General features: G+C 40.5%; 64 protein-coding genes (1 of these 64 only partly in view). 39 read left to right on the forward strand and 25 right to left on the reverse strand.

Going from position 1 to position 56,118, the window contains the following annotated elements; all coding sequences use genetic code 11:
* Positions 1 to 111 precede the first annotated feature (111 nt).
* The 3 genes from BANA01_RS21910 to cls all read left to right on the forward strand — a co-directional run bounded on the left by BANA01_RS21910 (position 112) and on the right by cls (position 5,337).
* Positions 112 to 2,892, forward strand: coding sequence for a CHASE3 domain-containing protein (locus BANA01_RS21910; RefSeq protein WP_082799627.1), 2,781 nt, complete (start codon positions 112 to 114; stop codon positions 2,890 to 2,892).
* The gene (locus BANA01_RS21915) at positions 2,889 to 3,761 is read left to right on the forward strand and encodes a CheR family methyltransferase (protein WP_063254764.1); all 873 of its coding nucleotides are present in this window, start codon (positions 2,889 to 2,891) and stop codon (positions 3,759 to 3,761) included. Before BANA01_RS21910 ends, BANA01_RS21915 begins: the two co-directional genes overlap by 4 nt.
* 79 nt (positions 3,762 to 3,840) lie before the next feature.
* The gene (gene cls, locus BANA01_RS21920; RefSeq protein WP_063254765.1) at positions 3,841 to 5,337 is read left to right on the forward strand and encodes a cardiolipin synthase; all 1,497 of its coding nucleotides are present in this window, start codon (positions 3,841 to 3,843) and stop codon (positions 5,335 to 5,337) included.
* Between the two features lie 727 nt (positions 5,338 to 6,064).
* Here the strand turns inward: cls and BANA01_RS21925 are convergent.
* The gene (locus BANA01_RS21925; RefSeq protein ID WP_063254766.1) at positions 6,065 to 6,316 is read right to left on the reverse strand and encodes a GlsB/YeaQ/YmgE family stress response membrane protein; all 252 of its coding nucleotides are present in this window, start codon (positions 6,314 to 6,316) and stop codon (positions 6,065 to 6,067) included.
* Between the two features lie 68 nt (positions 6,317 to 6,384).
* Positions 6,385 to 6,594, reverse strand: coding sequence for an IDEAL domain-containing protein (locus BANA01_RS29230; RefSeq protein ID WP_063254767.1), 210 nt, complete (start codon positions 6,592 to 6,594; stop codon positions 6,385 to 6,387).
* Between the two features lie 171 nt (positions 6,595 to 6,765).
* On the opposite strand from BANA01_RS29230, the gene BANA01_RS21935 reads away from it, so the two are divergent.
* The 7 genes from BANA01_RS21935 (at position 6,766) to BANA01_RS21965 (ending at position 13,306) form a co-directional block, all read left to right on the forward strand.
* Positions 6,766 to 7,092, forward strand: a complete 327-nt coding sequence (locus BANA01_RS21935; RefSeq protein WP_063254768.1) for a YflT domain-containing protein — start codon at positions 6,766 to 6,768, stop codon at positions 7,090 to 7,092.
* Positions 7,093 to 7,117: 25 nt separating this feature from the next.
* A complete protein-coding gene (locus BANA01_RS21940) occupies positions 7,118 to 7,297 on the forward strand; it encodes a hypothetical protein (protein ID WP_063254769.1) in 180 nt (59 codons plus the stop codon).
* Positions 7,298 to 7,501: 204 nt separating this feature from the next.
* Positions 7,502 to 7,753 carry a DUF1146 family protein gene (locus BANA01_RS21945; protein WP_063254822.1) on the forward strand — a complete coding sequence of 84 codons (252 nt, stop codon included), beginning with the start codon at positions 7,502 to 7,504 and terminating at the stop codon, positions 7,751 to 7,753.
* A 289-nt stretch (positions 7,754 to 8,042) separates the two neighbouring features.
* Positions 8,043 to 8,789 carry a YwmB family TATA-box binding protein gene (locus tag BANA01_RS21950; RefSeq protein ID WP_063254770.1) on the forward strand — a complete coding sequence of 249 codons (747 nt, stop codon included), beginning with the start codon at positions 8,043 to 8,045 and terminating at the stop codon, positions 8,787 to 8,789.
* A gap of 32 nt (positions 8,790 to 8,821) precedes the next feature.
* Positions 8,822 to 10,132, forward strand: a complete 1,311-nt coding sequence (gene murA, locus BANA01_RS21955) for a UDP-N-acetylglucosamine 1-carboxyvinyltransferase (RefSeq protein ID WP_063254771.1) — start codon at positions 8,822 to 8,824, stop codon at positions 10,130 to 10,132.
* Between the two features lie 178 nt (positions 10,133 to 10,310).
* On the forward strand, positions 10,311 to 11,339 hold the full coding sequence (gene spoIID / locus BANA01_RS21960) for a stage II sporulation protein D (protein WP_063254772.1): 1,029 nt from the start codon (positions 10,311 to 10,313) through the stop codon (positions 11,337 to 11,339).
* A 1,010-nt stretch (positions 11,340 to 12,349) separates the two neighbouring features.
* Positions 12,350 to 13,306: a nuclease-related domain-containing protein gene (locus tag BANA01_RS21965; RefSeq protein ID WP_063254773.1), complete on the forward strand. Its 957-nt coding sequence runs from the start codon at positions 12,350 to 12,352 to the stop codon at positions 13,304 to 13,306.
* Positions 13,307 to 13,335: 29 nt separating this feature from the next.
* Here the strand turns inward: BANA01_RS21965 and BANA01_RS21970 are convergent, their stop codons facing one another.
* Positions 13,336 to 13,752, reverse strand: coding sequence for a VanZ family protein (locus BANA01_RS21970; protein WP_235847202.1), 417 nt, complete (start codon positions 13,750 to 13,752; stop codon positions 13,336 to 13,338).
* Positions 13,753 to 13,872: 120 nt separating this feature from the next.
* On the opposite strand from BANA01_RS21970, the gene BANA01_RS21975 reads away from it, so the two are divergent.
* From BANA01_RS21975 to BANA01_RS21990, 4 genes are all read left to right on the forward strand, one after another.
* On the forward strand, positions 13,873 to 14,763 hold the full coding sequence (locus BANA01_RS21975; RefSeq protein WP_063254775.1) for a stage II sporulation protein SpoIIQ: 891 nt from the start codon (positions 13,873 to 13,875) through the stop codon (positions 14,761 to 14,763).
* A 186-nt stretch (positions 14,764 to 14,949) separates the two neighbouring features.
* Entirely contained in the window at positions 14,950 to 16,935 is a 1,986-nt protein-coding gene (locus BANA01_RS21980; RefSeq protein WP_063254823.1) for a penicillin-binding transpeptidase domain-containing protein, read from the forward strand.
* 89 nt (positions 16,936 to 17,024) lie between these two features.
* Positions 17,025 to 17,789: a hypothetical protein gene (locus BANA01_RS21985; RefSeq protein WP_063254776.1), complete on the forward strand. Its 765-nt coding sequence runs from the start codon at positions 17,025 to 17,027 to the stop codon at positions 17,787 to 17,789.
* Positions 17,790 to 17,804: 15 nt separating this feature from the next.
* On the forward strand, positions 17,805 to 18,251 hold the full coding sequence (locus BANA01_RS21990) for a hypothetical protein (protein WP_063254777.1): 447 nt from the start codon (positions 17,805 to 17,807) through the stop codon (positions 18,249 to 18,251).
* A gap of 13 nt (positions 18,252 to 18,264) precedes the next feature.
* Here BANA01_RS21990 and BANA01_RS21995 read toward each other — a convergent pair whose 3' ends face one another.
* Entirely contained in the window at positions 18,265 to 18,570 is a 306-nt protein-coding gene (locus BANA01_RS21995; protein WP_063254778.1) for an MGMT family protein, read from the reverse strand.
* Positions 18,571 to 19,099: 529 nt separating this feature from the next.
* Between BANA01_RS21995 and spoIIID the strand changes: the two genes are divergently transcribed.
* The 5 genes from spoIIID to BANA01_RS22020 all read left to right on the forward strand — a co-directional run bounded on the left by spoIIID (position 19,100) and on the right by BANA01_RS22020 (position 22,460).
* The gene (spoIIID, locus tag BANA01_RS22000) at positions 19,100 to 19,372 is read left to right on the forward strand and encodes a sporulation transcriptional regulator SpoIIID (RefSeq protein WP_007086083.1); all 273 of its coding nucleotides are present in this window, start codon (positions 19,100 to 19,102) and stop codon (positions 19,370 to 19,372) included.
* Between the two features lie 533 nt (positions 19,373 to 19,905).
* Entirely contained in the window at positions 19,906 to 20,907 is a 1,002-nt protein-coding gene (gene mreB / locus BANA01_RS22005; protein ID WP_063254779.1) for a rod shape-determining protein, read from the forward strand.
* A gap of 251 nt (positions 20,908 to 21,158) precedes the next feature.
* On the forward strand, positions 21,159 to 21,473 hold the full coding sequence (locus BANA01_RS22010) for a DNA-directed RNA polymerase subunit beta (RefSeq protein ID WP_063254780.1): 315 nt from the start codon (positions 21,159 to 21,161) through the stop codon (positions 21,471 to 21,473).
* A gap of 84 nt (positions 21,474 to 21,557) precedes the next feature.
* On the forward strand, positions 21,558 to 21,983 hold the full coding sequence (fabZ, locus tag BANA01_RS22015) for a 3-hydroxyacyl-ACP dehydratase FabZ (RefSeq protein ID WP_063254781.1): 426 nt from the start codon (positions 21,558 to 21,560) through the stop codon (positions 21,981 to 21,983).
* A gap of 111 nt (positions 21,984 to 22,094) precedes the next feature.
* Positions 22,095 to 22,460: a hypothetical protein gene (locus tag BANA01_RS22020; protein WP_063254782.1), complete on the forward strand. Its 366-nt coding sequence runs from the start codon at positions 22,095 to 22,097 to the stop codon at positions 22,458 to 22,460.
* A gap of 36 nt (positions 22,461 to 22,496) precedes the next feature.
* Here the strand turns inward: BANA01_RS22020 and BANA01_RS22025 are convergent, their stop codons facing one another.
* Entirely contained in the window at positions 22,497 to 22,928 is a 432-nt protein-coding gene (locus BANA01_RS22025; protein ID WP_063254783.1) for a YwpF family protein, read from the reverse strand.
* A 262-nt stretch (positions 22,929 to 23,190) separates the two neighbouring features.
* On the opposite strand from BANA01_RS22025, the gene ssb reads away from it, so the two are divergent.
* A complete protein-coding gene (gene ssb, locus BANA01_RS22030) occupies positions 23,191 to 23,580 on the forward strand; it encodes a single-stranded DNA-binding protein (protein ID WP_063254784.1) in 390 nt (129 codons plus the stop codon).
* Positions 23,577 to 23,852 (forward strand): hypothetical protein, encoded by a 276-nt coding sequence (locus BANA01_RS22035; protein WP_063254785.1) that lies wholly within the window; start codon positions 23,577 to 23,579, stop codon positions 23,850 to 23,852. Before ssb ends, BANA01_RS22035 begins: the two co-directional genes overlap by 4 nt.
* A 265-nt stretch (positions 23,853 to 24,117) precedes the next feature.
* Here the strand turns inward: BANA01_RS22035 and BANA01_RS22040 are convergent, their stop codons facing one another.
* Positions 24,118 to 24,528, reverse strand: a complete 411-nt coding sequence (locus BANA01_RS22040; RefSeq protein WP_063254786.1) for a helix-turn-helix domain-containing protein — start codon at positions 24,526 to 24,528, stop codon at positions 24,118 to 24,120.
* A 219-nt stretch (positions 24,529 to 24,747) separates the two neighbouring features.
* On the opposite strand from BANA01_RS22040, the gene BANA01_RS22045 reads away from it, so the two are divergent.
* Positions 24,748 to 25,140, forward strand: coding sequence for a hypothetical protein (locus BANA01_RS22045; RefSeq protein ID WP_063254787.1), 393 nt, complete (start codon positions 24,748 to 24,750; stop codon positions 25,138 to 25,140).
* A 449-nt stretch (positions 25,141 to 25,589) separates the two neighbouring features.
* Entirely contained in the window at positions 25,590 to 26,660 is a 1,071-nt protein-coding gene (locus BANA01_RS22050) for a 3D domain-containing protein (RefSeq protein WP_063254788.1), read from the forward strand.
* 384 nt (positions 26,661 to 27,044) lie between these two features.
* Here BANA01_RS22050 and BANA01_RS22055 read toward each other — a convergent pair whose 3' ends face one another.
* From BANA01_RS22055 to BANA01_RS29655, 4 genes are all read right to left on the reverse strand, one after another.
* A complete protein-coding gene (locus BANA01_RS22055) occupies positions 27,045 to 29,954 on the reverse strand; it encodes a DEAD/DEAH box helicase (protein WP_063254789.1) in 2,910 nt (969 codons plus the stop codon).
* Between the two features lie 235 nt (positions 29,955 to 30,189).
* Positions 30,190 to 31,821, reverse strand: a complete 1,632-nt coding sequence (locus BANA01_RS22060) for an SWIM zinc finger family protein (RefSeq protein WP_235847203.1) — start codon at positions 31,819 to 31,821, stop codon at positions 30,190 to 30,192.
* 212 nt (positions 31,822 to 32,033) lie between these two features.
* Positions 32,034 to 32,177: a hypothetical protein gene (locus BANA01_RS29650; RefSeq protein ID WP_157411859.1), complete on the reverse strand. Its 144-nt coding sequence runs from the start codon at positions 32,175 to 32,177 to the stop codon at positions 32,034 to 32,036.
* A gap of 193 nt (positions 32,178 to 32,370) precedes the next feature.
* Entirely contained in the window at positions 32,371 to 32,508 is a 138-nt protein-coding gene (locus tag BANA01_RS29655) for a hypothetical protein (RefSeq protein ID WP_157411860.1), read from the reverse strand.
* Positions 32,509 to 32,704: 196 nt separating this feature from the next.
* On the opposite strand from BANA01_RS29655, the gene BANA01_RS22065 reads away from it, so the two are divergent.
* Positions 32,705 to 33,271 carry a TetR/AcrR family transcriptional regulator gene (locus tag BANA01_RS22065; protein WP_063254825.1) on the forward strand — a complete coding sequence of 189 codons (567 nt, stop codon included), beginning with the start codon at positions 32,705 to 32,707 and terminating at the stop codon, positions 33,269 to 33,271.
* Between the two features lie 101 nt (positions 33,272 to 33,372).
* Positions 33,373 to 35,526 carry a YhgE/Pip domain-containing protein gene (locus BANA01_RS22070; protein WP_063254790.1) on the forward strand — a complete coding sequence of 718 codons (2,154 nt, stop codon included), beginning with the start codon at positions 33,373 to 33,375 and terminating at the stop codon, positions 35,524 to 35,526.
* A gap of 705 nt (positions 35,527 to 36,231) precedes the next feature.
* Here BANA01_RS22070 and BANA01_RS22075 read toward each other — a convergent pair.
* Both BANA01_RS22075 and BANA01_RS22080 read right to left on the reverse strand, forming a co-directional pair.
* Entirely contained in the window at positions 36,232 to 36,918 is a 687-nt protein-coding gene (locus tag BANA01_RS22075; protein ID WP_063254791.1) for a DUF1129 family protein, read from the reverse strand.
* Positions 36,896 to 37,246, reverse strand: a complete 351-nt coding sequence (locus BANA01_RS22080; protein ID WP_063254792.1) for a PadR family transcriptional regulator — start codon at positions 37,244 to 37,246, stop codon at positions 36,896 to 36,898. The genes BANA01_RS22075 and BANA01_RS22080 overlap by 23 nt, the downstream gene beginning before the upstream one ends.
* A 214-nt stretch (positions 37,247 to 37,460) precedes the next feature.
* Between BANA01_RS22080 and BANA01_RS22085 the strand changes: the two genes are divergently transcribed.
* From BANA01_RS22085 to BANA01_RS22125, 9 genes are all read left to right on the forward strand, one after another.
* Positions 37,461 to 37,820: a cupin domain-containing protein gene (locus BANA01_RS22085; protein ID WP_063254793.1), complete on the forward strand. Its 360-nt coding sequence runs from the start codon at positions 37,461 to 37,463 to the stop codon at positions 37,818 to 37,820.
* A complete protein-coding gene (locus tag BANA01_RS22090) occupies positions 37,821 to 38,468 on the forward strand; it encodes a metallophosphoesterase family protein (RefSeq protein WP_063254794.1) in 648 nt (215 codons plus the stop codon). It begins immediately after the preceding gene.
* A 54-nt stretch (positions 38,469 to 38,522) separates the two neighbouring features.
* The gene (locus BANA01_RS22095; protein ID WP_063254795.1) at positions 38,523 to 39,095 is read left to right on the forward strand and encodes a nucleotidyltransferase family protein; all 573 of its coding nucleotides are present in this window, start codon (positions 38,523 to 38,525) and stop codon (positions 39,093 to 39,095) included.
* A 326-nt stretch (positions 39,096 to 39,421) separates the two neighbouring features.
* Positions 39,422 to 40,048 carry a hypothetical protein gene (locus BANA01_RS22100; RefSeq protein WP_157411861.1) on the forward strand — a complete coding sequence of 209 codons (627 nt, stop codon included), beginning with the start codon at positions 39,422 to 39,424 and terminating at the stop codon, positions 40,046 to 40,048.
* 16 nt (positions 40,049 to 40,064) lie between these two features.
* Positions 40,065 to 40,703, forward strand: coding sequence for a hypothetical protein (locus BANA01_RS22105; protein ID WP_063254796.1), 639 nt, complete (start codon positions 40,065 to 40,067; stop codon positions 40,701 to 40,703).
* A gap of 714 nt (positions 40,704 to 41,417) precedes the next feature.
* Positions 41,418 to 42,071: an HAD family hydrolase gene (locus BANA01_RS22110; protein ID WP_063254797.1), complete on the forward strand. Its 654-nt coding sequence runs from the start codon at positions 41,418 to 41,420 to the stop codon at positions 42,069 to 42,071.
* Positions 42,072 to 42,114: 43 nt separating this feature from the next.
* Positions 42,115 to 42,333, forward strand: a complete 219-nt coding sequence (locus BANA01_RS22115) for a hypothetical protein (RefSeq protein ID WP_063254798.1) — start codon at positions 42,115 to 42,117, stop codon at positions 42,331 to 42,333.
* An 81-nt stretch (positions 42,334 to 42,414) separates the two neighbouring features.
* Positions 42,415 to 43,167 carry an alpha/beta hydrolase gene (locus tag BANA01_RS22120; RefSeq protein ID WP_063254799.1) on the forward strand — a complete coding sequence of 251 codons (753 nt, stop codon included), beginning with the start codon at positions 42,415 to 42,417 and terminating at the stop codon, positions 43,165 to 43,167.
* Positions 43,168 to 43,248: 81 nt separating this feature from the next.
* The gene (locus BANA01_RS22125) at positions 43,249 to 43,734 is read left to right on the forward strand and encodes a tetratricopeptide repeat protein (protein ID WP_063254800.1); all 486 of its coding nucleotides are present in this window, start codon (positions 43,249 to 43,251) and stop codon (positions 43,732 to 43,734) included.
* A gap of 95 nt (positions 43,735 to 43,829) precedes the next feature.
* On the opposite strand, the gene BANA01_RS22130 is transcribed toward BANA01_RS22125, so the two are convergent.
* Positions 43,830 to 44,504 carry a hypothetical protein gene (locus tag BANA01_RS22130; protein ID WP_063254801.1) on the reverse strand — a complete coding sequence of 225 codons (675 nt, stop codon included), beginning with the start codon at positions 44,502 to 44,504 and terminating at the stop codon, positions 43,830 to 43,832.
* A gap of 224 nt (positions 44,505 to 44,728) precedes the next feature.
* Here BANA01_RS22130 and BANA01_RS22135 point away from each other — a divergent pair, with 224 nt between their 5' ends.
* Both BANA01_RS22135 and BANA01_RS22140 read left to right on the forward strand, forming a co-directional pair.
* Positions 44,729 to 45,601, forward strand: a complete 873-nt coding sequence (locus BANA01_RS22135) for a hypothetical protein (protein WP_063254802.1) — start codon at positions 44,729 to 44,731, stop codon at positions 45,599 to 45,601.
* A 103-nt stretch (positions 45,602 to 45,704) separates the two neighbouring features.
* The gene (locus BANA01_RS22140; RefSeq protein ID WP_063254803.1) at positions 45,705 to 46,058 is read left to right on the forward strand and encodes a VOC family protein; all 354 of its coding nucleotides are present in this window, start codon (positions 45,705 to 45,707) and stop codon (positions 46,056 to 46,058) included.
* Positions 46,059 to 46,323: 265 nt separating this feature from the next.
* Here the strand turns inward: BANA01_RS22140 and BANA01_RS22145 are convergent, their stop codons facing one another.
* Positions 46,324 to 46,950, reverse strand: a complete 627-nt coding sequence (locus BANA01_RS22145) for a LysE family translocator (protein WP_063254804.1) — start codon at positions 46,948 to 46,950, stop codon at positions 46,324 to 46,326.
* 229 nt (positions 46,951 to 47,179) lie between these two features.
* Between BANA01_RS22145 and BANA01_RS22155 the strand changes: the two genes are divergently transcribed.
* Complete coding sequence (locus BANA01_RS22155) at positions 47,180 to 48,367, forward strand: glycosyl hydrolase family 28-related protein (RefSeq protein WP_063254806.1); 1,188 nt, start codon at positions 47,180 to 47,182, stop codon at positions 48,365 to 48,367.
* Between the two features lie 33 nt (positions 48,368 to 48,400).
* On the opposite strand, the gene BANA01_RS22160 is transcribed toward BANA01_RS22155, so the two are convergent.
* The 3 genes from BANA01_RS22160 to BANA01_RS22170 all read right to left on the reverse strand — a co-directional run bounded on the left by BANA01_RS22160 (position 48,401) and on the right by BANA01_RS22170 (position 49,475).
* A complete protein-coding gene (locus BANA01_RS22160; protein ID WP_063254807.1) occupies positions 48,401 to 48,838 on the reverse strand; it encodes a hypothetical protein in 438 nt (145 codons plus the stop codon).
* A 155-nt stretch (positions 48,839 to 48,993) separates the two neighbouring features.
* Positions 48,994 to 49,176 carry a hypothetical protein gene (locus BANA01_RS30020; protein ID WP_063254808.1) on the reverse strand — a complete coding sequence of 61 codons (183 nt, stop codon included), beginning with the start codon at positions 49,174 to 49,176 and terminating at the stop codon, positions 48,994 to 48,996.
* 32 nt (positions 49,177 to 49,208) lie between these two features.
* Complete coding sequence (locus BANA01_RS22170) at positions 49,209 to 49,475, reverse strand: aromatic acid exporter family protein (RefSeq protein WP_063254809.1); 267 nt, start codon at positions 49,473 to 49,475, stop codon at positions 49,209 to 49,211.
* Between the two features lie 252 nt (positions 49,476 to 49,727).
* On the opposite strand from BANA01_RS22170, the gene BANA01_RS22175 reads away from it, so the two are divergent.
* Positions 49,728 to 50,057 (forward strand): four-helix bundle copper-binding protein, encoded by a 330-nt coding sequence (locus BANA01_RS22175; RefSeq protein WP_063254810.1) that lies wholly within the window; start codon positions 49,728 to 49,730, stop codon positions 50,055 to 50,057.
* 101 nt (positions 50,058 to 50,158) lie between these two features.
* On the opposite strand, the gene BANA01_RS22180 is transcribed toward BANA01_RS22175, so the two are convergent.
* From BANA01_RS22180 to BANA01_RS22190, 3 genes are all read right to left on the reverse strand, one after another.
* Entirely contained in the window at positions 50,159 to 50,779 is a 621-nt protein-coding gene (locus tag BANA01_RS22180; protein ID WP_063254811.1) for an NAD(P)-dependent oxidoreductase, read from the reverse strand.
* Positions 50,780 to 51,027: 248 nt separating this feature from the next.
* Positions 51,028 to 52,017, reverse strand: a complete 990-nt coding sequence (locus tag BANA01_RS22185; protein ID WP_063254812.1) for a DUF3231 family protein — start codon at positions 52,015 to 52,017, stop codon at positions 51,028 to 51,030.
* Between the two features lie 306 nt (positions 52,018 to 52,323).
* The gene (locus tag BANA01_RS22190) at positions 52,324 to 52,704 is read right to left on the reverse strand and encodes a DUF1259 domain-containing protein (protein WP_063254813.1); all 381 of its coding nucleotides are present in this window, start codon (positions 52,702 to 52,704) and stop codon (positions 52,324 to 52,326) included.
* Positions 52,705 to 52,852: 148 nt separating this feature from the next.
* On the opposite strand from BANA01_RS22190, the gene BANA01_RS22195 reads away from it, so the two are divergent.
* Positions 52,853 to 53,299: a GNAT family N-acetyltransferase gene (locus tag BANA01_RS22195; RefSeq protein WP_082799631.1), complete on the forward strand. Its 447-nt coding sequence runs from the start codon at positions 52,853 to 52,855 to the stop codon at positions 53,297 to 53,299.
* A 99-nt stretch (positions 53,300 to 53,398) separates the two neighbouring features.
* Here BANA01_RS22195 and BANA01_RS22200 read toward each other — a convergent pair whose 3' ends face one another.
* The 5 genes from BANA01_RS22200 to BANA01_RS22220 all read right to left on the reverse strand — a co-directional run.
* Positions 53,399 to 53,764 carry a hypothetical protein gene (locus tag BANA01_RS22200; protein ID WP_063254814.1) on the reverse strand — a complete coding sequence of 122 codons (366 nt, stop codon included), beginning with the start codon at positions 53,762 to 53,764 and terminating at the stop codon, positions 53,399 to 53,401.
* Positions 53,765 to 53,821: 57 nt separating this feature from the next.
* A complete protein-coding gene (locus tag BANA01_RS22205; RefSeq protein ID WP_063254815.1) occupies positions 53,822 to 54,118 on the reverse strand; it encodes a hypothetical protein in 297 nt (98 codons plus the stop codon).
* Positions 54,119 to 54,186: 68 nt separating this feature from the next.
* A complete protein-coding gene (locus BANA01_RS22210; protein WP_063254816.1) occupies positions 54,187 to 54,495 on the reverse strand; it encodes a hypothetical protein in 309 nt (102 codons plus the stop codon).
* Between the two features lie 71 nt (positions 54,496 to 54,566).
* The gene (locus BANA01_RS22215) at positions 54,567 to 54,914 is read right to left on the reverse strand and encodes a hypothetical protein (protein WP_063254817.1); all 348 of its coding nucleotides are present in this window, start codon (positions 54,912 to 54,914) and stop codon (positions 54,567 to 54,569) included.
* Between the two features lie 408 nt (positions 54,915 to 55,322).
* Positions 55,323 to 56,118, reverse strand: partial view of a cation diffusion facilitator family transporter gene (locus tag BANA01_RS22220; RefSeq protein WP_063254818.1) — the 3' portion only. It continues 74 nt past the right edge of the window; 796 of the gene's 870 nt are visible here — the last part of the coding sequence; the start codon falls outside the window, past its right edge — the gene reads right to left on this strand; it ends in the stop codon at positions 55,323 to 55,325.

Genomic DNA, 56,118 nt, shown 5'->3' on the forward strand with positions numbered 1-56,118 from the left:
TAGAAGAAGAGAAATGTCCTTCAGCAGGTTGAGACAAATTTCCTATTGGGTGAAATTACTAGAAACGATATGATAGAATTAACTAATTTTTACAAGAGGGGGAAGGAGAGAATGAAGAAGGGATTCCATTTCAACATCCAAACGAAAATGATTGCAGGCTATGTATTCATTTTGGTTTGCTTAGTCGTCTCCCTGCTGATCATCATGGATCGGATGTCGGCTCTGCAAAAAGAGATTGATTTCATATCGCAGCATGATATAGAGGTTCACAATTTGGCAAATCAGATTCAAAAAAATGTCTTAGATATAGAAACAGGTATGAGAGGCTATGTCATTACAGGTAATGTGGAGTATCTCGAGCCTTACAATATAGCTAGCCGAAACTGGCTCGACAACTACAATACACTTCATTCCCTGCTGGGGGATAATGGGACGCAGCAGCGGCGTTTAGAAGAAATGAAACCGCTGATACTAAACTGGATTACCGGTTCTGCCGAATATGCTGTCAATCAAAAAAAGGAAAATAACCAGGCGGCATTAGACGAGTATTTTAATAAGAACAAAGGTAAAAAAATGACAGACGAACTCCGGGCACATTTTGAGTCCTTCCTTGAAAATCAAAAGGACATGACAAATAAGCGTGTGGAGAAGTTGAATCAGGAGAATAACAATTTAAAAATCTCGTTGTATGGCCTTATCATAGTGGTAACCTTGATTACGATTGCTACTGCGGTATTCCTGTCCAATTCAATTGTCAACACGATTAAGCAGGTTGTTCGGACTATTAAAAGTGTTACAGATTCAAGGGAGACCGAAGTGGACCTTTCCACTAGAATTGAGGTCAACACATATGATGAAACCCGGGAACTCGCGGAAGCGATGAACGAACTTCTCAGCAATCTTGAGAAACATAATTGGATTCAGAAAAGCGTAGCGGAAATCTCAACCATGTACCAAGGAATGACAGACCTGACAGAATTAACACATGCCTTTATCTCCAAGATTACTCCTATGCTTGGAGGTGTCTATGGTGTGGTTTACCTGCGCAGGAATCAAGGAAGCGAAGTTCGTTACGTGAAAGAGGCTGGTTATGCCATTGTTTCAAAGGAAAGGACTGCGGAGAGTTTCCGGTTAGGAGAAGGGTTAATTGGCCAGGCAGCAATGGATAAAAGAATTTTCCTGATCGATAAGCTGCCAGAGGAACATTTTAAAGTGGCGTCGGGGTTAGGTCAATCTTCACCAAAGAATCTTTTGGTTGCGCCCATTTTAGTAGATGGCAGGGTAGAAGCAGTAGTGGAGTTCGCTTCGTTTCAACCGTTTATGTCGCAGCATCTTACTTTATTGGACTTGCTTCAAGATAAGTTCGGTTCTGCGATTACCAATGTGGCCGGACGGATGGAGGTAGAAAGGCTGCTAGGGGAATCACAGGTGTTAACTGAAGAGCTCCAGGCGCAATCAGAGGAACTTCAAGCCCAATCTGAAGAATTGCAAATGCAGCAGGAACAATTGCGGATTACCAATGAATATTTAGAAGAACAGAAGCAGTACGCTGAACAAAGGGCGTACGACCTGAAAAAAGCGAAGGATGAACTAGAAGACTATTCAAGGAAACTGCAGATGAGCTCGCAGTATAAAACGGATTTCCTTGCGAATATGTCACACGAGCTGCGCACGCCATTAAACAGTATTCTGATTCTGTCGCAAATGCTGATGGAAAATGAAGAGGAATTGGATGGATCAGAAGTGAAGGAGTCCTCCCGTGTTATTTACACAGCAGGAAGTGACTTACTGCGGTTAATTGATGATATTCTTGATTTATCAAAAATTGAAGCAGGAAAAATTGAAATTTTAACAGATGAAGTTAACGTAACGGAAATTCCACAAATGATGAAGAACATGTTTGCCCCTGTTGCCGCCAAAAAGAATCTGACCTTTAAGGTGCATACAGATTCAAATGTACCTTCTGTGATCACGACAGACGGGCAGCGTTTGCAGCAAATTTGGAAGAATTTATTATCCAATGCTTTTAAGTTTACGGAACAAGGTTCTGTAACAGTAAGTATTGAACTAGCTGAAAGAGAAAAGGTTGAGGAACATTTGCCTGGCTTGGATGAAGAGGAATTGGTGCTGGCCATCTCTGTGAGTGATACAGGAATTGGAATTGCTCGGGAGAAACAGCAAATTATCTTCGAGGCGTTTCAACAGGTGGATGGTACAACCAATCGGCAGTATGGCGGGACTGGTTTAGGGTTATCGATATGCCGTGAGTTTACCCGTTTGCTTGGCGGTGCGATTACGCTTCAAAGTGAGCCGCAAAAAGGAAGTACGTTTACACTATATGTTCCTTGCAGTCTGGAGTCTATGGAATATTCCCTTCCGTTTGATTCACAACAGGCGCTCGAGGAAGTGGCTGCAAGTGTGAGCGGAATGACGGAGGAACAGGAAATGTCCATAGAGGAGGAAGAAACGCCTGAGGAAGAAGAAGCGACAGATGACCGGTTTTTTAAAGGAAAGAAAGTCCTGTTGGTAGAAGATGATCGCCGGAATGTATTTGCACTTGTTACTGCTCTAGAGAAGAAGGGTGTGAAGGTCCAAGTTGCGGAAAACGGCAAGCGGGCGATCGAATTTTTACAAGAACAGGGAGACTTTGACCTCGTTTTCATGGATATCATGATGCCGGTGATGGGCGGCTATGAAGCGATGAAAATGATCAGGCAGGAGTTGGAGTTGGAAAGACTGCCGATTATAGCGCTCACGGCCAAGGCAATGAAAGGTGAACGTGACAAGTGTATGGAAGCCGGTGCTTCCGATTATATTATGAAACCATTAAATATCAATCAGTTATTCTCGTTAATGCGGGTATGGCTGACCGAGCAGGTGAATGAAGATTGAACGAAACAACCAGAGAGATCGTAACAAATATCAATCTACTAGAGCCAAATGAGCTTCAGGAAATCGAAATTAAATTGCTGCTTGAGGGCTTATATCAAATGTATGGATATGACTTTCGGGGCTATGTCCGCGGTTCGATTGGCAGGAGGATACTGAACCGGATGAAAGCGGAGAGGCTGCCAACCATTACTGCTTTATTGGAAAAAGTGCTCCATGAACCGGGGGTTCTGGAGCGGCTGTTAAATGATTTTTCTATTCGGATGACGGAAATGTACCGAGACCCTAGTTTTTTTGCCGCATTTCGGAATGAAGTGGTGCCTTTACTTCGGGAGCTTCCGGAGATTAGAATATGGCATGCGGGCTGCGCTACGGGTGAGGAGGTTTACTCGATGGCGATCCTGCTGCAGGAGGAAGACCTTTGGAAAAAAGCGAAAATCTACGCAACCGACATGAATGAAAAAGCTTTGATGGCTGCAGAAAAGGGAGCGTTCCCGCTAAAAAAGATGCAGCAATATACGAAAAATTACTTGAAAGCGGGTGGGAAAATGGCGTTTTCAGAGTACTATTCCACGGACCACCAGTTTGCTTATTTTTCGCCCAACTTGACCGAGAAACTCACCTTTGCTCAGCACAATTTGGTGAGTGACAGCTCGTTTAACGAATTTCATGTAATACTATGCCGCAATGTCATGATCTATTTTGATAACACCCTGCAGCAGCAGGTTCATGGCCTATTCTATGATAGCCTTGCTGACGGTGGATTCATTGGTCTAGGAAGTAAAGAATCGATCTTAGGTATGCCGAAGGGTATGAAGTATGTAGAATTTAATTCAAGTGAAAAGATTTATCGGAAAAAAGTAGATGCCTGAGCGTAGTCAGGCATCTTTTTTATGTTTGATAGAGTGCTTGGAAGGGTATTTCAATGTTAAAAGACTGTGAGGGAACAGGATGAAAATAAGAATCGAGATTTTCTTTGTCATAATGATGGTTTTCTTCTGCTGGATGGTTCTTTTTACAAGATTCCCTTTTTGGTGGAAAGCAATCGGTATGGGGGTGTATGCAGCGATTATACTTTACAGTGTAGGAGAGTTATGGCTGCAGAATCGTCCAGTACCGAGAACTCTTTTATGGACATGCTTGTTAATTTTACTGCCGGTTGCAGGCTATATTTTCTACATATATTCGGGGCAAATGCTATTTAAAGGGGAACTTTTTCAAAGCAAGCGTGCAAGTGACCGCGAGTTGTTCGAGGCACTCGGAAAACGCAAGCGGCCTAATGTGCTCTCCGCGCTCAATGATCACCAACGAGGTTTTGTCAGCTATCTCGAACGAGTGACGTTAACCAACCAAAGCCAGAATACGAGGACCAAAATTTTGCAAAACGGGGAAATAACCTTTCTTGAGGTGAAACAGAAGTTAAAGGAAGCGAAGGACTTTATTCATTTAGAGTATTATATTTTTCGTTATGATCGGCTGGGGCAGGAGCTGATGGAGATATTGACTGCTAAAGTAAAGGAAGGAGTAGAAGTCAGGCTGATATACGACGCATTTGGAAGTTTTGCCCTTTCCGAACAGGATAAAAGGAAAATGGCGGAATCCGGGATTCAGATTCAACCTTTTCTGCCGCTGATATCCGGTTGGTTTACGCAAAAGTTTAATTTTCGTAATCATCGAAAAATTATTGTGATCGACGGAAAAATTGGATTTGTCGGCGGGTTGAATGTGGGAGTGGAATACCTTGGTGAGGATGAAAGGTTTGGTTTTTGGTGTGATACGCATGTGTTGCTGGAAGGGGAAGCCGTCCAGACACTACATGCCGTTTTTTTATTAGATTGGAAATATGTTTGCGGAGAAGCTTTGTTTGAAGACTCCCGCTACCTGCAGCCAGTTTCTTTAGCAGGGAATGGTCTCGTCCACGTGGTCGCTACTGGACCCGAAACTCGAGACATGGGGGATCACTTTTATGCGATGATTTCGAGTGCAACCGAATCGATTTGGATTGCGACTCCCTACTTTATTCCAAGCCAGACTATTATGACTGCGCTTCGGGTAGCCGCAAAAAAGGGCATTCAAGTGAGGCTCATGGTGCCTGAGAGCAATGATAGTTTTCTAACCCAATATGCCACCCAATCTTACTTTCCCGACCTTCTTCGTGCTGGAATTGAGATTTACACTTACCAAAAAGGCTTCTTACATAAAAAAGTAATCATTGTTGATGGCGACATGGCCACGATTGGAACCGCGAATATGGACCAGCGCAGTTTTCATTTGAATTTTGAAGTGAATTTGTTTTTAACAGACACTGACAGCATTGACGACCTTGTGAGTCATTTTGAAGAGGATCTTAAGGAATGCAAGCGGGTAAGGCCGGTTGCCTTTTACAAGAGGGGAATAGGGGTTAAATGGAAGGAATCTTTTTCGCGGTTGTTTTCGGGGGTGCTTTAGTTTGTGGCGGATTTCTTTGGGGAGTCCGCTGATTCCTTTGGTGAGTGGGGTACCTGCCAAAATGTGGTCTTTATCTGCGGATTTTGTTTGCTTACCTGCATAGAATGCTGTTTACCTGCATTTTTCCTTAGTTTATCTGCCTAATAAGTTGAGTGACCAAACTCGACATTGAAAAAGCCAGGCTGCGGCCTGGCCTTAGGTATTATATTTTCCTATATTTGGATATTTGTCTCGGAATTAAGCGTTGCTTTTAGAATGGGGCGTGTTTTTTTAGTTCCCTTTTTTATAGAGAATTCTTTTACCTGCCAAAATGTGTTCTTTATCTGCGGATTTTGTTTGCTTACCTGCATTTTTTCTTAGTTTATCTGCCTAATAAGTTGAGTGACCAAACTCGACATTGAAAAAGCCAGGCTGCGACCTGGCTTAGGTATTGTATTTTTCTATATTTGAATATTTATCTCAGAATTAAGCGTTGCTTTAAGAATGGGGCTTGTTTTTTAGTTCCCCTTTTTATAGAGAATTCTTTTATCTGCCAAAATGTGTTCTTCACCTGCGGATCCCAGAAGCTTACCTGCCATTTTCACCCATTAACCTGCCAAATTCCTTAGTTTATCTGCCTAACCAATTCAGCGGCCATCAACCCTAAAACCCTCGAGCTGCAACCTAACCCTGATTCTATACAGCAAAAAAGAAGACTGCATCCTATGCAGTCTTCTTTTGGTCTATATTACGCTTTTCGTCTAATCATTTTCAAGATGACGCTCAGGATTAGAACAAAGACAATGGCGCCGAGAAGGGCTGGTAAGATATAAAACCCTCCAATGACAGGTCCCCAGCCGCCTAAAGCGGATCCAATCCAGGCACCGATGAACCCTGCAATAATATTACCAATTACTCCACCTGGAACATCACGCCCCAGAATAAGTCCGGCCAACCAGCCGATAATTCCTCCAATAATTAATGACCAAATAAATCCCATGAAAATCTCTCCTTTCTGTTTTTCATCAAGCTATGGTTAGTAAATACCCGGTATCACATCAGTTAAACCTAGTAGTGAAAAAACTTATTACGATTTTGCGCCAAACGCTCCTTTACACTCGTCTCGGGTGTGTTCATTCGTGTTTCCAAGTAACGCTGACAAACCTTTAATTCAAAGGATAATCGATTAAATGCTTCCTGATCCCGCTCATCCAGACACTGATCGATTCTTCGTTTTAACAAACTGATTTTTGTAATTAACTCTGCTTTATTCCTCATATTACCCCTCCAGTTATGCTTTTTTTTAACTGAAGGGTATATACCCCAATATTTAACCATTAAAACTAATGGAATTTTTAATAAATAGGTTTGGTGATGTGGTAGAGGGGTTATATAACTGGTACAAGCTGACACATCAGCTAGAAAAATAACACTTGAGGAGGAATCAACATGGAAAACGTAAAGATTGTGGAAAATGGAGTTCAGGCTAAAAAGGAAATCGCGGACTTTATGATGGAAGGGTTCACTAAGGATGAAATTTATCTATTCGCACATGACGAGGACCGTACAGAACATCTTACAGACGCACTGGAGATCAGCGCGGTTGGTGTTGGGGAGCAGGGAGTCTTTGAATCATTCGCCAATGTATTTCGTTCTAGGGGAGATGAACTGCGTGCGAAGTTAGAGTCACTGGGATTATCAGCCGCAGCGGCGGAGCGTTGTGAAGAACAAATGGATGATGGAAAAGTGGTTGTCGTCGCATCGAAAACGGCTTAACTAAAAAATAATGGGGTGAATAGTCATGAAAAAGTCCAGTCAGAGTATAGAAAGATTGGAAGGTATGCGTAAACGGGCAAGGCATAATAATAGAGATAGTCAGTCACTCATGCAATATTTTAATAAACCGATTATTCACAAGGAGATACATGGGGACCGAGTTTACGTTCCGTTAAGAATCAGCAGGATTTGGAATGGAATCTAAACGTCCACATTACTTATTAACTGCCTAAACACTGATTGATCACACATAAACAGTGTTTAGGCAGTTAATGCGTTAAAAGTTTGCTATAATAGAAACGAAACCTTTCAGGTTTTCATCCGTCAGTATTATATGCACCTACTTTATGCATAAAATTTATGCATAAAAGTGGATTTTTGCATAAATGGTGACAGGCACCGGAGGGGGATTATGGAGAATTTTGGGCAGATTGCTTTGTTGAGTATTTTTTCGCATTTGGTATTTATTGCGCTGGCGTGGTGGGCGCTGCAGTCGATTCGTTTGGATAAGCTGCTGAAACCGAATCATGTTTTTCAAGCGCGATTATTGTATATATTGTTGGCGATTATTATTGGCTCGACGGTTAGTAACTTTTTCCTAGACTATCTTTCATGGTCAAGGCAGCTGCCGTTAATTTTACAATACATACACAATTGGTAAAAATTTAGGTCTTCGTACATGTATCTTTTTTGAGAAAAATTGAGTACAATTCATTTTGTGTGAAAAAATGTGCAATCTTCAAGAAAAAGTTAACAACTTAGAAAATAGATGGATACATGTTTTAGCAAAAATGAGATTACCAATGCAAAAACTAGAACCTGTCTAATGCAGGAATGAGGTAATCTTCAAAAAGATCTTCTGTATCAAAAAGCTTGTCCAAAAGTGTCGACATTTCCCAAGTATGCTATTCCTCCCCTTGGTAACAATGGTAGTAAGGGGGAGAGTAGAGATGAAGAGAAAAACAAAGGTACTTTTTAGCATAAGTCTTATGATAATGGTTGGTTTGATCGCGGTGCTTGGCAGTCGGTTAACGGCAGCCAGCGGTGAGCTTGATTTGGTAAAAATCGCTGACGCTTTTCAAACAGAAGATATTTTGCTCGAAGAATGGTCGTTTTATGCAAGGGAGCATTTGGTTGACCTGACTACAGAGAAAGAAGTGCAGGGCTATGTAAAGGAGCTTCAGCAAAAGTTTCCTGATTGGGATTGGTCCACAAGTAAGACCAGCGAAAAATGGGAAGTAACAGCAGTATCTCCAACTTCTAAACACCACACAGAAATGCTTCAATTGATGGCAACCCACACAAAACAACCTGTTAATGCGTATATAGTATATAGGGTCAGCGGTAATGAGTGGAATAAGGAGATGGAGTCCTTTTTCACGAAGAATCAAGTCAAAAATAGGCTATCTGACATATTTCGAGGAAATCCAACAATTTTCTCTGGTATGAAGGGCAGCATCAGTGATAAGATGGATAAAGCTGTTCCGACTATGACAAGTGAGTTAATGGAAATTTTTGATGCAAAAGAAATCGAAGCGTTAAAAGAGGATAATTTCATGTCTGTATCGGCGAACTCGCCAATGTTTTCAAACTCCATAGCGCGGGACATGAATTTACAAATTGGGATACGCTCCGAAGGATTGGGCGCAAAGACTACCATTGTAGTTGGCACACCAATCATTACGATTGAATATTAATATAGAGAAAATGGACGCGGAGGGGAATACTCTTGGAAAAGATCATCGTCCGCGGCGGAAAAAGGCTATATGGAACCGTGAAAGTAGAAGGCGCAAAAAATGCGGTCCTGCCTGTACTCGCTGCCACATTATTAGCAAGTGACGGAAAAAGTGTAATTCGTGATGTACCTACACTCTCCGATGTATACACAATTAATGAAGTTTTGCGCAACTTGAATGCGGAAGTTGCCTTTGACAATAATACAGTTGTCGTTGATGCATCTAGAGTGTTGAAAGAAGAAGCGCCGTTTGAATATGTTCGTAAAATGCGTGCATCTGTCCTCGTGATGGGTTCTTTATTAGCGCGCAATGGCCGTGCTCGTGTAGCCCTGCCAGGCGGATGTGCGATTGGTTCTAGACCGATTGATCAGCACCTTAAAGGTTTTGAAGCGATGGGCGCAAAGGTAAAAGTAGGAAATGGATTTATCGAAGCGGAGGTTGATGGCCGCTTAAAGGGTGCAAAAATCTACTTGGATTTCCCAAGTGTGGGTGCAACAGAAAATATTATGATGGCGGCGACGTTAGCAAAAGGTACGACCGTCATTGAGAACGTAGCGAAGGAACCGGAAATCGTTGACCTAGCGAACTTCTTGAATAAAATGGGCGCAAATGTCCGAGGCGCAGGCACGGGCACTCTTCGTATTGAAGGTGTCGATGTATTATTTGGTACAGACCATAACATCATTCCTGACCGTATCGAAGCTGGAACTTTCATGGTTGCTGGTGCCATTACGGGCGGAAATGTCCTTGTTCAAGGCGCTGTTCCTGAACACCTTTCTTCTTTGATTGCAAAAATGGAAGAAATGGGCGTTACCATTATTGAGGAAGGTGATGGCGTTCGCGTCATCGGTCCTGAAAAACTTAAAGCTGTTGATATTAAAACGATGCCGCATCCTGGCTTCCCTACAGATATGCAATCACAAATGATGGCGCTCCTGCTTTGTGCAGAAGGCACATCGATGATCACAGAAACGGTGTTCGAAAACCGCTTCATGCATGTAGAGGAATTCCGCCGGATGAATGCTGATATTAAGATTGAAGGGCGTTCTGTGATATTAAACGGACCTTCAAACTTACAAGGTGCTGAAGTAACATCTACAGACCTTCGTGCAGCAGCCGCATTAATTTTAACAGGGTTGGTTTCTGATGGTAATACACGCGTTACGGAATTAAAACATTTAGATCGTGGATATGTAAACTTCCATGGAAAATTAGCAGCTTTAGGCGCGGATATCGAACGTGTCAAAGAGGCGGAAGAAGCTTTCACAGAAGTGGAAAGCTTCATTACGGATATGAACGCATAAAATAACGAGCCGAAGAGCGTATCTAGTGAGATGCATTCTTCGGTTTTTTATTATGTATATTAGTTTTCTGAATATTCTAGAATCTATTTTTAGTCATAAATGCTTGTCCCCCTCCATATGATGGAATGAGAAAGCAACCCAAGAAGGGTGCGCAAATTTCATAATTGGAGGCTCCTACATGAAAAAATTCAAACCACTCATCCTACTAGCGTCATTCTTATTTGCCCTCACCTTACTCATTCCAGCCATTTTAGTATTGCCTTTTGGGGATGGAAAGGTCAGCGGTAAATTAGGTGAAGACCTATCCAACAAAGCCCCAAATACCGAAAATACCTCTACAGCAGACGCAGCAGTGGAAGTGGCCGTTTACCGCTCTTCCATCGGACAAATCGATAACGTTCCACTAGAAGATTACCTGGTTGGGGTAGTGGCAGCTGAAATGCCTGTTGAATTCAAGGAGGAAGCTTTGAAGGCACAAGCCCTGACAGCTAGAACTTATATCGTAAAAAAAATGCTTAGTGATGACAAGATTGGAGTTCCAGAAGGCGCACAGGTGACGGATACGCAAATCCACCAGGTTTATCTCAGTGAAGCACAAATGAGAAACAACTGGGGAATGGAATTTGAATCGAACTACGCAAAGATCCTTTCAGCCGTTCGCGCTACGAGTGGCCAAATCTTAACCTATGACGGTCAGGCTATCGACGCCTCTTTCTTCTCCACCAGCAATGGCTACACCGAAAACTCCGAGGACTATTGGAACAACGAAATGCCTTACTTGCGCAGCGTATCAAGCCCATGGGACAAAAACTCTCCAAAATTTAATTCTGTGAAAGAAGTTACCGTCAAACAATTTGAATCGGCCCTCGGCGTTAAGGTCGGTACGAGCGGGACGATTGGAAAAATTGTTGAGCGTACTGCTGGGAAGCGGGTCGCGAAGGTTGACTTTAATGGGAAGGTCCTGAGCGGGAAGGAAATTCGAGAAAAATTGGATTTGAGGTCGTCGGACTTTGATTGGGAACGGAAAGGAAACAGCATTGTGATTACCACCCGCGGCTTCGGGCATGGCGTTGGCATGAGCCAGTATGGCGCAAACGGCATGGCTGCTGCCGGGAAGGATTATCAAGAGATTGTAAAGCATTACTATCAGGGTGTTGAGGTGACCTCAGCGGATAGTATGATTGCGACGATTACGGCGCAGAAATAAGTTTTGGAAGCCAGGCCTCATGGGGGTCTGGTTTTTTTATGTGGTGTTGTAGCGGTTGGGGTGGCGGCGGGGGCTGAATTTGTTAGGCAGGTAAACTGAGGGAAAATGCAGGTAAGATTGAATCTATGCAGGTAAGTAAATAAAATCCGCAGGTAAGGAACATATTTTGGCAGGTAGGGGATTTTTAATATAAAGAGGTATTTAAAATGCGCACCTGAATCTGTGATTTATGCGTAATTTTGAGATTTATATCCAAATATTGGGAATTTAAATACCTGAGCCAGGCCGCGGCCTGGCTATTTCAGTGTTAGTTGTGGGTGGCCTATTAGTCAGGCAGATAAACAAAGCAAAAATGCAGGTAAAATGAAATCTATGCAGGTAAGCAAATAAAATCCGCAGGTAAGGAACATATTTTGGCAGGTAGAGGATTTTCATATAAAGAGGTAAATCAAAAAAGCGCACCTGAATCAGTTATTTATGCGTAATTTTGAGGTTAGTATCCAAATTTTGGGTATTTAAATACCTGAGCCAGGCCGCGGCCTGGCTATTTCAATGTTGGGGGTGGGCGGCTGAATTAGTTAGGCAGATAAACAAAGCGAAAATGCAGGTAAAAAGGAATCTATGCAGGTAAGCAAATAAGATCCACAGGTAAGGAACATATTTTGGCAGGTAGAGGATTTTCGTATAAAGAGGTAACTAAAACAGCGCACCTGACTTCAGGATTTATGCGTAATATTGAGATTTTTATCTAAAAATTGGTTATTTAAATACCCAAGCCCGCCGCAGCCTAGCTATTTCAATGCATGCCAGAGCGGCCTAATTAGTCAGGCAGATAAACAAAGCAAAAATGCAGGTAAAAAGAAATCCATGCAGGTAAGCAATCAAAATCCGCAGGTAAAGCACACATTTTGGCAGGTACACAAAAACTCCTTATTTCTGTAACAACTTTTATAAAGGAATTCCACACTAAAAAGTAGAATGAATGACAAAAATAGAAAGGAATGCTGCGAATGATAGCTAAACCATGTGTGCCACCGCCAATTCTGGAAAAGTATCATATTTTAAAAAGGAGATTATCAGAAAGTCATATCACAAAATTAGAAGTGATGACCGATATGAATAACCGCATAACTGGTTTTAGTGGAGAGGAATCAGTTATGAACTTCCACCTCGAACCAATTTCAAACATGAAATTCAAAATATATCACGATCTCCGTTTATACTACGGAAACTATTACTTCCAAATAGATATCCTTATCCTGTGTGCCTACTTTGCTTTGGTGCTTGAAGTGAAGAATTGGGCAAGAGATTGGCACTTCGAAAAGGTACTTCATCAGACAATGACAGGTAACGATGGTAAACTGGAAAGAACGAAAAATCCTGTTTTTCAGGCGAGGTTACAAGCGTTTAAGTTAAGGGAATGGTTAAAACTGCATAATATTACGGGTATACCCATCCAGTATTTATTCGTCAACAGTAATGAAAATTCAAATATCATTATCCAAGAAGACAATAAATACAAGTGGAACGTATGTAATAGCGAATATTTGTTAGAGAGAATTGATCAAATCGACAATGAATTCAAGATTGAATTACTAGACGAAAAAGAATTAAGAAAAATAAACAAACTCCTATTAGCCAATCACACTCCTGAAACTATCGACCTTCTCCAAAAGTATCATCTTTCACACAATGATATACTAACAGGCGTTCACTGCCCCAATTGCGATCATTTACCAATGAAATATTATGCCGGGACGTGGAAATGTCCAACATGTCGAACACAATCAAAAACAGCCTTCCTAAACACCATCCAAGATTACTTTCATTTCATTAGCCCCACCATTACCAACGCAGAGGCACGCAGATTTTTACAAATCGATTCACCGAAAATGGCTCATTATTATTTAAATTCAGCAAACCTAAAAATTACAGGAACTTTCAAATCCAAAATCTATCACCAATAAAAAAACCACCGCGCAAAAAAACGCAGTGGCTAAAACCTCCTCACAATCCCAAGCACCTTCCCTAACTTCACAAATCGGCCTTTAAACAGCGCTCCCCGAATGAAATAGAAACACACCAATATCCCTGTGACGTCTTTAACGAGGTCAAACCAGGACGCAGAACGGTAAGGGTAGAAGGATTGGTGGATCTCGTCCGCTAGCCCGTAAAGGCCAGCCCAAAAGGCGCAGAGAACGTTTAACCGCGCAGTAAAATCACTCTTACCGGTTAGAAACGCCAAAACTAGCAATACATATAGAATCGCGAACTCTATCAAATGCAGGGACTCCTTTATAAAGCGGTCAATCTCTGAATCCGGGAGTTCCACAAAGTGATTGGATGGCAGGCTCGACATAATCCAAATGACTGCCATATAGGCAACCGGAAGTAGTCGTAATACGTATTTCAAAAAAATTTCCTCCTTCATGCATAAAAAAATATGGTTTATCGAAAAATAAGTACAAAAAATTTTTTTGCTAGTGTATATAATTCTACTTATCTGTTCAGAATGATTGCTGAGGTGATGAAAATGAGAGAGGAAGAAAACAAACGATCTTCTCAAAGTTCCAGTGTAAAACGCTTTTTCAAAAAGCGTTGGGTATTTCCAGCCATTTATATCGCAAGTGCAGCAATCATTCTGACAGCAGTCCTTTGGTATCAAAGCAGCGACAACGCAACAGACAAGTACGGTTACGAGTCTTCAGACCTAACAGGTAAGAAGAACGATACTCCAGCACTTGAAGTGAACTCGAGCTTAGAGAACTTGAAAATGCCTGTGAAGGATCCAATGAGTGCCGTTGTCAAAATGGAATTCTATGATTTCAACGCAAGTGAAGACAAACAGGAAGCAGCATTAGTATTTTACAACAATACCTATGTTCCGCATACTGGTGTGGACTTCACATCGAAAGATGGCGAAACATTTGAAGTAGTATCTGCCCTAAGTGGAACAGTTACGAGAGTAGAAGAAGACGCTACCCTTGGTAATGTCATTGAAATCGAACACGATAAAGGTATTGTAACACAATATCAATCCGTTAAAGATGTTAAGGTTGAGGTTGGCGATAAGGTTAAACAAGGACAAGTTGTTGCCATGGCTGGACAAAGCTTGTTTGATGAAGAATCTGGAACGCATGTACATTTTGAAATCCGTAAAGATGGTGTAGCGGTTAATCCGACTAAATTTTTCAATAAACCAGTAAGTGATTTACATGACGCCAATACAACGGAACAAAAATCAGTAAGTAATCCAAAGCAACAAATGATAGAAGAACCAACTGGTGAAGAAGAAGCTCCGGCGAAAGAGGAAGCTCCATCTAAGGATGAAAAAACTCCATCTAAAGATGAAAAAGCGCCATCTAAAGATGAAACTCCATCCGATGACGAATCTTCAAATTCTACAGAAAAAACAAACTCTTAATAGTAACAAAGGGGAAAGGGGAATTTACCTTCCTCTTTTTTTTTTGCCGTGGCTCTTATCTTAAGCAAAGAGCCTGCAATTAAATAGCTTGTTCCACGTTAAAGTCGGCCTTAGGATTTCTAAGAAAACAACCTTTACTTAAATATGTTAAAATGGTAATAAAAGGGGGGAGTTTTTTTGAAAAAGATGATGGTGCTGCTGTTAATGGCTGTATTGTTCGCTGTTGTTACAGCAGGCTGCAGCAAGGAGCCGACGCCTGAGGACCGGTTTGACGCCTACATAAAGCTATGGAATGAGCAAAAGTTTGATAAGATGTATGATTACCTAACGGAGGGTTCCAAAGAGGTAATCTCGAAGGAAGACTTTACGAACCGCTATCAAAAAATCTACGACGACCTGCAAATTAAAGACCTCAAGATGGCCTTCAAAAAACCGGAAGAAGAACTGGCAAAGGACGTAGACACCGTCACGTATGACTTTTCCGCGTCCATGAACAGCATTGGTGGAGAAATCCAATTTACACACAAAGCAAAGATGAAAAAAGAAGAACATGACAAAAAGAATAACTGGTATGTCGACTGGAACACGACGTATATTTTTCCACAGTTGAAAGATGGCGACAAAATTGGCATCAGCAGTGTGAAGCCAAAGCGCGGCGAAATTTTTGACCGGGCAGACAACCCGCTTGCTTATAACGGGCAGGTATACGAAGTCGGCGTGGTTCCTGGGAAGATGGAGGGGCAGGAAGGGCCTGTTATTGCGCAATTATCCAGCCTGTTAAAGATGACACCGGAGAAAATCAACAAGGCGCTAACCGCCAGTTGGGTAAAGCCGGACTTGTTTGTACCGTTAAAAAAGGTATCGATGGAGGATCAGGAGCGTATCCAACAATTAATCGCCTTAGAACCTGTACAAACGAAAAAGGTAGAGGCTAGAATTTATCCGTTTAAGGAAACTGCGGCACATCTAATCGGCTATGTTGGTTCTATAACCGCTGAGGAGCTGGAAAAGTTAAAGGATAAAGGCTATACAAGTACAGACATCATTGGAAAAAGAGGGCTCGAAGAAGTGTTTGACGAGCAGCTTAAAGGAAAAAGCGGTGTAAAAATAACGATTAAAAAGCCGGATGGCAGCAGTGAAATCCTCGCTGAAAAGCCGGTCGAGGATGGCCAGAATCTAAAGCTAACGATTGATATTGAGCTGCAAATGAAGATTTACAACCAGCTTAGCGGTGAGGCAGGCGCCGGAGCGGCGATAAATCCGGTAACAGGTGAAACACTGGCACTTGTAAGCTCTCCATCGTTTGACCCAAATCAAGCCACCCTAGGCTTCTCAACGGACGAGTGGAACCAATTACAGGAAAATCCACAAAAGCCGATGACGACAAGATTTAATAAGGCATATGCACCCGGTTCTGTGTTCAAGCCGCTCACAGCATCTATCGGGCTCAAGAATAACATTATTACCCCAGAGCAAAAAATGGATATTAAGGATTTGAAATGGCAAAAGAGTGCCGCGTGGGGCAATTATTTTGTCACGAGAGTTCATGAAGCGAACCCAGTAAATCTAGAAAAAGCAATGGTGTTCTCGGATAATATTTATTTTGCCCAGGCGGCATTAGGAATTGGAAAAGAAAATTTCAGTGCTGGGTTGAAGGAATTTGGCTTTGAAGAAGAGTCGGACTATCCGTTCCCACTTGAAAAATCAACGATTGGTAATTTGGATAAAGAAATCGCCTTAGCAGACTCCGGCTACGGGCAGGGGCAAATTCAAATGAGCATTGTTCATTTGCTGCAAACGTATACGCCATTTGTGAACGGTGGGAATATGATTAAACCAAGCCTTGTACTAGACACAGAAAAAAGTGAAAAGCAAGTCGTTTCACCTGAAATCGCTGCAACACTTTCATCGCAGTTAAGAAAGGTAGTCGGTGATTCGGAAGGGACTGCGCATTCTGCTGATATGGCTGACTATCCACTCGCAGGTAAAACCGGTACCGCTGAAATCAAACAAAAGCAAGGTGAAAAAGGGACGGAGAACGGCTGGTTCATTGCCTACAACACCAATTCACCAAGTTTAATGATCGCCATGATGGTCGAAAATGTTCTGGATCGAGGCGGTTCGCAGATTCCAGTCAAAAAAGTGAAAAATGTCTTTATGGAACTCAAGTAACAGGAACCAGTCTTTGGTTTCTGTTTTTTTTTTAGGATATTTGGACTAAATAAAAGCAAAAATAACAACTAAAAGACAGGAGAACCAAATTGAGCCAATATCCGCAAACCCGAAGACAAAGAGCGTATTTAACTCAATTTTCAACCACTGTACTTTACCCCAGGAACCCATGGGTGGTGGCGTTTTTTTCATTTTCTTATCCAGGCTTTGGCCATTTATTACTCCATCGTTATATTGCCGGACTTATCCTCATCCTCTGGGAAACTTTTATTAATCACAATGCAAAAGTAAATCTTGGAATATTTTATTCATTAACGGGTGATTTTGCAAAAGCAATGGATGTGATCGACGAACAATGGCTGATACTGTATGTAGCGATCTATATGTTTGGAATTTGGGACGGGTATCGACAGACGGTAGACATGAATAAACAATACATTTTAGCCGAACGAGAGGACGCGCCAATACAGCCGATTGCGATGGGGGCGTGGGATATTAATTTTCTTGATAAGCGAAAACCATGGGTCGCCGTTCTATGGTCGGTATTGTTTCCAGGGCTAGGGCATTTATATATTCATAAAGTCATTGTTGGATTTTTTATCTTTGCTTACACGGTAGCAATCATGTATTTTGGACATCTGCCACAGGCTATTCATCTTACTATGGTAGGAGAATTTGATTTAGCGAAAAACATTTTTGAAATTCAATGGGCGATGTATTTACCTTCGATCTATTTTTTTATTCATTACGACGCATATATCGGGACAATTGATTACAATATTCTTTTTGAAAACGAGATGAAAAAATTTTTGCGGAAAAATTACCAAAATAAAGAGTTTAAATTTCCTTTTTAGAAGTGGGTTGAGTAGATGTTTGTTATTGCTACTTTTGAGAATTCCATTTACATTGAGTTAGCGATTACAGCTTTAGAGGAGCAGGGGATCGCAAAGGAATCGATCCTAGCTGCTCCGCTTGATAAACGGAAGGAACTAAGAGGTTTGTTTGATTCGATACATAAATCAGATGGTTTTAGTCTATTTGACGGTCCGGCGATACTAGGAACTTGTTTAATGCTTTTAGGAGCGATTTATGGATATGAATTAGTATGGGGGCCAATACTTTGGGGAATTATTGGAGCTGTTTCAGGTTTATTGTTGGGGTTTTTAATTAAAATGCTAATGGTTAAAAAGAATAAACGGGGCAGCAAAAATATAACGTCTGAAATTGTTCTGATGGTTCGTTGTGAGGAGCAAAAGTGGGAAATGGTTGAAAAAATCCTATGGGACCATCTTGCTCTCGGGCTGACCAAAATATAAAAATACCACCTCATTAGGGGTGGTATTGGTATTTTTCGAGGTCGATGGTTCCGTTGAGTCCAATTTCTATCCCTTCGCTTTCAAGAGAAAATAGCTGCTCATGATAGGACTCATCGTCTTGGAGGGCAATCTGCCCCTTACTATTGACGACACGGTGCCAGGGAAGGCGATGCTTCCTGCTCATGGAATGAAGGGCGCGGACAACCTGACGTGCTGCACGCGGGCTCCCAGCCTCTCTGGCAATTTGTCCATAGGTCATCACCTTGCCCTCGGGAATCGCTTTTATTATCTTAATAACTCTTTCTGTAAAAGGCTGCATCGGTCAATTCCTTTCTGTCTGCTTGTTCTATTATAGAATAAAATTATTTTCAGTAAAATTTTCATTCGACAATTTGCCGCGACAAATTTCTCAGGAAATAATCAAATCACGTGTTATATTTCCTCTCTTAATCCTATTACCATGCGGATTACAGCATTTTCGCAGCGGTGTCGAAAAAGGCACTGTTGTCATTAATTTTCGATTAAAGTATCCGATTTTTCAAATAATTTACAGGATATCTGGTCCTGTTTGGATAATTCGTGCATATTCTCGTATCCAAGCTAATAAAATGGTTACAAACCTTTACAAAGAGAGTGTTTGAGGTGCAGAGTCGTTTGAGGTTTTTGTGGATTTAGTTGGGGACATGATTATTCATCGTATTGCCGCATAATTGCATAAATGGTGACAGGCACCGCTCGTGGACACTTTCCACCTGAGGTGGACAGTTATGTGGAAACAGTATTTCGTCTTAGTGATAAGCGGGTCTCATTTCGCACTTCTCACATCCAATTTAGGGAGGGCGAGTGGTGTGCACGATTACATCAAAGAGAGAACTATCAAGATTGGAAAGTATATCGTGGAGACGAGAAAAACGGTTCGTGTTATTGCGAAGGAGTTTGGCGTATCCAAAAGTACTGTCCATAAAGATTTGACAGAGAGGCTTCCTGAAATAAATCCTGAACTGGCAAATGAAGTAAAAGAGATTTTAGATTATCATAAATCGATCAGACATCTCCGGGGTGGAGAAGCAACGAAAATGAAGTACCAGAAGGAAGAAAAAGAAGGTGAGGCTGTTAAATAGGCCGACTTTCAGAAGAATCTCTGCAATAAAGAAAAATGTTTAAAATGGCCATTTTCAAATGACTTCTTAGAGCATTCTAAGATAGTCGGGGAAAGGGCCATTTTTAATGTTGGCTGTGTTATATAATGCTGTTGATTTGCGCTCCAGAAACCAGCTTGAGTAAAATAAACGGAGAATTTCCGGATAAATGCAAAGTGGAGCCTTTTTGGGAATAGCTAAGCGGAGGTTTTCCTGTTATGTAAACCAAAACCTCCCATTTTTAAAATTCTCAAACCAATAGGCGGAATCTCTCCGTTTATTTGAGCTTTTTTAATAAAAAATTATTAATTTAGCGGAATTCCTCCGTCGATTTTTACATACTTAAAATTAATGAAATCCACAGTCTAATGGTAAAAAAGGCATAAATTCTCTTTCAATAAATTTTTTCCGACAAATTTCTACGTTTTTTGGGATAATAGTATGGAATTTTTATGGAATATGGTACAATTAGCAATTAGGAAAGTATGACCGTTTCAAGGAGGAAAGAATAGAGAATGTTTGCTAGGGATATTGGGATTGATTTGGGAACGGCTAACGTGTTAATCCACGTAAAAGGCCGCGGAATTGTATTGAATGAGCCATCTGTCGTAGCAATAGATAAAAATACGAATCGTGTTCTTGCTGTTGGTGAGGAAGCTCGCCGCATGGTAGGACGTACACCTGGTAACATCGTCGCGATCCGCCCGTTGAAAGATGGGGTAATCGCTGATTTTGACGTAACAGAAGCAATGTTAAAACATTTTATTAATAAGTTAAACGTGAAGGGCTTTTTATCAAAACCACGTATTCTGATTTGTTGTCCAACGAACATCACAAGCGTTGAGCAAAAAGCAATTAGAGAAGCGGCTGAAAAAAGCGGAGGTAAGAAGATTTACCTAGAAGAAGAGCCGAAAGTGGCAGCAATTGGGGCGGGTATGGATATTTTCCAGCCAAGCGGTAACATGGTTGTCGACATCGGTGGCGGAACAACCGACGTAGCGGTCCTTTCAATGGGTGATATCGTTACTTCTTCCTCTATTAAAATGGCCGGCGACAAGTTCGACATGGAAATTCTTAATCACATCAAGCGTGAGTACAAGCTTTTGATCGGAGAACGCACAGCTGAGAATATTAAAATCAACATCGGTACTGTATTCCCAGGATCACGCTCGGAGGAAATGGAAATTCGCGGACGGGACATGGTCAGCGGCTTACCGCGTACGATTACGGTTCGTTCAGAAGAAATCGAAGGTGCATTACGCGAGTCTGTGTCCGTGATTGTTCAAGCGGCTAAGAGTGTTCTCGAGCGTACACCGCCAGAACTTTCTGCAGACATCATCGACCGCGGCGTTATTTTAACAGGCGGAGGAGCCTTGCTGCATGGAATCGACGCATTACTTGCAGACGAGCTGAAAGTACCAGTCTTAGTGGCTGAAAATCCAATGGACTGCGTAGCGATTGGAACAGGAATCATGTTAGATAACATTGACCGCATTCCAAAGCGAAAATTAGGTTAATAAGGTAGGACCTCTTACCAATTTAAAAGTCTAATGACCTCAATCATTGGGCTTTTTATTTTGGATCTATATGACCGTGGAAAAAAGATTTTTCGCCACTTTTTGCCATGGAAATACTTTTTCAGCAAAAAATTGCTGTTTATTCCCTAAATATTTTTTATAATAGAGTATAATATAAAAAAAACAACAAAAGAATGGACAAACTATCTGTCCAAGACAATAGATGGATTTCGGTTAAAGGGGAATAAGAAATGTCAGTAGATCATCTAAACCAGGTGAAAACGAGGGAAGAGTATAAAAAGACAAAAGGCGATGAGCGGAAAGGTCCTGCCAATCAAAAGACACCTAACGTTCAAAAAGCCCAAAAAGAAGACGCTGTAAATAAGCGTGTACGGATTCGTTTGATTCCCATTTGGCTTCGAGTCGTTCTTTTGGTCATTTTTACTGGTGTTTTTTTGGTTGCAGGTGCTGCGGTTGGCTATGGTCTACTCGGTGGTGGGAATCCGGGAGATGTGTTAAAAGGCTCCACTTGGACACATATTATTGATTTAGTTGAAAAAAAATAAACGAGGAAGGGTTTCTTGCCCTTCCTTTTTGTATGCTCTTAATAGTAAAATGTATATATCTGTTCCTATGAGGAGGTACTAATTATGTTAGATGTACAACAAATAAAGGAAATCATTCCCCATCGTTATCCATTTTTGCTTGTTGATAAGATTTTAGAAGTAGAAGAAGGGGTAAAGGCAGTTGGAATTAAGAATGTAACTGCGAATGAAGAATTTTTTAATGGCCACTTTCCCGATTATCCTGTTATGCCCGGTGTGCTAATCGTTGAGGCGCTTGCACAGGTTGGGGCAGTAGCTGTATTGAAAAAAGAAGAAAATCGCGGCAAACTGGCATTTTTTGCAGGAATTGACGGCTGTCGTTTTAAAAGACAAGTTAAGCCTGGCGACCAGCTTCGGCTTGAAGTGGAAATTATTCGCTTACGTGGACCAATAGGAAAAGGAAAAGCAGTGGCAACAGTAGATGGAGAAGTCGCATGCGAAGCTGAAATCACATTTGCTTTAGGAAAATAGTCGGGAGTTTTTCCGATTATTTTTTTTGTAATAGTCCTTTCATACTTGGGGAAAATAACTTAAGACCGATAAAAGGGTCAATATTTTTCCTATGGAAAGGGGCTTTTACGTTTGAAGAAAAAGCTGTTTTTTTTACTAGCAAGTGCGCTTCTATCAGGATCTATGTTAGCGGGTTGTAATAATAATGATAACAACAATCCGCCGCCGCCAACGAATGACAATACACCGCTCGATGATAATAACAACCTAGACAACAATAACGATTTAAACAACACCAACACGCGCTATAACAACGATAACAATATGAACAACAACCGTTATAACAACAATAACGGGTTGAACGACAACAACTATCCAGAAAGCGAAGACAAAAATACGGACACTGATAAAGATCCGGCCAAAGACAGAAATACACCACGGGAAGATATCATAGAAGACGACATTGATAGAAACGACCGCGACAACAAAGACGAATAAAGGACATGGGGCAGGCTAAAGCAGCCTGTCCTTTTCCTATTCGTGTTTCATTTTGAGCTTTGGTTTGCGCTTCATTTTGTCCCTAAATTCTTCGAGCAAGGCCTGACCGCCAAGTCCCTTCTCAAGCAGGCTGTCGAGCAGGAGTTCAGAGTAATCACTTCGATTGCGGCGTAATCGGCCTTCAAACAAGACGCTTACGTGGTTCTGGAATTTATGTAGTGAAGCAATTTTGGTTTGGAAGTAGGCAGGGTCGTTTTCGCGTTTTGTTATTACCGCTTGCACAATCACCTCGCGGCTTTGTTCGTGGATTTTTTGGAAGTAGTCGTAAAGAGATAAATCAGTATAGGCTTCAAGCAGCCAGCTAGCGCGTTCATTTTCTTTATTGATAATTAATCCGTCTTCTAATGGAACTTCGATGGAATTCCCGTCCTCAACAACTTCTAAAGCGACTAACTTAAAGGTTTTCATCTGCAATACCTCCGTTTACCGTTTATCGTGTCACATTTTCTAAATTATAACATATCAGTACGATAAGCAAATGTCGAAAAAAATTTGTCGTATTTTACAATTTGGATATTTGGTTATAAATACTTGTTTAGAAAAGGCAATTTTACCTAGGTGAAAAACCAATTTTGAAGCAAAAAACACGGTTGAAAGCCGAATTTAACCGTTTTACAAACTAGTGGTCAAGGTCTATGATTAAGCCATCAAAAGGAGAGGAGAAAAGTGTATGATCAATCAAGTCACGCTTGTGGGAAGACTCACGCGGGATCCAGAATTGAGAAAAACAAGTGATGGGCTGCCAGTTACCACTGTGACCCTGGCGGTTAGCCGCCAATTCCGAAACCAGCATGGGGAAATTGAAGCAGACTTTGTCCAGTGCACCATTTGGAAAAAGGCAGCTGAGAATACTGTCCAATATTGTCGAAAGGGTTCTGTTGTCGGGGTTACAGGCAGGCTTCAAACCCGTCATTATGATAATAAAGAAGGGAAGCGTGTGTATGTAACAGAAGTGGTGGCCGAATCCATCCAATTCTTGGGGGCGAAGCAAACCTATACAAACGCTGAATCGCCACCGCCAGTTAGGGTGACGGTTACGAAGGAGGAGCTTCCATTTTGACAAATCATGATGATGTAGCCACTAGTTTAGAGCAGTTGCTTGAAAGTTTGATAAAAATGGTTGGCCGAGCCAATAAAAATAATGGCAATCTACAAATCAAGATCAATGATATGAATGAAACCATCGAAAGCCTTCAAAAGAGAATTTGCCAGCTAGAATGGATTATGAAAGGGCAGCTAAAGGAAAGAGATTGGGGCCCAATCAGAAATTACCCCACACACCCGCACACACATACACCATCCGAAATTCACGACCACATCTCACATTTCTGAAAAACTTCTCTGCTGACGTCGTCACTTGGGTTATTTTTGGTAAACAAAACGGTTCCTTTTTTAAAAAATTTTCCCCGAAAGTTGAGGTTCCTTTGTTAAAAGATAAACGATTATCCTCTAAACTAATCCTCATTCTCCGGCCACGAAGCGCCGGAATTTTTTTGTTCATAATATGTATAACTTTTCTCGAGTCGGGTAAACTAGTACAAAACCCCCTGTGTTTTATTTTTCAAGGCCGCTGATAATCGAACAGCGGCCTACTTTTTTAGATATTTTTATGTTTTTTACTAGCTTTAATCTGATAGGTTAATAAGTCGATAAAAAACGCCCGCCTTTTGGGCGGCATAAGATAGATATCAAGTAGATTCTTTTTCAAATCAGGTTCTTGTTGGAGCAATTGGAGGATAATCCCCAAATCGTGGTCCTCCAGGCTTTCTTTTGTCAAGTATCCAGGCTCCTCAGCCTTGGGCAGCAGTTGGTCTAGTTCCTCTACTAAATACTCCTTATCCACCTGATAAAGATCAGCAAATCGGATGACCGTTTGGTAGGTGGGAATGCTTTTTCCAGTTTCATACCGACTCACTGTCGACCGGTCCATATTCATCATGTCTGCCAGGGTTTGCTGGGACCAGTTTCGATTGTCGCGCAGCTTGCGCAATTTATCCGATAAAGACATCCTTTTCACCGCCAATAAACAATTGATGTTTTTAACTTAACGGCAAAAGAAATGGGATAGTTCGAATATGAGGTTTATGCACGGAGTTCCATGTGAAAAAAATGCACATATGTGATTTAATCAAGTTTGGATTTATAGAAGAAAAAAGGAGAACAGAAATTATTGTCGAATAATAAACAAAGATGTAAATATTTGTCTTACTGGAGGTCATATACATATATGCCAAACTCGTTAATATTTATTGGGGAACGACCGAGCCACTTAGAAATGCATATCAAAGGAAAACCAGAATTCTACGATGCCATGCTGCTCTCGAAAAATCCTTCTTCACAACTGTCTTACCATTCTATCCCTCTTCATCAATCAAGAGTTACCATCCTCATTCGTGAGAATAATTGCCAATTTAACTGTTACCATCAATCCTTGCAGCTAATCGAAGGCGAAAGGCCGCTTTCTGAGGACGATGCCTACGATATATTCACGAACTTTGCATTTATGGAAGACAACAAAGTCGCTTTCATCATGCTTTCAGGTAAGAACAGAATGAGACTGCGAGAAAAGGAAGGGCCTAGGGCTCTGGCTGCCTATGCATATGAGAAACTTGATAGCTAAGTTTTTTAATAAAAGCTGAGCTAGTAAGAGGAAGATTTTTACTAATATTACAAAAGAATAACAAAGAAAACACGAAGAAAGGGTCCCGAAATAATTCGGGACCCTTTTCCTGTTATTCAGTGAAATTCCAACGCACCATTCACCATGCATTTCACAAAATAGACAATAAAACCCCAATTTTTTCCCCTCTGCGCGTGCAAACCACTCATTCAAACACCATTGAAAAGGCGTAAATAGCACATATGGAAACAAACTGTCCGCCCCACGTGGACAAAATGGTTGAAATGTCCACGAGTGGTGACAGGCACCGCAATAGTACCTATATTTTTCATCTGTTTATGTTGTTTTCCTCTGTTATATGACAATTTGTGATAGAGTTTTAATGTTTTTGTAATATAACTGGCATATTGTCATGGTATAAATAGATTAATAGAGAAGGGGGAAAACGTATGCAACTTGTAAGGCGTATGATTTTCATGTTTCTAACATGCGTAATATTGGTGTCAGGTACCGTAGTGGCACATGCACAATCAAGTAAGGAAGCTTTACATAGTGTGGAGCAAGAGCTTGAACAAAAGGCAAATGAGAAGAACTCTATTAGCAATGAAATTAATAAGCTAAACAAAGAGATGGAAGAATTACAGACATATATTACACAAAATAGAGAAGCCTTAGCAGAAACTCAGAAGAGAATTGATGCAACACGCCAGTTAATCGAACAGAAAAAAGAGGAAATTGTCTTCCTTGAGGATAAAATCCATAACCGTAAAGATGTAATGAAAAGCAGGTTAGTGGCTTTACAAGAAGATGAGAAACTGAATGTAGCCATCAATGTCATCCTAGAATCAAAAAGTGTTGCTGACCTTATTCAACGTGCAAGTGCAGTAACCACTCTGTTTAACGCAGATAATGAAATTATTAATGATCAAGAAACCGATCTAAAGCAAATTGAGGAAAATGTAAAAGTAATTGCTGAGCAAGAGAACCAGCTAGCTGTAGAACAAGAAAATCTTGCAAAACATCAGGCAGAACTTGATCTTAATTTACAAAAGAGACAAGAATCCTTAACCGTCATGCAGCAAAAATATAGTCAAGTGAATCAAGAAATGGCAGGAATTCAAGCACAGCTTCAAGCGGCGCAAGAGCAAGTTCGTCAAGAACAAGCAGCTGCAAGAGCAATCGCAGCAGCCAACGCTCCAGCACCAGCTGCAGCTCCAGCACCGACTGGTACGCCGGGCAAAGAAATGTATGTAACGGCGACTGCTTACAGCTGGCAATCCGCAGGAAATGTTACTTATATGGGCCACAATATTAAAGAAAATCCAAATATCAAATTAATCGCGGTTGATCCATCCGTTATTCCATTAGGATCAAGAGTTTGGGTAGAAGGCTATGGTGTAGCGATTGCTGGTGATACAGGCGGCGCTATCAAAGGTCATAAAATTGATGTGGTAATGCCAGACAATGCACATTCTATCGCATGGGGAAGAAAAACGGTTAAAATCGTCATTTTAAACTAGAAATTGATAAAAGAGATCTTACATCATTACTGGATGTGGGATCTCTTTTTTTATACCCATAGTATTCTGCAATCAAACATAACAAAAAAACCAGTCCGAAGACTGATTAGGGTTTACAGACGGTGCCTGTCGGTGACAGGCACCAAATATACATCATTGTATAATTAGACAAATTGTTCCAAATGGGCTTACTAAATGTTTCATGAGGCCCATTTGATAGGCTGAATCCTACTTTTTGGCCTTATGAACGTTTCATGAGGGCCATTTTTGCTGCAAATTCTTTTCTTTGGGCCTTATGAACGTTTCATAAGAACCATTTTCCAAGCTGATTCCTTTTTTGGGGCTTCATGAACCATTCATGAACGATTCATGAGGGCCAAACATCTATCCTAGATACACCAAATCTTTCAGTTCATCTGTAGAAAGTTCGGTGATCCAGTTTTCGCTTTGGATAATTTGGTCGTTTAGGTGCTGCTTTTTCTCTAGCATGGCGTCGATTTTCTCCTCTAGTGTGCCGGTGCAGATCAGTTTATGAACGTGAACGAAGCGGGATTGACCGATACGGTACGCTCTGTCTGTTGCTTGATTTTCAACTGCTGGATTCCACCAGCGATCGTAATGGATGACGTGGTTGGCTGCCGTTAGATTCAGCCCGGTTCCTCCTGCTTTCAAGGAAAGCAAGAACACTGGGAACTCCTGATTTTGAAACCGCTCAATCATGTTATCACGCTGCGACTTTGGTACACTTCCGTTCAGGAAGGGCACCTCAATCCCAAACCTCTTCTTGATTGTCGAACGAATCATCTCGCCCATTTCGATATATTGTGTAAAAATGAGACAGCTTTCGCCAGAGTCTAAAACGGCATCCACAAGGTCGACAAGCTTCTCCAATTTATTTGAGCGATCTAGAAGCAGCCGATCAGCGGATCTTTCCTTCAGATAGAGAGCAGGGTGATTGCAAAGCTGCTTCAGCCTGCTGAGCATTTGTAAGATTAAACCCTTGCGCTCAAAGCCTGACAACTTTTCAATTTCAGCAAAAGTATCACGTACCAGCTGTTCATACAACGAAGCCTGCTCGGTTGTAAGCGGACAGTATTCTTTTTGTTCCTGTTTGTCAGGAAGATTAAGTGCCACTTCTTCATCCTTTTTCGTCCTTCTCATCAGGAATGGACGGATTAAGGATTGCAGCTCATTGACCTTTTCCTTTTTCTCATCCTTCTCAATTGGAATGACAAATTTCTTCTGAAACTGCCCCAAACTGCCAAGATAGCCATGATTGGTAAAATCAAAAATCGACCACAGTTCAGATAATCGGTTTTCCATCGGAGTACCGGTCAAAGCGATATGATGGCCGCCGCGCAGCCTCCGCACTGCCCGCGATTGCTTTGTCCCCGCGTTTTTAATATTCTGTGCTTCGTCAATGGAAATCGAACTCCACAGGATGGACTCGAACTCCTCAGAATCCATATGGCTTAACCCATACGAAGTCAAAACGACATCGACATCTTTAATCTTTTCCTTAAAAGCCTCTTCCTTCAAGCGGTTAGAACCGTAATGCAAATATACATTCATCTCAGGAGCAAAACGTTCAAGCTCCTTCTGCCAGTTACCAAGAACGGAAGTCGGGCAGATAATTAGAGCAGACTTAACGGGTGTTTTTTCAGTGGTGCTTTTCGTACTATCTTTAGTAGCAGTTCCGTCCGCGGTGCCTGTCACCATGTCAGGAATTGCCCCGATATCTTCTTTCACCTTCAATAGATACGCGATTAATTGCACGGTTTTTCCGAGCCCCATGTCATCGGCAAGGACAGCTCCAAATCCATATTGACGCAGGAACCAGAGCCAGCTCATCCCTAGCTGCTGGTAAGGACGGAGTTCACCTTGCAGACCTGCAGGAACTTCTTCAAGCGGTATCTCATGTGCTTCAGATAGCTGCTTAATCATTTTTTTCCATTGGCTATTTAATTCGATTTGGATTCGTGCGAAGGCTTTTGGATTTTCGAGCTCATCTTCTGTCGGTGGAGTCTCAACGAGCTCCTGCTCGAGTAAATCCCGTACATGTAATCCTTCTTTTTCGGCACGTTTCATCAAATCCTGAATTTGTCGAATAAAGCCTGGGTCAAGCTTCACCCAGCGCCCGCGAATAAACACGAGTCGACGTTTTTCTTCGACAAGCTGACCGAACTCTTCCTCGGACAGGTCGACACCATTCATGGAAAAACGCCAGTTGAAATCAAGCATCGCCTGCAGCCCGACAAAGGATGGACGATGGCTGGAGGAACCTTTTAAAGAAGCCTTCACCTTTAAGTTGGCATTCTTCATTGCCTGCCACCAAGCAGGGAGGAGGATTTCCACATCCAAAGCCACAAGGGTTTCACTGGCCTCAGTCAAAAACATCCAAGCTTCTTCCTCACTGAGTCCCGATTTCAATGTCACTTCATCTTCACTCAGCCAAGGAATTAACTTGGCCCAGCGCGCTTGCTCACGATCGACTCTTTCCAAAAACGGCTTCCATCTTGCAGGAATCTTCGCCTCCAAGCCATAAACATCATCGACATTTTTTTTACCGCGCAAAAAGACATCCAGGTTCCAAGGTCCTTCTCCATCTAGTGGTTCCTCTAACCTCAATCCTATCGTGAAAGGGGTGTCGCTCTCCTTGATTCCGACCCATTCAAGCCAGGATTCTTCGTCAAAATAGCGTGCCAGTTCGCCACCAGAAATCCCTTGTTTTCTCAGCAAAGCAAGCTTCGGGCCAAACAACTCTTTCATCGAAGCATTTCGAGTAAGGTAGGAATCTAACGCATGGTCATATAAATCAGAAATAAATTTCTGAACGGTTTCAGAGTTTTCATCTTGGGGGTCCACTTCCTGGTCCCAAAAGGAAGGGTCAAACTCATCTTCCACCCGGAGGGGAAGCTTCCAGCGGAACTCGCCATTCTCCCAAACGGAAAAGTCGGGCAGCCAATCCTTCTCAAGTATTCCCTCATGGAGAGAGTGGGCGGCAGCTAAACAGATCTCCGATTGTTCACTCCAATCCCATTGGATAAACCGGTTGAACGACTCCTTCGCAAAAAGAGAAACAAGGTGCCAGCCAGTTACCACAACACCCTCGACGCCATCCACTGACTCCGTTTCCAAAAGCGTGCCAAAAAAGCTCTCGTCATGACGGCTGAACAACACATTCTTCCACTCAGAAGGAGGTAATCCATACCCGTGCTCATCCTCAGCAGCCAAAAGATAACGGCCCTCATCTAATTTAATTGTCAGAAGCTTAACAAATCTAGTCTTCAGCATCGTAAAGTTACTCCTTTTACTGGGGTGGGGGACAAAATTCAGGGTTCCTACGGGACAAAATCCAGGTCCTAGTTTAGAGATAATTTCTAAATGTATAAAAACCACATTAAATCACAAACACAGCAACCAACTGTCCACCTGGGGTGGAAAGTGTCCACGAGCGGTGCCTGTCACCACAGAAAGACACTGTCCACGAGCGGTGACAGGCACCGCCCATTAGGCACCCATCCACCAACTACTCTTCTATAAGTTTGCTCCGTCTGCATTCTTCGTGGAAGGCGCGGAGTCTTTTGGTTTTGTCCATTAGGTTGTCGAGGAAGTATTGCCAGTCGTCGACGCGTTTGATTTTTTTGTATAGTGTACGCAGCTTTTTTAGGTGCCGGACGGCGGCTTTGTAGCTGGATCGGTTTTTCTGATTGATTTCGTGCAGCGCCGATTGGTGCAGCATGCCGAGCAGGACTTCTGGATTTTCCTTTTCGATTACCTTAACCCGCTCGCGAGGCAGGTCGTAAAAACTCCAGCCCATGAACGCCTGAAGGTCACCCCATTTGTCGAATTGCTTCCGTTCAAACAATGAATGTTCGTATTCTGTATAGCTATAAGGCAAAGTCGCGAGCATGGCGCGCTCATATAATTCAACTTTCCCATTCTCCGAAACATAAGGGGAGATTGCCTTAAGCGCCGATCGGGTAAAAGACGCACACGAATGGTAGGTCCGCAGAAAATCTAAATAGCCTTTAAGTTTAGAGATAAACAGCTCAACTAGCGGTCCAACTCGTTTCCATGCTTTTGTCTGTGACAATAGTTCAATCCAATGAAGCATATACGGCGTAATAACCTTATCATCAATTTTATGAATCAAGTCCAAAGCCAGCTCATCTTTTTGCTGTAGAAAACTGATATGAATTCCAGCAACCAATAGCGGATTCGGATTCTCCCAATCCTTTAAAGACTTCAGCCGGTCATTAATCAATATGATTTCTTGCTCACGCCATTCCTTCTTTTTAAAAAGGTTGGTCCAGAGAAGACGGTAGAGATAGATCCGTTCCTGCTCAAGGTCTGTACACACAGTCAACAGCTCAAACACTTCATCCTTTAATTTTAAAATAAACTGATCAAAGTCAAACGGCAGCGATTGAACACCAATTTTCAAGACAACCTCATCGGCGTCCTCAATTAAATTATGGAACACAGAAAGGTAGGCGCGTCTGACAACATCCTCAGCAAATCCCGATTGCACGGTTAAGATCGCAAGCTTCTTAAATGAAACGATAATCCCAACCATCTCATAGAGCAGCCGCCATTCCTGTTCCACGGGAGCACTCGCTTTAATCCGTCGTTCGTAAATATTGAATAACTCCGCAATGATAAAAGCGCTTGAATATTTCTTCGAGTTAAGAATCGTGTCAAAGCTGACTTCGAACGATTCAACCCAGCGCCCGTAATCAGGCTTCATCACACCGTTCGCTTTGATCAAATCCTTTGCCTTCTGAAGCCCCCAGTTCGCAACATCATTCTTCTCCTTCATCGGTTCACGCCACTCTGCCACCCACTCGGCGACACTGCCTACTCTCGAATAAGCAGCAAAAAATACAGCCATTTGATGGCGGCACAGTCCCTCGTGAGGACAAGTACAACTATTTAGCGATAAATGAGAAAAATTCAGTTTCACATGGCAAGGTGTTACGTCCTGTACCATCGCAGTAATTTGGGCATTCCATATTTGTAATTGCTTGACCATCCCTTGCCGGTACAGCATTAAGCCCTTTTGAACGAGCTTCACATCATCGGCCGCATGCGGATGCAGCAACTCTTTCATTTCTTCTGCAAGAAGTTCTATCCGTTCATTAGCAGTCGTTGCCTCCAAGCCACGACCCCCTTTTTAGAAAAATCCATATTCCTATATTATACCCAAAAATTGCCCATTCGAGGAGAGAAATGAGGATTTCTATTCAGAACCCGCTTTTTTATGAAAAAGATTCTGGTTTATTTACATGTCGATTCAAAGTTTTACATGCCAAATTCAAATCCACCACCCCAAAAACAAAAAAAGTCCAGGCATTTATCAACGCCTGGGCTTTAGATATTTTCCATTTCGGTGGTGGTTGGTGGATTCTGTCCTAGTTGATTTGAGACAATGTCAAACAAGTGACTTAAGTAGTTACTAAGCTCGAAGCCTTCTTCATTAGCAAACTGTGATAATAGCAATTTTGATTCATTCATGGATTCCGTCCCCCTTAAGATTATCTTCTATCATTACTTTTCCCAATCTATCATTCTCTTATACATAAAAAATAAATTTTTTATATTCAACCTTAAATCCTTGTCCACTTACAAGGTATGTCTAAACCTGAGAATTGGTGACAGCAAAGCACGCAAAAACCAGCCCCAGCACCGCTAGGACTGGTAAATTTTTTTATAAATTTTCGACTGAATTTATCTCGTGAGTAACCCCAGGTTCCTGTGTTTCCGTGTCAGACGAGAATCGTTCCAACCCTCCTGTCGCACAAAACAATACGAGCGCAATAAACAACGCAATTAACAGCCTTTTCATCGAAGTGATCCCCCAATTATTTCCTTTTATCTCTACTCAATAAGACGTCAGTAAAGGCTGTTTAGTTCCATAAAACCGTTTGACAAAATTCGCACTTATCATGTTGCTTTTCTAAAATGGCTATGTTATATTATTTTTCGTACAAATGACCGAATTGGTATTTTAGTCAGTTTTGGAGGTGAAGCGATTGGCAGTAATTGATCGGAAGAAGTTGATACTAGAGGCAGCAGCGAAGTCTTTTTCCTTGTATGGGTATAAGGCAACGACGATGGATCAGGTTGCGAAATTAGCCAATGTGGGGAAGGGAACCATCTACACCTTTTTTAAAACAAAAGAAGAGTTATTTGATGAAATCATCAGTTCGCTTATTGCTGATATTCGATTTGAAGTGGAGAGTGCTCTAGATGATTCAGCTTCAATCCTTGATAATGTGAATCATGTATTAGCCCGGGTTCATGAATTTCGGAAATCGCATCAATTGACGATTAAGTTGATTCAAGAAGAACGGGACATGGGAACGCAAACGGTCGTAGAAGCGATGCAGCGGGTGGAGCAATCCATCATCCAATACATGAAGGGTATTATTCAAAAAGCGATCGAGAAGGGTGAAATCAAATCCTGCGATCCTGAGATTACAGCCTTTGTGATGCTGAAAATGTACTTTTCTTTGGTAAATGAGTGGCAAAGGAACCATCCGCCATTAAAAAAAGAAGAAATCGCTAAGCTCTTTGAACTTTACCTATTAAAAGGCTTATTAGCATGAGTCATTTATTTTGCAGTAAAATGACCATTTGAACAAAACGGTCAGTATTTTTTTAAAAATAAAAATGACTAATTGAATATAATAGTCAGGAGGTTGCAAGTATGAATGGATTTAAAGCAGAACTAAAAACGATTCTCAGCAATCGCAAAGTATTAATCCCTATTATCGCTATCCTATTTATTCCAGTATTGTATGCGGGAATGTTTTTGTGGGCATTCTGGGATCCTTATAAATATTTAAGTGACCTGCCTGTGGCGATTGTCAATCAGGATAAGGGCGCGGAACTGGCCGGTCAGAGGCTCGAGATTGGCGATGACCTGGTCGATAATCTAAAGAAAAGTAATACCTTCGACTTCGATATCGTTGACAAAGAGCAGGGATACAAAGGTTTAGAGGATCAAAAGTATTATATCCTAGTAGAGATTCCAAGTGATTTTTCAAAAAATGCGACAACGCTGCTTGAGGATCAGCCTCAAAAAATGCAAATCAAGTACGTGCCGAATGAAGGTGCAAACTTCCTATCGGCGCAAATCGGCGAAACCGCGATGAAGGAAATCAAAGCGGAAATTTCAAAACAAATTGTCGCAACCTATTCTGAAAGCATTTTTGAAAAAGTAAACCAAATGGGCGACGGGTTAGCGCAAGCAAGTGACGGAGCCGGCCAGCTAAACGAAGGCTCAGCAAAACTCAACCAAGGCGCCGGCCAAATCAAAGAAAACCTTGAAACCTTAGCAAGCAAATCTATAGAATTCGAACAAGGCATCAACAGTGCCGCAGCTGGATCCACTGAAGTAGCCCAAGGAACAGCAGCCATCCAGCAAGGGTTACAAAAAGTAGATGACAACATGTCACTTTTGGTGACAGGCACCGAAAAAGCAAAAGCGGGGGCTGAGCAGATCAAGAGTGAATTACCGGCTGGAATTGCGGCTGGAATCAACTCACAGCTTAGCGGTAGTACGGAGAAATTAAATGAAGGTATTAATCAGTTTGAAACGCAGTTGAATGCTGGGTTATCGGCACAGATTGCGGATCAGATGATTGCGCAGCAAACAGCGAAAATGCAGGAGCTTGCGGGGGCGTTAATTGCCAATGGTGTTCCAGCGGAGAAGGTTTCGCAGATTATGGGGCAACAAGCTGCACCAAGCAAGGCAGAGGTTCAACAGCAGGTGGCACAGGCGATTACGCCTGGATTGCATCAAGGCTTTACACAATTTAAAACTCAGGTGAATAGCCAGTTGTCTGGCGCAACTCAAGGGTTAGAAGCAAAATTGAAGCAACAAACGGACCCAGTGTTTGACCAACTAATTGGCGGAATTGGTGAAATCAATGCAAACCAGGCGAAATTAAATCAAGGAATTCACCAGCTCTATTCAGGGTCAACCGCGCTTAATGCAGGGGCCAACCAATTGACAGCTGGGATGGGTGAGTTGTCTGCTGGTGCCAATAAAATAACAGAAGGTACTGGCAAGCTTGCGGAAGGTTCCAGTGAATTACAAGCAGGTACTGAAAAACTGCAGGACGGCACCTCCGAATTAAACGAAAAGCTATCCGAGGGTGCGGAGGCAGCCAACAGTGTTCAAGCAGATGATGATACTTTTGACATGATGGGCGAGCCAGTGAAGGTGGATAAAAATGAGATTAATACCGTGCCAAACTACGGTACTGGATTTGCACCTTATTTTATCTCACTAGGACTTTTTGTGGGTGCACTGATTATCTCTATTGTTTTTGGTTTAAGAGAACCTGCCGTTCAACCGGCTTCTGCAAGAGAATGGTTCTTCGGTAAATTAGGAGTCATCACCATAATCGGTGTCGTTCAAGCACTATTGGTCGATTTTGTGTTACTAGTCGGTTTACGTATCGAGGTACAAAGCCTGCCGTTGTTTATTGTGACAACGATTATTACCAGCATGGTGTTTGTAACTTTGATTCAAATGCTTGTCACGACGCTAGCGGATGTTGGCCGTTTTATTGCAATTCTCATCTTGATCATGCAATTAACGACAAGCGCGGGCACTTTCCCACTTGCGTTAATTCCAGAGGCACTGCAGCCATTTAACGCGTTCTTCCCGATGACGTACAGCGTGCAGGCGTTTAAAGCGGTGATTTCAAGTGGAGACTTTGCTTATATGTGGCACAACAACGCTATCTTACTTGGGTTTATTGCTGGGTTTATGGTTGTGACATTTACTTATATGGCGATTCGTTTTAAAAGAAAACAGGGTAATGCTCAAATGATGGAGCAAGCTGCATAAGAAACGGAAACACCGGGTTCGCTGTATTAGGCGGATTCGGTGTTTTTTTTGTATTTGCCTTTTAAATTCCTTCTACCTGCCAAAATGTGTTGGTTACCTGCGAAATTGAGCCGCTTACCTGCATAGAATCCATTTTACCTGCATTTTTGTTATGTTTACCTGCCTCAAGACTGAAACTGCCAGGGTGTGGCCTGGCTCAGGTAATTAAATTTCCTATATATGGATATTCCACTTAAAATTAAGCCTGAATTCGGGAATCCGGGAAGGTTTTATAGTCACCTATTTTGGGGGGAAATCCTCTATCTGCCAAAATGTGTAGCCTACCTGTGGATTTGGATCGCTTACCTGCATAGAATCCATTTTACCTGCATTTATGCTAAGTTTACCTGCCTAACAAATTCAGTTGGCCAGCCTCAAGACTGAAACAGCCAGAGGGTGGCCTGGCTTAGGTAATTGAATTTCCTATATATGGATATTGCGCTCGAAGATAAGCCTGAATTCCGAAATCAGGGAAGGCTTTTTAGTTACCTTTTATAGAGAAAATCCGCTATCTGCCAAAAAGTGTAGTTTACCTGCGAATTTGGACCGCTTACCTGCATATCTCCTTTGTTTACCTGCCTAACAATTTCAGCCATGCACCCAACCCCAAACCTGAAAAAGCCAGGCACCAGCCTGGCACAGGTAATTGTAAATGAGTCTCCTAATCTATCTAAACCCAATCTCAAATTTTTTCGCCATAAATAAGATCACCCAAAGGGCACCGCCAGTTAGGAGAGACGCCCACCATGAAAACGGAAAGGCAGGGCCGAATTCTGGTAAAAACTTGGTCGCAGCAATAATGAGGCCCATGGACAATGCTCCGAAGGTACCAACTTTCACCATGTCTTTCTTTTCACTCGCCTTTTCGCTAAACAACGAACGGCGGATCGTTCTGAAGATAAACCAGACACCGAATGCAATCGATCCTAAGATAAGAGTAAATGTTAATAGAGTGGGGAACACATAAACACTTGAACCCACAGGCTCCTTTTTAAATTGTGAGACCACGGGAATCATCACTCCACGAATCATAAGCATCCAGCTTACTAGATTGAGAACGATACCCATCATAAATGGAACAACTTCTCGCTTCTTTTCCTTCGGTAAGTTTTCAATAATTTCATCTGCATAGCCTTTAGGATCATCGCCAAAGATTTCATGCGCCGACTTACCCTCGTTTTGACCATCAAGGAGATGATCCAGCATTTCCATCAACACTTCCTCCGATTGTTGTTCGGACAGGGTTAATTGTAGTCGAATGTATATCATCATATCACTATAGTATTTTTCATTCTCGGGTGTGAGTTGTTCCCGTTTTCGGTTATTCTCCTCAATTAAATGTTTCGCCTTCATTCTCATCTCTCCCCTTAAATAAAGAATTAACTGGTTCCACCATCTGTTTCCACTCGGATACAATCATGTTTAGTGACTCTTTGCCTTCCTTTGTTAAAAAATAATACTTCCGGTTTGGCCCCGATTCGGATGGCCGCATTTCTCCCATAATCAGGCCGTTTTTCTGTAAGCGGAGTAATACCGGATAAATCGTGCCTTCACTTACATCACTTAAACCAAATTCCTGAAGCTTTTTGGATAATTCATAGCCATAAACGGGTTCCTTTTCAATAACGGCTAAGACACAGCCATCCAAGATTCCCTTTAATAATTGGCTTCGCAAGGACATGGTATAGCCCCTTTCCTTCAACCTTTCAGCTATTTTGTTAAGCAAGATAGCTGGGTAAAAAAACAACTACTTGGTTATACAAAGTAGCTAAGATTATAATACCTTTTTATTCCATTACTGTCAATTGCGTGTTAGTAGCAATTTTTTTACGAACGTTAAAGGATTATCCTAATTCATCTTGAATACATATATTCTGAGTTTTTGGAGGTGTATAATGGAAATTTATCATTTTACAAAAGAGAGCGGAAAGAAGATTTCGGCGTTTCAGTCTGACTTTATCATGTCGCGGACTATTCAAACGACCAAGGGTGCACATATAGGATGTATGCACCTAGAGGAAAATGGGTTAATTGGCTATCATCAAGCGGTAACTCCGCAGCTTTTGCTAGTGGTAAGCGGCGAGGGTTTTGTCAGCACAGACCGTGATGAATACGTCAAAGTGCAGCCTGGAGAGGCGGTCTTTTGGAAGAAAGATGAATGGCACGAAACCAAAACAGATAAAGGGTTAACGGCGATTGTGATTGAAAGTGAAGAACTAAATCCGGCAGCCTTTATGCCAAGAAAGGATACATAGATGAATTATTTTGTGATTGGTGATGTGCATGGTTGCTACTATACATTTGTTGCGATGCTTGCGAACCATTGGGATAAGGAAAATGAGATTTTGATCCAGCTCGGGGATTTAATTGACAGAGGCAATCATTCACCGAAGATGGTACAGTTTGCTAGGCAATTACGTGATGATTTTCCAAGCCAGGTTTATTTTTTAAAAGGAAATCATGAGTTTGAGATGATTGATCACTTCACGAACCAGCCAAATCAGAATTGGCTGAGGCAGTGTGGGGAGGAAACGTTACGGCAGTATGAGGCCGAGGAGCGGGATTGCATGAGCGATGTGAACTGGATGAAACAGCTGCCGCTATTGTTTGAAAATGATCATTTGTTTGTAAGTCACGCAGGGATTTCGGCAGACACGGAAAACCCATTCGATGAAGAGGATTCCTACGGTGTTTTATGGAATCGGAGTCCATTGAAAAATATTCAAAAGCTGCAAATCATTGGCCACACGCCATGTGAGGAGCCGAAGTATGACGAGCATAGTCATTCGTGGAATATTGATACTGGTGCCGCGTATTCTGGGTATTTAACCGGTGTAAAAATTAAATCGAATGGCAAGGTCATCGAATTTATCCGTGAAAATACAGATCACAGAGATAAATAGGTTTGAAATTTCCTCCACGTTCTGGTGTATTAAAATAAGAGGGGACAACCTAAAATGCTAAATAATAAAGTTGATATAATCAAACTAATCCAAAGCGACGAACAAATGATGGAGATTATAAAGGCTGCAAGTACATTGAATTTACCGGACTGGTGGATATGTGCAGGGTTTGTACGGTCGAAAATCTGGGACACCTTGCACGGGTTTAAGGAAAGAACGCAGACACCAGATGTGGATGTTATCTATTTTGACCACACTAACATCGATGAGAAGGTTGAAAAGGAATTGGAAAATAAGCTGATAAGAATCATGCCTCAAATACCATGGTCTGTTAAAAATCAAGCGAGAATGCACATCAATAACAATCTTCCTCCTTATACCTCGTCAGAAGATGCGATTTCAAAGTTTCCAGAAACGGCAACTGCCCTTGGAGTGAGGTTAGAGAAGGGTAATTTGGTTCTTACTGCTCCTTGTGGAATAGAGGATGTCATTAATTTGGAATTGAAACCAACTCCCTTCTTTATTGAGACAAAGGAACTTGCTGCCATTTACGAGGAACGGATTCTAGAAAAGAACTGGAAAGCTATTTGGCATAAAATTAAGGTCAGTCATATAGTGAATAACTGATTTATTCGGATAAATTAAATAATGTTTGGAGTTATTCTAGGGCTGCCAATGGGGCAGCCTTTGTTTTTTGATAACCTTAACAATGCACCGCTTTTTATTAATATAGGTGGCGTTTGTGATTGTCCTCATTCCCTAGCATTAAGGAAAAATCCTTCTACAAAAAGAGTACGATTAGTCCCAAATCGCCCGTATTAAAGACAAATCCTTCTACACCAAGAGTGGATTTGTCCCCAACTAGAGCTACAATATTTTGTTTAAGCTGTAATCGTAAATAATACACCGTTAATAGTAAACAATACTGATAAAAAGGAAAATGGAGGATGATTATGCGTATATTTCGCACCATACTGATTTCATTATTGTTGTTGAATCTTGCTTCATGTTCAACCAATGAGAAAGAGGATAATAAAAAGCAATCGGAAAAATCAAAGGAGGAAGCGAAGGAAGGGAATGTTGAGGTGGAAAAAGGGCTCCTCAATGTCGAAATAACAATACCTGCTTCCATGTTTGAGGGGCAAGATATAAACACGGTTATTGCCGATGCGAAAAAAGAAGGCGTGAAGGAAGTCACTCAAAACGAAGACGGATCGCTAACTTATAAGATGTCAAAAGCGAAACATAAAGAAATGATGAAAGAAATGAAAGAGTCAGTTATTGGATCAGTGGAGGAAATGAAAAATAGTGAAGATTATCAATCAATAAAAGATATTACCTATAACAACGATTTTTCAGAGTTTACGGTTGTAGTGGATCAAGCCGCATTTGAAAACAGTATGGATGGTTTTGCTACCATGGGGTTAGCGATGTCAGGTATGATGTACCAGCTTTATAATGGTGTAGATCCAGATAAGTATAAGGTAACCATATCTCTAAAGGATGAAGCGACGCAAAAAGTGTTTGATGATGTTGTTTACCCAGATGATTTAAATGAAGAACAAACGGAAGCGGAATAAAGCGGGAGGTTCAACTATGCGTAAGCGAATCAATCTATTTATAGTGGGAATCTTGTCTATCGCCATACTTGGAGCATGTGGACAAGATACAAAAGATATTACTGTCAAAAAAGAGGACAATCAACAAGAAACTAAACAAACGGAAGAAAAAGGGACCTCTGAAAAAAAAGAAGAAGCAAAATCAAAAATAGGTTCACGTTCCAATCCGGTTCCATTTCAGTCAACAGCTACAGTGGACGATGAAATCTATAATGATAATGGGGATGCCTTCCCGATTAAGTTTGATTTAACGGTTGTAGAGGTGGTTCGTGGAGAGGCTGCTTACCAACAATTAAGATCAATGAATGAATTTAATGAACCTGCACCAGAAGGATATGAGTGGGTTCTAGCGAAAACAAAGGTAAAGTTTGTTGAATCAGAAACAGAGGATTTAGCATTTCATATTGATGGGATTATGAACTTTGATATGGTAAGTGAGAGTGGCGATATTTATAGCGGTGATATCGTCGGATCAACCGAACCTGATTTTAGTTTTGAAATGTATGTGGGCAATGAAAAAGAAGGTTACATTTCTGGTTTGGTTAAAACAGGGGAAAAAGCACAACTTCGTTATAAAGAAGTGTTAGGAGGACAAGTTTTCCTTAACCTTCAATAACATGACAGCGAAATGAATAGCAGTAAAGATAACCTAAACGGGTTCATTATTGCGGGTAAACTCAAGCATTATCTTTTAACTGTAAAAAGCATGTAAAAGAGCAGCCGAATTCATTCAGTTGCTCATTTTTTGTTGAAAAAAAGGAAAGTACACGGTTTATTCTTTAACCGCAAAAACGAAAACAGCATCGGCATAATATTCACCATCCACAACCACTCATAACGCGGCTTTTTGGAATTAAGGTAGCAGTTAAGCGTTCTAAAAGAATAAAGGATTCTGTAATAGTTCAAATATCCTAGTAAGCCTCAATTTTAATGAGGAATTAGTTAGGCAGATAAACTAAGGAAAAATGCAGGTAAATGGAGAATTATGCAGGTAAGAGGAGCAAATCCGCAGGAAGAGGAACCATTTTGGCAGGAAGAGGAACTGCGACTAAAAAAGGTAATCTAAATACCATACTTTGAACTAGAATCTACGAAGAAAATTGAGAAAAACACCATACTTTGGTAGTTCGATAGCCTGTGCCATGCCTCAACTTGGCCTTTTTAAGCTTCAAGTTTTGGTACGGAATTAGTTAGGCAGATAAACTAAGGAAAAATGCAGGTAAACAGAGAATTATGCAGATAAGAGGATAAAATCCGCAGGTAAAGGCATCGTTTTGGCAGGTTGCATGATTTTGAACTATCTTTAAAAAGAAAAGGAGTGGGCAGCATAATGATAAAAGCTGTTTTGTTCGATTTAGATGGAACGTTGTTAAATCGAGATGAATCGGTAAAAAAGTTCATCCATAACCAATATGACAGATTGAATAGAATCGTAGGACATATTCCGAGAGAGACCTATATAAAGAGATTTATAGACTTGGATCAACGCGGTTATGTATGGAAAGATAAGGTGTATCAGCAGTTGGTGGAGGAGTTTCAATTAACGGGGATGACTTGGGAAGAACTACTTCAAGATTACCTCTCAGAATTCAAAAATCACTGTGTTCCATTCCCAAATCTCATTTCCACACTGGAAAAATTGAAAAGCCTCAACCTGAGAGTAGGGATGATTACAAATGGGAGAGGGCAGTTCCAATTGGATAATATCAAAGCATTGGGGATCGAAAAGTATTTTGACACCATTCTAATTTCAGAATGGGAAGGAATAAAGAAGCCAGACCCCGAAATTTTTAAAAGATCGCTGAAGCAGCTCAACGTTTCTGCTCAGCAGAGTATGTTTGTCGGGGACCACCCTGAAAATGATGTGAAGGCGGCTCAAAATGTTGGTATGAAAGGGGTTTGGAAGAAGCACTTTCAATGGGAGTCGATAGAAGCAGATTACATAGTGGATGATTTAGCGGAATTACTTTTATTTTTACCATAAGAGAACTAATCATTTATCGGTGATCATTCCATCATCTTAATTCATGATTCAAACGATTATTCAAATTCCAAAAGGAATAGAAGTAGGAGATTCCATTCAAAAAGCAAAGGATTTATATGGAAACAGGTATTATACACGAATAGAACAAGGCGTTACGATTATTGGATATGTGGATAAAAAGCACAACCAATCCCTTGAATTTTGGTGTGATTCTAAAAACAAAATCATTCTGTATCGATTGGATGATAATTCAATGGAATAGTAGATACCCCAAAATAAAGGAATTTTCGAACCTCTCTCGAATAAAATATAGCCGGTTAATCAAAATGGAAAGAGGTATGTTATGAAAACGATTGAGATCGCATATGGGGAGCACCCGTCACAATTCGGGGTATTGCGTAGACCTGAGGCGCCTGGGAACTGTCCTGTGATGGTGAGTATTCACGGCGGTTTTTGGCAGTCGAAATATGGTCTTGAGGAAAATGAACCGCTAGCTGAAGATTTGGCGAAGCGCGGGTTTGCGACATGGAATATTGAGTACCGCCGGATTGGCGAGGAAGGCGGGGTGTGGCCGGGGACTTTTCATGATGTGGTCAGTGCGGTTAATCACCTAGACCAGCTGAAGGACACCCATCAGCTTGACTTATCAAAAGTGGTGGTCATCGGGCATTCAGCGGGAGGCCATTTGGCTCTTTTACTGGGATCGTTTTTGAACGTAATGGATAGCCCATTGGTTGTTCCTATAAAAGGAATTATCAGCCTCGCCGGGGTTACTGATCTCGGCCAAATGCTGCAGATACATACGGAGAGAGAAATTACGAGCCCCGTTACAGCGTTCCTAGGCGGCTCAATGGAAGAGTTACCAATTGCATCCCCCATCGAATTGCTGCCCTTGAATGTGGAGCAAGTGTTAATTCATGGTGAGTTGGACCGCCATGTTCCGGTCTCTTTAAGTGTGGACTATCATCGGAGGGCCGAGGAGCTGGGAGATAGCGTCCGTCTAATTACACTCCCGGAAGCAGATCACTTTATGGTTGTCGACCCAACGTCTTCGGCATGGAAAACCGTGACCGATTCGCTGGAGGGGTTAATTTGAAATGGCTAGAGTTTGAGCAACAAGCAGAAAGTGAAGGTCTATCGATAACGGGTAGGAGCCAACGTGTAAGGAGTGAACGAAATGCAACCAGAAGTAATAAAAGCGATTGACCTGCGATATGAAGGGAAGACAACGGAATCGAACGAATTACTACAAAAAGTAGTAGAAGAGTTTCCAAAGGACCCTTATGTGAACTATCAATGTGCGTGGAGCTTTGATTTGTTAGGGAAAGAAACCGAAGCGATTCCCTATTATGAAAAAGCGATTGACCTGGGGCTGTCGGGAAAGGACTTAGAGGGAGCGCTGCTTGGTTTAGGAAGTTCCTACCGTACTATAGGAGAATACGCCAAGTCCAAAAGCGTTTTTCAAAAGGGGCTAGATGTATTTCCGAACAATCGAGCTTTAAAGGTATTCTATTCGATGACGCTTTATAATTTAAAGGAACACGACACTGCCATGGAGATTCTGCTAACCAGTCTGATCGAAACCACAGCGGACGAGGATATCCTGCATTATAAAAGAGCCATTCAATTCTATTCTGATAAACTAGATAAAACGTGGAGGTAGCAAAAGCAGGCAGGCACGCGGTAGCAGGTTCCGTTTCCGTATTACAAAAAACATGTTAGCCAAAAAAAACAAGCACCCTTCAGGAGCTTGTTTTATCAGTTTAATCTTTCTTCAATTTTCAGGGTTGGGAAATAATCACCAAAACTATTTGTTTCCTTTTCGTTCCGGTTCATACTAATAGTCCCTGCACCAGGATAGGTAACGGTTAGTACTTGCCAGCCTTCATAATTTAATAACTCATCTGATAATGAACTGTATTCATTAACTGCTAAATCCTTGGCGGAAAACTGTTCCATTGGTGCTAACTCAATGGTTGCGTTGATTTCACCGTTTTTAAAAGAAACGTTATTTACTACATAAGAATAATCACTAATAATTTCCTGTACTTTATCTGCTGTAATTTGCTGTTCTTCGGCTGCTTTGGAATCCGCTTCTGCCTTAGCTGCCGCTTCTTCTTGTTTTGCTTTTTCTTCCGCTAAACGTTTCTCTTCGGCGGCCTTAGCTTCCGCTTCCATTTGTTTCAGATCCTCTTGCATTTTAAACCATGGAGCTGCTTCATCTAGTTTCGCTTGTAAATCTTTATTTTTGGTTTCAAGGCTTGCTACGGTTTCTGTTTTAGTAGATAGTTGCTTCTTTAATTCATCTACTTTGGCGTTCGCCTTATCCACTTGATCTTGTGAAGGACCAGCTGTAGCTCCAATACTAAGAGCAATCAATGCTGTTAATACATACTTCCATCTCATTTTTAAAAATGCTAAAACCACTTTCAATGTGGAACTCCCCCTAGTGTATATTCATATGATGTCTAGTCCAATTTTACCAGAATAATAGAGAAAAAGGCCTTGCCTCTATCAACTACCTTTAATTGGTAAAGCAGCATCTTGGACTCTTCCACCCATTAAATGGAGTTATTATGATCCGAATAGATTTTTATGTAGTACAAAAAAGGCGTTTGGTAAAATTTGTTATATAATACATTAAAGGGGGGATTTATTTGAAAAAAGGAATGACCCAAATTTTTGCAACCACTATGTTTTCTTTACTTCTATTAATGTTAGTGGGATGTACCGAAAGTAAGGAAACGCAAACTCAAGATGAAAATATAAAAACGATTGAAGCTGTATTACAGAATAGCCTTACAGGTCCAAGTGATGAAATGAAACGAATATTGGAAAAAGAAAGTGAAGAAAAATTTGAAGCCTTGAACCAATATGAAGAAAACCTATTTAAAGATTATTTTGCAAATGAAATGTCCTATACGGATTTCGTTAATAACTACGGTTCAAGATTAATGATTCAACCGAATAATGAAGATTACCAATTTAAGATAAAAAAGATAGATTACGAAAAGGTAGATGTGAAAGATAGAGTTTATAATTTCTCAGTAGAATTACAGTTCCAAAGAGAAGGCAGTGAAAAATCAGAAGTTGGGATCGTAACGGGACAAGTGAATTTAACGGAAGAGCACAAAATAGAAGGTATGTTAATTCGCACGAAGGATTTTTGGGGTTCTATGATTGAAGAAACGAAGGAAAATAGAGATGTATATATAAAAGATGGAAAAGCGTTATTGATGGTTGCCCCGGACCCATCTCTTTCAGCAGGAAAACCGTATGGATACGTCTTTCATTTCACTGCACCTTTTGAGACGTTTAAAGGGAAAGAATTAGCTATATATGCTTACCATCAAGAAACAGGAGAAAAAATTACAGGATTGTCCCCAGAAACAATTAACGAGCCGTCAACAGGCTATTCCACTTTAGAACGCTTCACTGCTACCTTTACAATTCCAAAAAGCGGTGTGTGGCGTTATGAAGTGGAGTTAGACGGTGAATTTTATGCTGATGTTGTTTTTGCGGTTAATTAAGTTCCTAATTTGAGTTTTTTTTTCCCCAGTAACCGAACCCGTCAAAGATAATCCACTGCTTCTTCATGTTAAAATAAAATTAAAAGATATACGAGGTGCTTATATGAATAATCCTATCTTAAATCAAATCGGAACCGTATTCATCCCGGTAAAAGACATAGAAAAAGCAAGAGATTGGTATTGTAGTCTATTAGGTATCGAGGCAGCAGGTGAAATCCAGTTTGGCCATCTTTATGTCATTCCCATGGAAGGTACGGGGATTGTATTAGATAGCAAAATCTATTCTGAAAATCATGTATTTCATACACCGGTGTTCCATTTCAATACCTCAAACATTGAAGAAGCATTTACTTTTTTGAAAAATAAAGGTGTTAACGTCGTAACGGAAATTCAACATGGGCATTATTTTAATTTCAAAGACCCTGATGGAAATCTGTTAATGATTTGTAAATGTTAAAAACAAATGCATTTGTTCCTAATATAAACGGAGATTTTTCCGTTAAGCTGTGAATTGAGTTCTGTTCGGGGTAAATAAGCGGAGGTTTTCCGATTAACCTAAGCAAAATGAACCAATTTCACTTCTTTCGAGTAAATAGCCGGAATCCTTCCGGCTATTTAAGCTGTTTTCAGTGCTTTATCCTAATTAAGAGAAATTTCTCCGCTTATTCCTCAAACTCGCATATGTTATTTGACCTGTCCACAGAAATAGCTCCACGGCCTTCCTAATGCTGAGCCTTCTCCAGCGCAAGTTTTACCCCAAAACCGATCAAGATCGTACCAGTGAATCCTTCCATAATACGCTGGGTCTTAGGCTTTTTCATAAAAGCACTAATCTGGTTAAGCAGATAAATATAGAACAAAAACCAGACTGCCGTTAAAAGGGTATAGGTGATTCCCATGGTGAGAAAGGGAATAAAGGTGTCGCTGCCGGAATGCACAAACTGCGGCAGGAAGGTTAGAAAAAATACGGCTACTTTTGGATTGAGAAGGTTGGTAAGGAAACCTTGTTTAAAGCATGATTTACCCTCATATTTACTTTCCGTAGTAATCTCGGGCGTGATTTTCCGGCTTCTGAGTGCCCATAACGTTTTAACCCCTAAATACACAAGATACACAGCACCGACGTATTTGAAGATAGAAAAAACAATAGCTGACTTCACAATAATGGCGGAAAGGCCAACGACGGCTGCTGTTGTGTGAATCAGTAATGCGCAGCAAGTACCAAACATCGTTTGGAAACCTCCTGTTCTGCCGACAGAGAGGGTGTTCTTTGTCGCGATAGCTGTATCAGGGCCAGGCAAAAGAATCAGTAAAACACACATAATCACAAACATATAGAAGTTCTCCAAGGTAATCAGCGCCTCCTAGATAAGAATAGTTAGACTAAATTTATCACAAATTTTTTGAATAGTGTTAAAAATATTTTTAGAATTGCTCTTGAAGTTAGAGACCTCTTCAGTTGCCAGATCGGCGGCTTTTTCTAATTTAGCTAACCTCGCAGAATAGTTAATATGTACCAACACACAGGCATACAATCGCATTAAGACCAGTTGAATTTTTCCAAAGGAGCTGATAGTCATGTCTACTCCAAACCCCACGCAATACTACCTGCTGCCAGAGCATTTCGGAGCAAAAGGTGATGGTGTTACGGATGATACAGAAGCCTTGAAAAACTGCATTGCCAGTGCACTGGGAGGAAGGGGAATCGTAAGCCTTAAGCCTCACGGTACCTATGTAATTTCACAAACACTCGTCATCCCGGATTATATTTCGGTTATGGGTAACAATGCGTTAATAAAGGTTTCCCACGTATGGAATCAAGTAACAGTAGGTGCGAGTGTTCCTGTTAATACGATCATTTGGGTAAAGGGGCGGGAACCTTTTGCGGAATCAGAATTTGCTATGAGCACGAGATTTATAAAGGATTTGAAAATCGATGGAAATCCCCATTACAGGGACATGATAGGAATGTATATGGGGACCGCTGATCAACGTAAAATTACACAGCCCACCAGTATTAACTATGCTGTCCATAAATGTGCATTTAAGAATATCTCAGTCTCTCATGTCTCTATAGGTTTATTTTTAGCAGAGGTATGGGGGAGTTATTTTGAAAATATTAGTACGTCGTTTATTAGGGATTGTGGGTTGAAAATACAAGGACAAATTGTTAATAACACCTTTGTCGGCTGTCAATTTTCTGGTGCTAATGATGGTGTTTATGTAGATGGAGCCATCTATCAAGGATCGATTAGACGTCCGGAGGGCTGTATGTTCTTGGGGGGATTCATCGGTGTAGCGAAAAGGGGTGTCAATGTGGTGCGAGGATTGGCATTCAAGTTCTCTCACGTCATCATCGACTTAAACGCTCACTTTGCTGTTACAGGGGTTGATATGTCAGACGTTGTATTTGATGGATGTTGGATTTACTGTACAGCAAGGGCAATAGATATCCAAGCGATGTTTACCATTTATAATAATACATACGTAGCTTTTAACAATTGTCAGATTTCGAGTGATGGTGTAACGGACCCTTATGTAGCCTATGTCCATGTCAGGCAAAATGGGATTGTGTTCAATGGTTGTAAAATCAATGGTGTTATGTTCTGGGATGAGGGGAGTAGTGGTGTAGTGACCAACTGCCAATGGAGTGACCAAACCACTTCCAAGCCTAGAATTATAAAATATGGTACTGGCTATGTTAGACAATCTCTCAATATGTTTAAGCATGATGGAAGACTAGTTGCTACATTAGGAACGTGGTAAAAAAATACTTGGATCCATAATAGGCTCCAAGTATCACAACAACCGTGTATTTGTCCGCTCGTCCGTACTTACAGGTGAAGCAATGACATTAATAAATAATATGTAAACCGGAAACAGCAAGGATGACCCAAAAATTAAGAGACTAAATCTAGGAAAAAGCGTCACTCCTGTATTAAGAGGAACAAAGACAGTGAAAAAGTAGAATAACATAATAAAGTAAGGTACCCACAGAATGAGTTGCCAATAATGATGTTTACTGCCTAACATCCATTTTTTTGTTAAGTTAAAAAAAATAAGGGTAGAAAGAAGAAGTCCAATAACATTAATAACAGCTATGACAATGTAAACATGGTCCCATGCAAAGCCGTATAATTGGCTAATATGAGAAACATTGATAATGAGTTCGATGGCGATAAACAACGCTAACGCGTATAAAGCACTAATCGTATTTAACTTTATAAAAAACTTCATCATAACCTCCGTAATTCAGTTAATCTCGTATTCCATTATACATCTTCTAAAAAGGAAACGGGTCTGAATTCGAACTTTAAACCTATTCAATGAATTTTCTGCAGTAAAAATCTAGGTTCCTATCGCAAACATTAAAAAATGTAACTATAGTACGGTTATGTTTTTCGCGTAAATAACCGAAGCCAAATGAATTGAAGGATCCCTGCAACCAATACACCGATTAGTGTGTCTCTCAACCTATCCATGGCATAATCCTTTGATTGGTGTTCAAAAACAAAAACAAATAGGATCGTAATGGAGACCTGATGAAGGACTTTTTTGTCCAATTTTAAAAACATCGAGACATAACAGCCTAAAAGAATTAAAATTCCTAAGCTCCAACCCTCAATGGTAAATGTCTTGCGATAAAAACGGTAACAATTAATCCGATAATCGTTCCCATCATTCGTTTTATAGAAAGATTAATCGTTTTATCCATTGAAGATTGAATCGTTAGGATGACAGAAAGTGGTGATAAATAAGGATGGTGAGAGCCTAAAAGTTTGGATAATTCCCAAGATAGAATAGAGCCTATAGATAATTTCCATGCTAGTATAGTTAAATCTTTATTAAAAAATTGCTTTTTCTGTAATTCCATAGGGAACCTCAATCATTATTATTTTTTCCTGCTTTGCTTCCATAATAAAGCTTAACCAAACGAATATGTTTATATGTAGAGAATTTACGCCGCTCTTTCGATGATATTGTGAAGGAGTGCGCTTAGTAATTGCGTGTATTACTAAAAAATCAGGGTTCCTTTTTACTGAACTAACGAGACAGGATGAATCATGTTTTAGAATACGAGGGTAGGGTATTAAAATAAAGAATAAATGGAAGGAGGGAAATGATCATGACACATGAACAATATCAGTCTGTAATGGAGTCACTACATGAATGTATGGTTGCGTGTAATCATTGTTATGACGCTTGTTTGAAAGAAGACAATGTCAAAATGATGGCAGAATGTATCCGTCTTGATAGAGAGTGTGCAGATATTTGTGCGTACCTTGAACAGGCGATAGGCAGAGGAACACCATTTATTTCGGAGTTGGCAAAAGTATGTGCACAAATTTGTGAAGCATGCGGGAATGAATGCAAAAAACACAATCATGAACACTGCCAAAATTGTGCTGATGCTTGTTTTAAATGTGCAGAAACATGCCGAAGCCTGATTGCTTAAATTTCCTTTTTCACCTTTTTTTAAAAAAACTAAACAAAATTAAATCCAAAATGCGTTGACCCGAAATGGGTTAATGCGCTTTTTTGTATATAAGAATATTATTAGTAGCAGATACCTACACGTGATTTTATATAATCGTTTCCTTCTATCTGTTTAAAAGTAAATTCAGCTGTATCTTTTACAGATATTTCAGCTCCACCCTCCGGCAAAAAATCTCGTTCTATTCGATAGTTTCCCACCCTTTCCCCATCTGGCAAGTACGTAGGGCAGACAATTGTCCAATCGAGGTTTGATTGTTTGAGCATATCGTAAACTTTATGATGTTCTTCCGCTGCGCGGGTAGATTTCCGCTTTGATTCACTTGATTGATAACGCAGCGAATTCTGTGTAGTTCTACTCTGCAGAATACCTGCTGTTCCTATCGTAATGATTCGTTTTATACCTTCGCTTTCCATTGCTTCGATCATAAGTGGCATACTTTCTGATAGGGTGGTTGTGCCATCAGTATTCAGGGCACTAATAACGACATCAATCCCCTGCATGGCACATACGATATCCTCTTTATTTAAAACATTCCCCTGAATAATGGTTAAATTCTCATTATTTATTTGAATCTTCTCTGGGATGCGTACTAATACAGTAACATGATGTCTTTCATGAAGAGCATAAGGAATGATTTGACTTCCAACTCGTCCAGTAGCACCTAAAAGTAAAATATTCATAAAATTAAGCCTCCCTTGCCAATACTACTATTTTACTATAAAAGTTTTGTTAATGTCTTTTGAGTTTTAAAAGGAAAACATATTGAAAATGGTGGCCTTTGAAGTATCACAAGTTGAAGTAGAGGATATACGGTGGAGCCATTTTACATTAGACGTTTCTAAAGTAAAATGAATCATAGGAAATTGCGTTGCACTATCGTACAACGCATAATTATTGTTAGATCATCTCTGGACAAGAGAACATTCGATTAACCGGAATCTGGTTGTTTTTCTAACCATCCATGTTTAACCATAATATTGTAGGAAATAGCGCCAGCCTCCAAAGCGTGGGTAAATACTTTCGTATAGTTTACGAGTATATCCGATCTAAAGCTGGAACCTAGTGAGGCACCATAGTAGGTAAGGGCTGCATTGACTAAAAAACCTGCATGAAACATGATCAATTTGTCAGAAAAGGGGCTTACGGTAGAATCGGTAATTTCGGCATCCCATTTCTCAGGGATTGGTAAATGGTCCTCTTGTAAAATTGCGTCAAAACCTTCAGCATCTTTTCCTGCTAATTTCACATTTTTTAAAAGAAAATTACGAACGTCTTCACGCACAGCTACCTGACTAAAAGCTAAACTTAACGAGCTGATAAATCCCGTTTTCGTGGAATTAAAAAATAAAGTGCTGATTTCCGAACCATTTAATGGTCGCTTATCTCCAATTAAATTTGCAATGAATCCTGGTGTTTCCATAAACTTCACCCCGTGAGGAGAAGGAATGGAGGGAACACTTTTAAATTTTGGCTGGTCTTTAGCCAATTCCACGATTCTTTGAAACAGGTCCTTTGTAGAAGTCATACAATCATAAAAGTAATTTTGAATGTCCTGTCGCTCAGAGTTTGTAATCGCTAAGCCATAGGCGGTTAAACCATGTATGGTCATAATATAGGAGTAAAAAAGTAAAAATTGGTCAGAAAAAAGACGAGGCGCATTAATATTCACGTCATTCTCTGTAAATCCTAATGGAATTTGGAAATTAGCACTTTGTAAGAATTTGGTGATTTTTGTAACATGGCTCTCAGCCATCTCTAATGCGGTTTCCATAATGGGTTTTATCTCTTCGTTTTTAACAATGGCAAGAAAATATTTGTAAACACAGATGGCCATACTATCACCTGTATATTGCAGCCAAAGAGCAGATACTTCGGCAGCGGTTAACGTGCTGTTTTTTGCTTTCCTAAAAATATCCAAAAGAAATACCTCCAATTTATTATTCAGAGATTATTTTATGGCATTGGTAACCCTGGTTAACATTAAGTCAGAGAAACTATGTATTTTTGCCATTGTTCAATAAAAACTCATCCTTGCCGTTTCTTCTAGCTTTTACAATGATTATGAAAAATATGAGTTATGGACACAACGAACTAACAGCGGCGTAGTTCCAAGCAGGATTAACGCTTCTTTTTGTTGAACTTTATTTTAGTAGCTGAAGAAGGAATTGAGTAGAAATAAAGCCATTTGTGATGTTTTAGTAGATATCACAAATGGCTAGCCTTTTTAGAAAAGTCCCGCTTCTTTGGCAGCTTCTATACTGTTCCTAGCAAACTCAGCCGGACTCATTCCAACATTCTCCCAATGCATATACATTAAGCGCGGTTCTTCAAACAGCCAATGATTATGAAATGCTGTTACGATTATACCTCTGCAGCGTAATGCATCGAGCATTGGATTAATTTCCCTTTGAAGGAGCACAGTTTCACCTAGGTTAAGACCATTATTCTCAAAAGATAACATAAATGGAAGTGCTAGCGGAGAAAGCGTGCGACGACCTAAAATAGTTGCTCGAATATCATCTCGAAGACGCATAACTACACAAACAGGAGTCGCTTGAACAACTTCACCGCCGATTATGTCTGCAAGTCTTTGACAATTTGACATAGTAAAACCTTCTTTCTATTAATATGTTATATCCTATGAATAACAAAAAGGCTTGTTTAGGTTTTTTCATTAACCAGCGATAAAATAGGTAATAAATGGTTTAAGGTTAGTTGAATAACATGTAATTACATAAATAAGGAGTAAGAGAATGAAATATAATATAGAAATTTTAACGGAGAGTCACGAAGAATTTTCTGTTTTTTTAAAAACAATGATAAAGGAGTTTAATAATAAGTACTCCTTACACCATAGAGAAGCGAGGAACAAAGGTTCAGTGCAACCCATAAATATTATTGTTTCGGATAATCATAAAAAATGGATTGGTGGCATAACCGCAGATGTTTACTGGGACTGGCTTGAAATCAATGATTTTTGGTTTCGTGAAGAATTTAGGGGTAAAGGTTTAGGCGGGGATTTGCTTGATAAAACGGAAAAGTTAGCTAAGGAGAAAGGTGCAAAAAAAGCACTATTAACTACTTTTAGTTTTCAAGCACGCTCTTTCTATGAAATAAAAGGATATAAAGTGGTCGGTGAAATTAAAGATTATCCTCCTGGTAGCAGTTATTTTACAATGGTTAAAGACTTATTGGGTTAATGATTTTAATAGTTATGAATTCCCACCCCGAATTAACAAGGCATTTTGGATTAAACAATCTCATACTTAACAATGAGTGGACCAATAGTCCACTCATCCCTAATTTCTTCTGAATAATTTTACATCGGAAACATTATTAGGTATAAATGTAGTGGCATTAAAATCTTTATCTTGGGTAAGAATTTCAAGATGTCGAACTGCTTCATTAAACTCTGCCACCGTTAATTGTTTAGTTGCGAGCAGGGAAGTTAGGATGGCAAATGCAATGGGAGTCGTATCAACAAATACATCAACTTGTACATCCACATCAGAATTGCCGCTTTGTCCTATCGTATTAATGTTTTCACTGTTAATCCTTACATCATCTTTTTCGAAAGCAAAGGATTCAGAGGTGTTAGTAGTATTCAACCTTGACTTTTGCCAACCAGAAGGGGTATGCCTGTTTCTACCTCGGTATTTTTCCATGAATTCCACCTATCCTTATTAAGGGTGGAATACAGTTATCCCACCCTTAATTGTTAATTAAAAATCAACATCCACATCTGTATTTTGGTCTTGATCATTGTCTTGGTCTTGATCCGATCTTACTCGTGCATTACTTCTGCTATTTAGTGCAATATCTACGCGGGAATTTCCTGAGTTATTGATTGTTGCTCTCGCCACATTGGTATTTCTGTCAGTATTACGTACTTCCGCATCTGCATCTGATTCTGAACGGTTGCGAACATCATTTTCAAAATCCGTATTTACATCCACATTAACGTTTGTGTTTGTGTTTGTGTTATTACGGCGGTTTCTACCTGAATTTCTTCTATCCATTTTTATAATCCCCCTAAATGTTTTAAATTTTATTAATAATAAACTCTAAGAAATAAATCTAAAATATCCTAAAACTCAACATCCACATTTGTATTTTGGTTTTGATCATTATCTTGCTCTTGATCTGATCTTACCCGTGCATTACTTCTGCTGTTTAGTGTAATATCTACACGAGAATTTCCTGAATTATTGATTGTTGCTCTCGCCACATTTGTATTTCTATCAGTATTACGTACGGCAGCCTCTGCATTCGAATCTGCTTCGTTGCGAATATCATTTTCAAAATCATTATTTATATCTACATTAACATCTGTGTTGGTGTTATTACGGTTGTTTCTTCCTGAACCAGCTATATTATTATTTCTTCTTCTATCCATTTTGTAATCCCCCAAAATAGTAAATTAATTTATAGAGTTTAAGAAGTATTGATTAAATAGTCTCTAAAAAATCAATCAACATCAATATCCACATCAGTATTTTGGTCTTGATCATTGTCTTGCTCTTGATCCGTTCTAACGCGTGCATTGCTGCGGCTGTTTAATACAACATTGACTCGAGCATTTCCTGAATTGTCGACAGTTGCTCTTGCCACATTTGTATTTCTGTCAGTATTACGTACATCGGCAGTTGCATCTGATTCTGAAATGTTGCGTATATCGTTTTCAAAATCATTATCTACCTCAATATCTATATTAGTGTTATTGTTGTTATTTCGGTTATTGTTATTGCTATTACGGTTATTAGTACTTCTAAACCAACTTTGATTTCCCTGATTATTAAATTGTCTTCTAATCATTTTTATCCACCCCACTTCCTTTACATGTTAATTAGTTTATTCTTCAAATGCATTTAGGAATGGACAAATTATAGAGGGGCAAACACCTTTTTTTATTAATGTGCAATTCGATCCCCTCATGACAGAACCTTTGCAGTGGGGAAGCTGTTATACTGCAAGAAGAATCGAACCTTTTATTAGCAGATACTGTGAACATACTATTATAGTTACTGGTTTTTCTAATCATTTTTAAAAAATTCTCAGTTAATGTATATCTATTTCAAAAAAAATAAAGATCCAGTTCATCAAGGGATGTACGTTTGCACCCCCAGTCCTAACAGATAAAGAAGTTAGGACTTCTTTATAAGCAACAGTATTATGATATAAAAAAGACAGCTAACCAATTAAATGGATAGCTGTCTTTTATAATTAGTTCGGTTCAACATGGACAATGACATCATAGACACTATGCTCGTTTATTAATATATCCTCAACCTCAGTAGTTATATCATGAGCTTTCTTTAAATCCAGGTTGGAGTTGACAAGGATTACAATATCAACTACTACGTTATTCCCGTAATTCCTTGCTTTAATATCCTTAACGCCTTTTACACCGTTACATTTGATAATGGACGCTTTATAGGCTTCCAATTGTTCCTGATCAAATCCATCTGTGAGATGGTGAGATGCGTCACGAAAAATATCCCAAGCGGTCTTACAAATAATTAAGCCCACGATGATCGCTGCAATAGGGTCTAACCAAGGGAGACCAAATTGAGCGCCGATTATTCCCACGAAAGCCCCCACACTAACCCATGCATCTGATAGATTATCTTTAGCCGCAGCCATAACGGATTGGCTATTTATTTCTCTTGCTAGTTTTTTATTATATCGATAAACAAAATACATAACCAAAGCACAAAAAAGTCCTGTCCACGCTGCAAATAAATCTGGAGATTCTTCAATTCTATTAAAAACGCTAGAAATTGCTTGTATTGTAACTTGAATTCCAACCCCCATCATGATGAACGAAGCTGCCATAGAGGCGACCGTTTCCGCCTTCCAGTGCCCATAAGGATGGTTGTCATCTGGCGGCCGCTGTGATAACTTCAGACCAATTAATACAGCGATTGAGGCGACTATATCAGTGGCATTATTAAATCCATCCGCTTTCAAGGCTTCTGAATCAGCTGCAACCCCAACTAGTATCTTTAATGAGGACAAA

The organism is Neobacillus niacini NBRC 15566 (assembly GCF_001591505.1).
GTDB lineage: Bacteria > Bacillota > Bacilli > Bacillales > Cytobacillaceae > Neobacillus > Neobacillus niacini.

Excerpts from the sequence above, each read along its gene's own strand:
- BANA01_RS21910 (WP_082799627.1), top strand. The coding sequence starts at position 112 with ATGAAGAAGGGATTCCATTTCAACATCCAAACGAAAATGATTGCAGGC.
- cls (WP_063254765.1), top strand. The coding sequence starts at position 3,841 with ATGAAAATAAGAATCGAGATTTTCTTTGTCATAATGATGGTTTTCTTC.
- BANA01_RS21925 (WP_063254766.1), bottom strand. The coding sequence starts at position 6,316 with ATGGGATTTATTTGGTCATTAATTATTGGAGGAATTATCGGCTGGTTG.
- BANA01_RS29230 (WP_063254767.1), bottom strand. The coding sequence starts at position 6,594 with ATGAGGAATAAAGCAGAGTTAATTACAAAAATCAGTTTGTTAAAACGA.
- BANA01_RS21935 (WP_063254768.1), top strand. The coding sequence starts at position 6,766 with ATGGAAAACGTAAAGATTGTGGAAAATGGAGTTCAGGCTAAAAAGGAA.
- BANA01_RS21940 (WP_063254769.1), top strand. The coding sequence starts at position 7,118 with ATGAAAAAGTCCAGTCAGAGTATAGAAAGATTGGAAGGTATGCGTAAA.
- BANA01_RS21950 (WP_063254770.1), top strand. The coding sequence starts at position 8,043 with ATGAAGAGAAAAACAAAGGTACTTTTTAGCATAAGTCTTATGATAATG.
- spoIID (WP_063254772.1), top strand. The coding sequence starts at position 10,311 with ATGAAAAAATTCAAACCACTCATCCTACTAGCGTCATTCTTATTTGCC.
- BANA01_RS21965 (WP_063254773.1), top strand. The coding sequence starts at position 12,350 with ATGATAGCTAAACCATGTGTGCCACCGCCAATTCTGGAAAAGTATCAT.
- BANA01_RS21975 (WP_063254775.1), top strand. The coding sequence starts at position 13,873 with ATGAGAGAGGAAGAAAACAAACGATCTTCTCAAAGTTCCAGTGTAAAA.
- BANA01_RS21980 (WP_063254823.1), top strand. The coding sequence starts at position 14,950 with ATGATGGTGCTGCTGTTAATGGCTGTATTGTTCGCTGTTGTTACAGCA.
- BANA01_RS21990 (WP_063254777.1), top strand. The coding sequence starts at position 17,805 with ATGTTTGTTATTGCTACTTTTGAGAATTCCATTTACATTGAGTTAGCG.
- BANA01_RS21995 (WP_063254778.1), bottom strand. The coding sequence starts at position 18,570 with ATGCAGCCTTTTACAGAAAGAGTTATTAAGATAATAAAAGCGATTCCC.
- mreB (WP_063254779.1), top strand. The coding sequence starts at position 19,906 with ATGTTTGCTAGGGATATTGGGATTGATTTGGGAACGGCTAACGTGTTA.
- BANA01_RS22010 (WP_063254780.1), top strand. The coding sequence starts at position 21,159 with ATGTCAGTAGATCATCTAAACCAGGTGAAAACGAGGGAAGAGTATAAA.
- fabZ (WP_063254781.1), top strand. The coding sequence starts at position 21,558 with ATGTTAGATGTACAACAAATAAAGGAAATCATTCCCCATCGTTATCCA.
- BANA01_RS22025 (WP_063254783.1), bottom strand. The coding sequence starts at position 22,928 with ATGAAAACCTTTAAGTTAGTCGCTTTAGAAGTTGTTGAGGACGGGAAT.
- ssb (WP_063254784.1), top strand. The coding sequence starts at position 23,191 with ATGATCAATCAAGTCACGCTTGTGGGAAGACTCACGCGGGATCCAGAA.
- BANA01_RS22040 (WP_063254786.1), bottom strand. The coding sequence starts at position 24,528 with ATGTCTTTATCGGATAAATTGCGCAAGCTGCGCGACAATCGAAACTGG.
- BANA01_RS22045 (WP_063254787.1), top strand. The coding sequence starts at position 24,748 with ATGCCAAACTCGTTAATATTTATTGGGGAACGACCGAGCCACTTAGAA.
- BANA01_RS22050 (WP_063254788.1), top strand. The coding sequence starts at position 25,590 with ATGCAACTTGTAAGGCGTATGATTTTCATGTTTCTAACATGCGTAATA.
- BANA01_RS22055 (WP_063254789.1), bottom strand. The coding sequence starts at position 29,954 with ATGCTGAAGACTAGATTTGTTAAGCTTCTGACAATTAAATTAGATGAG.
- BANA01_RS29650 (WP_157411859.1), bottom strand. The coding sequence starts at position 32,177 with ATGAATGAATCAAAATTGCTATTATCACAGTTTGCTAATGAAGAAGGC.
- BANA01_RS29655 (WP_157411860.1), bottom strand. The coding sequence starts at position 32,508 with ATGAAAAGGCTGTTAATTGCGTTGTTTATTGCGCTCGTATTGTTTTGT.
- BANA01_RS22070 (WP_063254790.1), top strand. The coding sequence starts at position 33,373 with ATGAATGGATTTAAAGCAGAACTAAAAACGATTCTCAGCAATCGCAAA.
- BANA01_RS22075 (WP_063254791.1), bottom strand. The coding sequence starts at position 36,918 with ATGAAGGCGAAACATTTAATTGAGGAGAATAACCGAAAACGGGAACAA.
- BANA01_RS22080 (WP_063254792.1), bottom strand. The coding sequence starts at position 37,246 with ATGTCCTTGCGAAGCCAATTATTAAAGGGAATCTTGGATGGCTGTGTC.
- BANA01_RS22085 (WP_063254793.1), top strand. The coding sequence starts at position 37,461 with ATGGAAATTTATCATTTTACAAAAGAGAGCGGAAAGAAGATTTCGGCG.
- BANA01_RS22090 (WP_063254794.1), top strand. The coding sequence starts at position 37,821 with ATGAATTATTTTGTGATTGGTGATGTGCATGGTTGCTACTATACATTT.
- BANA01_RS22095 (WP_063254795.1), top strand. The coding sequence starts at position 38,523 with ATGCTAAATAATAAAGTTGATATAATCAAACTAATCCAAAGCGACGAA.
- BANA01_RS22100 (WP_157411861.1), top strand. The coding sequence starts at position 39,422 with ATGCGTATATTTCGCACCATACTGATTTCATTATTGTTGTTGAATCTT.
- BANA01_RS22105 (WP_063254796.1), top strand. The coding sequence starts at position 40,065 with ATGCGTAAGCGAATCAATCTATTTATAGTGGGAATCTTGTCTATCGCC.
- BANA01_RS22110 (WP_063254797.1), top strand. The coding sequence starts at position 41,418 with ATGATAAAAGCTGTTTTGTTCGATTTAGATGGAACGTTGTTAAATCGA.
- BANA01_RS22115 (WP_063254798.1), top strand. The coding sequence starts at position 42,115 with ATGATTCAAACGATTATTCAAATTCCAAAAGGAATAGAAGTAGGAGAT.
- BANA01_RS22120 (WP_063254799.1), top strand. The coding sequence starts at position 42,415 with ATGAAAACGATTGAGATCGCATATGGGGAGCACCCGTCACAATTCGGG.
- BANA01_RS22125 (WP_063254800.1), top strand. The coding sequence starts at position 43,249 with ATGCAACCAGAAGTAATAAAAGCGATTGACCTGCGATATGAAGGGAAG.
- BANA01_RS22140 (WP_063254803.1), top strand. The coding sequence starts at position 45,705 with ATGAATAATCCTATCTTAAATCAAATCGGAACCGTATTCATCCCGGTA.
- BANA01_RS22155 (WP_063254806.1), top strand. The coding sequence starts at position 47,180 with ATGTCTACTCCAAACCCCACGCAATACTACCTGCTGCCAGAGCATTTC.
- BANA01_RS22160 (WP_063254807.1), bottom strand. The coding sequence starts at position 48,838 with ATGAAGTTTTTTATAAAGTTAAATACGATTAGTGCTTTATACGCGTTA.
- BANA01_RS30020 (WP_063254808.1), bottom strand. The coding sequence starts at position 49,176 with ATGTTTTTAAAATTGGACAAAAAAGTCCTTCATCAGGTCTCCATTACG.
- BANA01_RS22170 (WP_063254809.1), bottom strand. The coding sequence starts at position 49,475 with ATGGAATTACAGAAAAAGCAATTTTTTAATAAAGATTTAACTATACTA.
- BANA01_RS22175 (WP_063254810.1), top strand. The coding sequence starts at position 49,728 with ATGACACATGAACAATATCAGTCTGTAATGGAGTCACTACATGAATGT.
- BANA01_RS22180 (WP_063254811.1), bottom strand. The coding sequence starts at position 50,779 with ATGAATATTTTACTTTTAGGTGCTACTGGACGAGTTGGAAGTCAAATC.
- BANA01_RS22190 (WP_063254813.1), bottom strand. The coding sequence starts at position 52,704 with ATGTCAAATTGTCAAAGACTTGCAGACATAATCGGCGGTGAAGTTGTT.
- BANA01_RS22195 (WP_082799631.1), top strand. The coding sequence starts at position 52,853 with ATGAAATATAATATAGAAATTTTAACGGAGAGTCACGAAGAATTTTCT.
- BANA01_RS22200 (WP_063254814.1), bottom strand. The coding sequence starts at position 53,764 with ATGGAAAAATACCGAGGTAGAAACAGGCATACCCCTTCTGGTTGGCAA.
- BANA01_RS22205 (WP_063254815.1), bottom strand. The coding sequence starts at position 54,118 with ATGGATAGAAGAAATTCAGGTAGAAACCGCCGTAATAACACAAACACA.
- BANA01_RS22210 (WP_063254816.1), bottom strand. The coding sequence starts at position 54,495 with ATGGATAGAAGAAGAAATAATAATATAGCTGGTTCAGGAAGAAACAAC.
- BANA01_RS22215 (WP_063254817.1), bottom strand. The coding sequence starts at position 54,914 with ATGATTAGAAGACAATTTAATAATCAGGGAAATCAAAGTTGGTTTAGA.